The organism is Paraglaciecola mesophila KMM 241 (genome assembly GCF_000315015.1).
GTDB lineage: Bacteria > Pseudomonadota > Gammaproteobacteria > Enterobacterales > Alteromonadaceae > Paraglaciecola > Paraglaciecola mesophila.
Window position 1 is genome coordinate 1 of record NZ_BAEP01000080.1, and the last position, 57671, is coordinate 57671.

The 57671-nt window shown below is 44.3% G+C and carries 57 protein-coding genes and 1 pseudogene (1 of these 58 running past the window's edge); 29 read left to right on the forward strand and 29 right to left on the reverse strand.

All coding sequences use genetic code 11. The features are described from left to right. Positions 1-33 precede the first annotated feature (33 nt). From rpoS to GMES_RS20350, 13 genes are all read right to left on the reverse strand, one after another. Positions 34-1017, reverse strand: coding sequence for an RNA polymerase sigma factor RpoS (rpoS, locus tag GMES_RS20290; RefSeq protein ID WP_006994694.1), 984 nt, complete (start codon positions 1015-1017; stop codon positions 34-36). 66 nt (positions 1018-1083) lie between these two features. Next, positions 1084-1902: a peptidoglycan DD-metalloendopeptidase family protein gene (locus tag GMES_RS20295; RefSeq protein ID WP_006994695.1), complete on the reverse strand. Its 819-nt coding sequence runs from the start codon at positions 1900-1902 to the stop codon at positions 1084-1086. Positions 1903-1942: 40 nt separating this feature from the next. Next, entirely contained in the window at positions 1943-2884 is a 942-nt protein-coding gene (locus GMES_RS20300; RefSeq protein WP_303645088.1) for a polyprenyl-phosphate transporter, read from the reverse strand. Between the two features lie 109 nt (positions 2885-2993). After that, the gene (locus tag GMES_RS20305; protein WP_006994697.1) at positions 2994-3632 is read right to left on the reverse strand and encodes a protein-L-isoaspartate(D-aspartate) O-methyltransferase; all 639 of its coding nucleotides are present in this window, start codon (positions 3630-3632) and stop codon (positions 2994-2996) included. A gap of 88 nt (positions 3633-3720) precedes the next feature. Further along, on the reverse strand, positions 3721-4467 hold the full coding sequence (surE, locus tag GMES_RS20310; RefSeq protein ID WP_006994698.1) for a 5'/3'-nucleotidase SurE: 747 nt from the start codon (positions 4465-4467) through the stop codon (positions 3721-3723). After that, positions 4464-5516: a tRNA pseudouridine(13) synthase TruD gene (truD, locus tag GMES_RS20315; protein ID WP_006994699.1), complete on the reverse strand. Its 1053-nt coding sequence runs from the start codon at positions 5514-5516 to the stop codon at positions 4464-4466. The genes surE and truD overlap by 4 nt, the downstream gene beginning before the upstream one ends. 4 nt (positions 5517-5520) lie before the next feature. Then, entirely contained in the window at positions 5521-6009 is a 489-nt protein-coding gene (gene ispF / locus GMES_RS20320; RefSeq protein ID WP_006994700.1) for a 2-C-methyl-D-erythritol 2,4-cyclodiphosphate synthase, read from the reverse strand. After that, the gene (gene ispD / locus GMES_RS20325) at positions 6006-6701 is read right to left on the reverse strand and encodes a 2-C-methyl-D-erythritol 4-phosphate cytidylyltransferase (protein WP_039987911.1); all 696 of its coding nucleotides are present in this window, start codon (positions 6699-6701) and stop codon (positions 6006-6008) included. Before ispD ends, ispF begins: the two co-directional genes overlap by 4 nt. A gap of 6 nt (positions 6702-6707) precedes the next feature. Next, positions 6708-6986 (reverse strand): cell division protein FtsB, encoded by a 279-nt coding sequence (gene ftsB / locus GMES_RS20330; protein ID WP_006994702.1) that lies wholly within the window; start codon positions 6984-6986, stop codon positions 6708-6710. A gap of 231 nt (positions 6987-7217) precedes the next feature. Continuing rightward, positions 7218-8981, reverse strand: a complete 1764-nt coding sequence (locus tag GMES_RS20335; protein ID WP_006994703.1) for a TIGR03545 family protein — start codon at positions 8979-8981, stop codon at positions 7218-7220. Position 8982: 1 nt separating this feature from the next. Continuing rightward, a complete protein-coding gene (locus tag GMES_RS20340; protein ID WP_006994704.1) occupies positions 8983-9486 on the reverse strand; it encodes a DUF2062 domain-containing protein in 504 nt (167 codons plus the stop codon). 40 nt (positions 9487-9526) lie between these two features. Next, positions 9527-10168, reverse strand: coding sequence for a LysE family translocator (locus GMES_RS20345; protein WP_039987936.1), 642 nt, complete (start codon positions 10166-10168; stop codon positions 9527-9529). Positions 10169-10249: 81 nt separating this feature from the next. Next, a complete protein-coding gene (locus tag GMES_RS20350) occupies positions 10250-10849 on the reverse strand; it encodes a TIGR04211 family SH3 domain-containing protein (protein ID WP_006994706.1) in 600 nt (199 codons plus the stop codon). A gap of 156 nt (positions 10850-11005) precedes the next feature. Between GMES_RS20350 and GMES_RS20355 the strand changes: the two genes are divergently transcribed. The 3 genes from GMES_RS20355 (at position 11006) to GMES_RS20365 (ending at position 15711) form a co-directional block, all read left to right on the forward strand. Further along, the gene (locus GMES_RS20355; RefSeq protein ID WP_006994707.1) at positions 11006-12481 is read left to right on the forward strand and encodes a CYTH domain-containing protein; all 1476 of its coding nucleotides are present in this window, start codon (positions 11006-11008) and stop codon (positions 12479-12481) included. 148 nt (positions 12482-12629) lie between these two features. Beyond that, entirely contained in the window at positions 12630-14270 is a 1641-nt protein-coding gene (locus GMES_RS20360) for an acetolactate synthase large subunit (RefSeq protein ID WP_006994708.1), read from the forward strand. Positions 14271-14280: 10 nt separating this feature from the next. Continuing rightward, entirely contained in the window at positions 14281-15711 is a 1431-nt protein-coding gene (locus tag GMES_RS20365; protein ID WP_006994709.1) for an aldehyde dehydrogenase family protein, read from the forward strand. A 72-nt stretch (positions 15712-15783) separates the two neighbouring features. On the opposite strand, the gene mutH is transcribed toward GMES_RS20365, so the two are convergent. Together mutH and GMES_RS20375 are read right to left on the reverse strand one after the other, a co-directional pair. Further along, positions 15784-16449: a DNA mismatch repair endonuclease MutH gene (gene mutH, locus GMES_RS20370; RefSeq protein WP_006994710.1), complete on the reverse strand. Its 666-nt coding sequence runs from the start codon at positions 16447-16449 to the stop codon at positions 15784-15786. A gap of 22 nt (positions 16450-16471) precedes the next feature. Beyond that, positions 16472-17113 carry a lysoplasmalogenase gene (locus GMES_RS20375; RefSeq protein ID WP_039987920.1) on the reverse strand — a complete coding sequence of 214 codons (642 nt, stop codon included), beginning with the start codon at positions 17111-17113 and terminating at the stop codon, positions 16472-16474. Between the two features lie 59 nt (positions 17114-17172). On the opposite strand from GMES_RS20375, the gene rppH reads away from it, so the two are divergent. The 5 genes from rppH (at position 17173) to GMES_RS20400 (ending at position 22605) form a co-directional block, all read left to right on the forward strand. Next, on the forward strand, positions 17173-17697 hold the full coding sequence (gene rppH, locus GMES_RS20380; protein ID WP_006994712.1) for an RNA pyrophosphohydrolase: 525 nt from the start codon (positions 17173-17175) through the stop codon (positions 17695-17697). A 9-nt stretch (positions 17698-17706) separates the two neighbouring features. Next, on the forward strand, positions 17707-19995 hold the full coding sequence (gene ptsP / locus GMES_RS20385) for a phosphoenolpyruvate--protein phosphotransferase (RefSeq protein ID WP_006994713.1): 2289 nt from the start codon (positions 17707-17709) through the stop codon (positions 19993-19995). A 14-nt stretch (positions 19996-20009) separates the two neighbouring features. Further along, positions 20010-20810, forward strand: a complete 801-nt coding sequence (locus GMES_RS20390) for a sulfite exporter TauE/SafE family protein (RefSeq protein WP_006994714.1) — start codon at positions 20010-20012, stop codon at positions 20808-20810. Positions 20811-20819: 9 nt separating this feature from the next. Then, positions 20820-21662 carry a prolipoprotein diacylglyceryl transferase gene (gene lgt / locus GMES_RS20395; protein ID WP_006994715.1) on the forward strand — a complete coding sequence of 281 codons (843 nt, stop codon included), beginning with the start codon at positions 20820-20822 and terminating at the stop codon, positions 21660-21662. Between the two features lie 160 nt (positions 21663-21822). After that, positions 21823-22605 carry a RhlG family 3-oxoacyl-ACP reductase gene (locus GMES_RS20400; RefSeq protein ID WP_006994716.1) on the forward strand — a complete coding sequence of 261 codons (783 nt, stop codon included), beginning with the start codon at positions 21823-21825 and terminating at the stop codon, positions 22603-22605. 94 nt (positions 22606-22699) lie between these two features. Here GMES_RS20400 and GMES_RS20405 read toward each other — a convergent pair whose 3' ends face one another. After that, positions 22700-23170, reverse strand: coding sequence for a Dps family protein (locus GMES_RS20405; RefSeq protein ID WP_006994717.1), 471 nt, complete (start codon positions 23168-23170; stop codon positions 22700-22702). Between the two features lie 274 nt (positions 23171-23444). On the opposite strand from GMES_RS20405, the gene GMES_RS20410 reads away from it, so the two are divergent. Continuing rightward, complete coding sequence (locus tag GMES_RS20410) at positions 23445-24077, forward strand: CPBP family intramembrane glutamic endopeptidase (protein ID WP_006994718.1); 633 nt, start codon at positions 23445-23447, stop codon at positions 24075-24077. A 274-nt stretch (positions 24078-24351) separates the two neighbouring features. After that, a complete protein-coding gene (locus tag GMES_RS20415; RefSeq protein ID WP_006994719.1) occupies positions 24352-25644 on the forward strand; it encodes an outer membrane protein transport protein in 1293 nt (430 codons plus the stop codon). Positions 25645-25713: 69 nt separating this feature from the next. On the opposite strand, the gene GMES_RS20420 is transcribed toward GMES_RS20415, so the two are convergent. Both GMES_RS20420 and GMES_RS20425 read right to left on the reverse strand, forming a co-directional pair. Further along, positions 25714-26592: an EamA family transporter gene (locus tag GMES_RS20420; RefSeq protein WP_006994720.1), complete on the reverse strand. Its 879-nt coding sequence runs from the start codon at positions 26590-26592 to the stop codon at positions 25714-25716. A gap of 127 nt (positions 26593-26719) precedes the next feature. Beyond that, complete coding sequence (locus GMES_RS20425; protein WP_006994721.1) at positions 26720-27571, reverse strand: thymidylate synthase; 852 nt, start codon at positions 27569-27571, stop codon at positions 26720-26722. Positions 27572-27813: 242 nt separating this feature from the next. Here GMES_RS20425 and GMES_RS20430 point away from each other — a divergent pair, with 242 nt between their 5' ends. From GMES_RS20430 to GMES_RS20440, 3 genes are read left to right on the forward strand one after another with little or no spacing between them, the layout of a single operon-like run. Then, positions 27814-28830, forward strand: a complete 1017-nt coding sequence (locus tag GMES_RS20430) for a response regulator (protein WP_006994722.1) — start codon at positions 27814-27816, stop codon at positions 28828-28830. An 11-nt stretch (positions 28831-28841) separates the two neighbouring features. Further along, on the forward strand, positions 28842-29792 hold the full coding sequence (locus tag GMES_RS20435) for a GGDEF domain-containing protein (protein WP_006994723.1): 951 nt from the start codon (positions 28842-28844) through the stop codon (positions 29790-29792). Positions 29793-29838: 46 nt separating this feature from the next. Next, complete coding sequence (locus GMES_RS20440; protein ID WP_006994724.1) at positions 29839-31092, forward strand: AmpG family muropeptide MFS transporter; 1254 nt, start codon at positions 29839-29841, stop codon at positions 31090-31092. A gap of 10 nt (positions 31093-31102) precedes the next feature. Here GMES_RS20440 and GMES_RS22735 read toward each other — a convergent pair whose 3' ends face one another. The 4 genes from GMES_RS22735 to rapA form a co-directional block, all read right to left on the reverse strand. Then, positions 31103-31435, reverse strand: coding sequence for a hypothetical protein (locus GMES_RS22735; RefSeq protein ID WP_191917687.1), 333 nt, complete (start codon positions 31433-31435; stop codon positions 31103-31105). Between the two features lie 154 nt (positions 31436-31589). Continuing rightward, positions 31590-32582 carry a DUF3530 family protein gene (locus tag GMES_RS20450; RefSeq protein ID WP_006994726.1) on the reverse strand — a complete coding sequence of 331 codons (993 nt, stop codon included), beginning with the start codon at positions 32580-32582 and terminating at the stop codon, positions 31590-31592. 69 nt (positions 32583-32651) lie between these two features. Then, entirely contained in the window at positions 32652-33308 is a 657-nt protein-coding gene (rluA, locus tag GMES_RS20455; RefSeq protein WP_006994727.1) for a bifunctional tRNA pseudouridine(32) synthase/23S rRNA pseudouridine(746) synthase RluA, read from the reverse strand. Between the two features lie 14 nt (positions 33309-33322). Beyond that, positions 33323-36154, reverse strand: coding sequence for an RNA polymerase-associated protein RapA (gene rapA / locus GMES_RS20460; RefSeq protein WP_006994728.1), 2832 nt, complete (start codon positions 36152-36154; stop codon positions 33323-33325). Positions 36155-36504: 350 nt separating this feature from the next. On the opposite strand from rapA, the pseudogene GMES_RS20465 reads away from it, so the two are divergent. Beyond that, a pseudogene (locus GMES_RS20465) lies at positions 36505-37368 on the forward strand (PIN domain-containing protein); the annotation flags it as partial. A gap of 249 nt (positions 37369-37617) precedes the next feature. Continuing rightward, positions 37618-39000: a PhoH family protein gene (locus GMES_RS20470; protein WP_006994730.1), complete on the forward strand. Its 1383-nt coding sequence runs from the start codon at positions 37618-37620 to the stop codon at positions 38998-39000. Here GMES_RS20470 and GMES_RS20475 read toward each other — a convergent pair whose 3' ends face one another. From GMES_RS20475 to GMES_RS20490, 4 genes are all read right to left on the reverse strand, one after another. Continuing rightward, the gene (locus GMES_RS20475; protein WP_006994731.1) at positions 39001-39267 is read right to left on the reverse strand and encodes a UvrD-helicase domain-containing protein; all 267 of its coding nucleotides are present in this window, start codon (positions 39265-39267) and stop codon (positions 39001-39003) included. 370 nt (positions 39268-39637) lie between these two features. Further along, the gene (locus GMES_RS20480) at positions 39638-40444 is read right to left on the reverse strand and encodes an ImmA/IrrE family metallo-endopeptidase (protein ID WP_006994732.1); all 807 of its coding nucleotides are present in this window, start codon (positions 40442-40444) and stop codon (positions 39638-39640) included. Continuing rightward, entirely contained in the window at positions 40425-40856 is a 432-nt protein-coding gene (locus GMES_RS20485; protein ID WP_006994733.1) for a hypothetical protein, read from the reverse strand. The genes GMES_RS20480 and GMES_RS20485 overlap by 20 nt, the downstream gene beginning before the upstream one ends. Then, a complete protein-coding gene (locus GMES_RS20490; protein WP_006994734.1) occupies positions 40853-41395 on the reverse strand; it encodes a hypothetical protein in 543 nt (180 codons plus the stop codon). Before GMES_RS20490 ends, GMES_RS20485 begins: the two co-directional genes overlap by 4 nt. A 251-nt stretch (positions 41396-41646) precedes the next feature. Here GMES_RS20490 and GMES_RS20495 point away from each other — a divergent pair, with 251 nt between their 5' ends. From GMES_RS20495 to GMES_RS20515, 5 genes are read left to right on the forward strand one after another with little or no spacing between them, the layout of a single operon-like run. Next, the gene (locus tag GMES_RS20495) at positions 41647-41991 is read left to right on the forward strand and encodes a metal-dependent hydrolase (RefSeq protein WP_337907641.1); all 345 of its coding nucleotides are present in this window, start codon (positions 41647-41649) and stop codon (positions 41989-41991) included. Between the two features lie 12 nt (positions 41992-42003). Further along, positions 42004-43254: a nucleotidyltransferase domain-containing protein gene (locus tag GMES_RS20500; RefSeq protein WP_006994735.1), complete on the forward strand. Its 1251-nt coding sequence runs from the start codon at positions 42004-42006 to the stop codon at positions 43252-43254. Continuing rightward, positions 43244-43735 carry a type II CBASS E2 protein gene (locus GMES_RS20505; protein WP_006994736.1) on the forward strand — a complete coding sequence of 164 codons (492 nt, stop codon included), beginning with the start codon at positions 43244-43246 and terminating at the stop codon, positions 43733-43735. Before GMES_RS20500 ends, GMES_RS20505 begins: the two co-directional genes overlap by 11 nt. Beyond that, positions 43732-44835 carry an SAVED domain-containing protein gene (locus GMES_RS20510; protein ID WP_006994737.1) on the forward strand — a complete coding sequence of 368 codons (1104 nt, stop codon included), beginning with the start codon at positions 43732-43734 and terminating at the stop codon, positions 44833-44835. The genes GMES_RS20505 and GMES_RS20510 overlap by 4 nt, the downstream gene beginning before the upstream one ends. 56 nt (positions 44836-44891) lie before the next feature. Next, positions 44892-45122, forward strand: a complete 231-nt coding sequence (locus GMES_RS20515; protein ID WP_226990352.1) for a hypothetical protein — start codon at positions 44892-44894, stop codon at positions 45120-45122. Between the two features lie 61 nt (positions 45123-45183). Here GMES_RS20515 and GMES_RS20520 read toward each other — a convergent pair whose 3' ends face one another. Then, positions 45184-45537 carry a DUF3147 family protein gene (locus GMES_RS20520; protein WP_006994739.1) on the reverse strand — a complete coding sequence of 118 codons (354 nt, stop codon included), beginning with the start codon at positions 45535-45537 and terminating at the stop codon, positions 45184-45186. Between the two features lie 92 nt (positions 45538-45629). Here GMES_RS20520 and GMES_RS20525 point away from each other — a divergent pair, with 92 nt between their 5' ends. Genes GMES_RS20525 through GMES_RS20560 form a run of 8 tightly spaced genes read left to right on the forward strand, consistent with a single transcriptional unit; the run spans position 45630 to position 54282 of the window. Continuing rightward, on the forward strand, positions 45630-46007 hold the full coding sequence (locus GMES_RS20525) for a BlaI/MecI/CopY family transcriptional regulator (protein ID WP_006994740.1): 378 nt from the start codon (positions 45630-45632) through the stop codon (positions 46005-46007). Between the two features lie 8 nt (positions 46008-46015). Continuing rightward, on the forward strand, positions 46016-46996 hold the full coding sequence (locus tag GMES_RS20530; protein WP_006994741.1) for a M56 family metallopeptidase: 981 nt from the start codon (positions 46016-46018) through the stop codon (positions 46994-46996). 13 nt (positions 46997-47009) lie between these two features. After that, on the forward strand, positions 47010-48296 hold the full coding sequence (locus GMES_RS20535; RefSeq protein WP_006994742.1) for a TolC family protein: 1287 nt from the start codon (positions 47010-47012) through the stop codon (positions 48294-48296). An 8-nt stretch (positions 48297-48304) separates the two neighbouring features. After that, entirely contained in the window at positions 48305-49540 is a 1236-nt protein-coding gene (locus tag GMES_RS20540) for an efflux RND transporter periplasmic adaptor subunit (protein WP_006994743.1), read from the forward strand. Between the two features lie 9 nt (positions 49541-49549). Next, a complete protein-coding gene (locus GMES_RS20545; RefSeq protein ID WP_006994744.1) occupies positions 49550-52699 on the forward strand; it encodes an efflux RND transporter permease subunit in 3150 nt (1049 codons plus the stop codon). Then, the gene (locus tag GMES_RS20550; RefSeq protein WP_006994745.1) at positions 52689-53384 is read left to right on the forward strand and encodes a HupE/UreJ family protein; all 696 of its coding nucleotides are present in this window, start codon (positions 52689-52691) and stop codon (positions 53382-53384) included. Before GMES_RS20545 ends, GMES_RS20550 begins: the two co-directional genes overlap by 11 nt. Positions 53385-53400: 16 nt before the next feature. Beyond that, on the forward strand, positions 53401-53919 hold the full coding sequence (locus GMES_RS20555) for a hypothetical protein (protein WP_006994746.1): 519 nt from the start codon (positions 53401-53403) through the stop codon (positions 53917-53919). A gap of 30 nt (positions 53920-53949) precedes the next feature. Continuing rightward, a complete protein-coding gene (locus GMES_RS20560; RefSeq protein ID WP_006994747.1) occupies positions 53950-54282 on the forward strand; it encodes a DUF6488 family protein in 333 nt (110 codons plus the stop codon). A 222-nt stretch (positions 54283-54504) separates the two neighbouring features. Here GMES_RS20560 and GMES_RS20565 read toward each other — a convergent pair whose 3' ends face one another. Then, complete coding sequence (locus GMES_RS20565; protein ID WP_006994748.1) at positions 54505-55875, reverse strand: MBL fold metallo-hydrolase; 1371 nt, start codon at positions 55873-55875, stop codon at positions 54505-54507. 967 nt (positions 55876-56842) lie between these two features. Between GMES_RS20565 and GMES_RS20570 the strand changes: the two genes are divergently transcribed. Continuing rightward, positions 56843-57325 (forward strand): hypothetical protein, encoded by a 483-nt coding sequence (locus GMES_RS20570; protein WP_226990353.1) that lies wholly within the window; start codon positions 56843-56845, stop codon positions 57323-57325. Positions 57326-57466: 141 nt separating this feature from the next. Here the strand turns inward: GMES_RS20570 and GMES_RS20575 are convergent, their stop codons facing one another. Continuing rightward, on the reverse strand, positions 57467-57671 hold the final stretch of the coding sequence (locus GMES_RS20575; RefSeq protein WP_039987929.1) for an efflux RND transporter periplasmic adaptor subunit. The gene runs 911 nt beyond the window's last position; only the last 205 of its 1116 coding nucleotides appear in the window; its start codon lies off the right edge, out of view; its stop codon occupies positions 57467-57469.

The following is a 57671-nucleotide window of genomic DNA, read 5'->3' on the forward strand; positions in this document are numbered from 1 at the left end:
TAGAGCGGCATTTTTTATTTGAAGGAAGGTTTTTTAAGCCAGTTGATTAAACAGTGACTCCAAGCTTAACCCTTTGTGACCAAGCATATCCTTGAGTCTTCGCAGGGCTTCTACTTGAATTTGGCGAACTCGCTCACGTGTTAAACCTATTTCTACACCAACATCTTCTAGTGTTGAAGGTTCGTACCCTAATAACCCAAATCGTCTGGCTAATACTTCTCTTTGTTTAGGATTTAAATCTTCTAACCAGCCAACAATACTCAACTTGACGTTTTTATCTTGCAAATCTTCTTCAGGATCATGACCATTATCGTCAGCTATTATATCCAGCAATACGTTGTCGTTTTCACTGCCAATGGGGGTGTCAACCGAGGTAATACGCTCATTTAAGCGCAGCATTTTAGTCACATCTGCGACGGGTTTTTGAACCGCCTCAGCTATTTCCTCTGCTGTGGGTTCATGATCTAACTTTTGCGCCAACTCGCGAGAGGTGCGCAGATATACGTTAAGTTCTTTAACTACATGGATGGGTAAACGAATTGTGCGGGTTTGATTCATAATAGCCCGTTCAATCGTCTGGCGTATCCACCAAGTCGCATAGGTAGAAAAACGAAACCCTCTTTCCGGATCAAACTTTTCAACCGCTCGGATGAGGCCGAGATTACCTTCTTCTACTAAGTCGAGTAAGGCCAAACCTCGGTTGTTATAACGTCTTGCGATTTTTACCACTAATCGTAAATTACTAACAATCATACGTTGTCTTGAGGCTTCGTCGCCTTTTAAGGCTCGGCGTGAAAAATACACTTCCTCTTCTGCTGATAGCAGGGGAGAAAAGCCTATTTCGCCTAAATATAATTGGGTGGCATCGAGATTTTTACTAGGGGCTTCTTTGCTAGAGACGATATCTTTAAATTTATCTTCAGAATCTTTCTCTGCTTTGACCAATTCTTTTTCTACGGCTTCTTCAATGTCGTCGACTAGATCTAACTCTATGGTAGCGCTATTTTGATGACTCATGGTGACTCCTTAGCTAATACTAAATTCCTAAACATCTCCTAATATTCTTATAATTATTTATTGTTATTATCGCTTAGGCAGATAGCGTAGCGGGTCTATAGATTGGCCCTTGTAGCGCACTTCAAAATGAAGTTTAACTGTGTCGGAACCACTTTTCCCCATAGTCGCAATTTTTTGACCTGCTCTAACCCACTGTTGTTCTTTCACTAGAATACTATCGTTATGGGCATAAGCGCTCAAAAATGAATCTGAGTGTTTCACTATAACTAGCTTTCCATATCCACGCAGGGCATCCCCCGTGTAAACAACTTTGCCAGCAGCGGTCGCCAAAATAGGTGAACCTAAGCTTCCGTTAAAATCTAAGCCTTTATTACCGTGCTCAGTGTTAGAAAAACCACGTGTAACGGTGTTTTTAGTTGGCCACAGCCATGCTGCGATTTTACTTGGAAACTCACTGCCGGAAGAGGTAGTTACCTCTTTTGTAACAGTAGCGTTAGATTTACCATACGCCTGCTTTTTTGGGGGGTCAACTACTTGATTTGATTTTGAATTTGAACTCAGACCAGTGCCATTGTTAGACCTTTTAACTATTGACCTTGGTGAATTTTTGAGCGTTAAACGTTGACCTGGGAAGATATTATACGGAGGTCGAATACCGTTCAATTTTGCAATATCTCGGTAGTCTTGTCCACTTTTCCAGGAAATGGTGTAGAGCGTATCGCCCTTTTCTACTGTGTAAGTATGAGCACTATAGGACGACTTTTTGACATCCCGAAAGGTTTTGCCTTGGTAAATCTCGACAATAGGCGCAGGCGCTTTGCGACTTGAGCAAGCCGTAATCAAAATGCTAAATGAGAGAATAAGCAGACCAGGCGCTTTTTTCATCTGTCGTTATAGCCAGCGTGGGTAAGTGAGGTTAACAAGCTTATTCCCGAGGGGTAGAGCCTACTTTTTCTAAAAGTAATACTGCGCCAGCACCGAACAGACTCAATGCGATGGCATACCATAGATAAGAAGGTTGACTTGTTAGTACCTCAAATGTGCCGGGTAATATATTTTCTTGCACTAAAGGAATCGTTTTACCGTGACTATTCACCGTTGATTCTAAAGTGAGTTTCCAAGGCCATACTTTGTTCAACGACCCCAGCATAAAACCGCCCAATAGCGCTAATGTGAGTGTTTTATGAGAGTTAAACATCCAGTTCAACACGCGGGAAAAGCTCAATAAACCAAATACGCAACCGATAGCAAACAGGGCCAATGTCACTATATCGAGGTCTTTTACCGCAGTTAGAATGTGCGTGTACATACCGAGTAGAAGTAAAATAAAGCTGCCTGAAATACCGGGTAGAATCATGGCGCAAATGGCGAGCATTCCCGATAGAAAGATAAATAACTTAGTCGGTTCAATTGCACTAGGGGGGATCATTGTAATCAGATACGCGGCAAGCGTACCGAATATGAAGAAAGCAACAGTTTTTAAATCCCAAGATTCAATATGCCGTATTAGAGACCAAATTGCTGCCAATATTAAGCCAAAGAAGAACGACCATAACATCACTGGGTAGGCATCAAGCCAGTATAAGACCAATCGTGATATGGTGAAGATGCTTAGCATAATACCCATGAGTAACGTCAGTAAAAATGCGCCATTAATATGCTTCCACATCGCAGCGAAGCCTTGACGGAAAAGTACATTTAACGCCTCTGGTCCGCATTGTTTCAACGAGTAGATGAGTTCCTCGTAAATACCTGTGATAAATGCAATTGTGCCACCAGATACGCCAGGTACTGCGTCTGCTGCACCCATTACCATTCCTTTTGCGGCTAAGGACAGATGGTCTCGCCATGATCGTTTATTTTGCATTATTTTTTGTCTATCTCTGAGGTTGTTCAATCATTAATTCAGTTTTTAGGCAGTGAGTTATTTATTACATAGCGCTACGAGTTAAGCCACTTGTTGAGTACGAAGACGATCAAATGATGTCACCCGCTACAAGAGGCACAAAGCGTACCGCTTCAATTATTTGTTCGTTAAATCTTTCACCCTCACGAGTAATGCAATGTAGTTGCTGACTTTGTTCCCCTACAGGGATGATAAGCCTGCCACCGTCATTCAGTTGTTCAACCAATTTGGCAGGTACTTGACTCGCCGCTGCGGTTACGATGATGGCATCAAACGGGCCTTTACTAGACCAACCCTGCCAACCGTCACCATGCTTCATAGAGACATTATGTAAATCCAATTGGTTCATTCTGCGTTTAGCTTGGAACTGCAAACTTTTTATACGCTCAACGCTGAATACTTTATTGAATAGCTGAGCCAAAATAGCAGTCTGATAACCCGAGCCTGTGCCAATTTCTAGCACCGCCTTTGGTGCATTGCTTGAGGCCAACAGTAACTCTGTCATTTTCGCTACAATATAGGGTTGGGAGATGGTTTGACCTTGACCAATCGGCAACGCGGTATTTTGATATGCCTTATGGCGTAATGCATCAGGCAAAAATAATTCTCTGGGCGTACAAGCCACAGCATTTAGGACTGAAGCATTGACTATGCCTTCTTGTTTTAACAGATGGGCTAGGCTTTCCCCTTTGCGTGAAGAAACTCTCATGTAACTGTCTATCCAATGTGTGTGTGATTAATACCAAATGCTGAACTGCGATAATGACGATCTACTTTCATCATGCTGTTTCTAATCATTATATTTTTGTAATCCATTGTCGCACATCTTCAAGAGATTGATGAGCGGTCATATCTACTGATAAAGGAGTGACAGAGCAAAAGCCTTCACTTACGGCGTGAAAGTCTGTTCCTGGCCCTGCATCTTGTTCTTCGCCCACCGGGCCATACCAATAGATGGTTTTCCCCCTTGGGTCGGTGTCCTTTATCATTGTTTTTGCTCTATGGCGTCTTCCTTGGCGGGTTACTTTTATGCCTTTTATCTCGCCATAGGGTAAATCAGGAATATTAACGTTTAAAATTTGGTCCGGTGGCAAGGGGTGTGCTTGCAAGTGGGTAACTATACGGCGCACAAATTTAGCTGCGCTAACAAAGTTATCACTGGTGTGGGCACATAGCGATACCGCAATGGCGGGCAACCCCATGTACCTTCCTTCGGTGGCGGCGGCTACCGTACCAGAATAAATAACATCGTCACCCAAATTAGCACCGTGATTGATACCAGAGATGACTAATTCCGGGTCCTGCTGTAAAAAGCTGTTCACACCAACATGCACACAATCTGAGGGAGTACCATTGACCGCATAGAAACCACTTTGCATTTGCTCCATACGCAAAGGTTGCTGAAGCGATAACGCATTGCTCGCGCCGCTGCAGTTACGATCAGGGGCAATGACCGTAATTTCATGGTCTTCTTTTAGCTCCTGATATAACTCAGCTAAGCCTTGAGCAAAAACGCCGTCATCGTTACTGAGTAAAATTCTCATTCGCTGGACCCTGTATCATCAGATTCAACATTTAAAATTTCCCGCAAAACTGACGTGGCAAATGTGCCGGCGGGTAGTTCAAACGAAATGCGCAGATTATTTTGTTCCCACGCCCATGTCAGGTTACTTGGGTATAAAACAATAGGGCGTCTTTCTTGCTCCAAGCCTAAACTGGCTAACGTTTGCGTTATTTTGGGGTGTTTCATGATAACGCTTTGCTCAAACGCGAATGCTGGACCGGCAGACGCAAGCTCGCCTTTACCCCACAAAGGTGCAGATATGGTTATGTCTCGTGTGGCTAGGCGCTGCTTGATGGTATCGTCGATATCCTCGCTAACAAAATAGCTTGCGTTACCTGCTAAAGACATTACATCGCCTTCTAAAGGCTGGGCAAAATCCCCTGCATTGATACGTTCGCTCAGTACCTCGTTAAATAACCAAGAGCGCAACGCCGAGATAGCCATTGAGCGCTTATTACGGTTGCGAATCACTTCACCGTTAATCATTTTTTCAGCAAGCACCAAATTACTACCCTTGGGGTCATAGCGGCTGTCTCCAAATCTCTGGGGGCCATAATAATTAGGCGCCCCTGACAGGCTCACTTTCGCAATGCGTTGTTCTAAGTCGTCGCTTGGGGTGATGTCGCGTATTAAAATCGTAAACTTATTACCTTTTAATACCCCTGTTCGCAGCTTTTTATTGTGGCGAATGGCTTTGAGCACGGTCGCACCAGGTACATTAAGCGCCGACCAATCATATTCTGCTTTACCGGGCTTGTGCACACCGAACCATTGTTCGCTAACTGAGTGTTTGTCTTTGCGTCCAGCGTAGGAGACCGCGCGTAATGGTAGCTGGGTAAACTTAGCGATCTGCTCCGCCAAATAAGCGGTATTCAAGCCTTCTTTTCGTACCCACAGATAAATATGTTCGCCTTCCCCGGCAGGCTCATAGCCAAGAATTTCTTGAACCACAAAATCATCAGGTTGCCGTTTGAATATGCCTGTTGACTCGGGCTTGCTACTTAGGTACCGCCAATGGTTAATTTGCATTCAATTATGCCGCTTCGCTTTTGTTTAATAGCACCACTGCATGGCACGCGATCCCTTCTTTTCGTCCGGCAAAGCCAAGCTTTTCAGTGGTAGTGGCTTTTACATTCACCTGGTTTAATTGTGTGTTTACGTCTTGGCGGATGTTTTCACGCATGGCTTGAATATGCGGTGCCATTTTGGGCGCTTGAGCGACTATGGTTAAATCGAGGTTGCCTATTTCGAAACCATGCTCATTAACGAGTGTCATCACATGGCGTAGTAAGGCACGGCTATCAGCACCTTTAAACTGCGCATCAGTATCGGGGAAATGACCACCAATATCGCCTAAGGCCAACGCGCCTAATAGTGCATCACACAACGCGTGTAAGGCGACGTCTCCGTCAGAATGAGCCAGTAAGCCTTGCTCGTAATCAATCGTTACACCGCAAATCGTGATGGGGCCGCTATCACCAAATTTATGCACGTCGTAACCGTGACCTATACGTAAGTTCATAAGGTTGCCTTGTGTTGTAGATAAAATTCGGCCAAATGTAAGTCCTCTGGTTGGGTAACTTTAATGTTACTACTTCGCCCTTCAACTAAATGTACCTTACCTTGCGCCCATTCTATTGCAGAGGCTTCATCGGTTATTGCTATGCCTTGGGCCATTGCTTGGCCCAAGGCGCTGCGCAGCGCATCTAACGGAAAAAATTGCGGTGTCAAAGCGTGCCATAGATTGTCACGGCTCTCTGTGTGCAATATACCGTGTGAGGTATTTCCGCGTTTCATTGTGTCACGTACCCGACAGGCGAGAATTGCGCCATGTTCTGAATGCTCCGCCGTGGCCAATAGTTTGCTTAAATCGTCTTGGGCGAGGCAAGGGCGAGCGGCATCATGTACGAGCACCCAGTCTGCATTTTGAATGCTGTTTAGCCCAGCTAAAACTGAGTCTGCGCGTTCACCGCCACCATCAACACGTTTTACCCAGGTTTTGCTAGCAATGGGTAAGCTGTCAAAGTATTGGTCTAATGGATTTATCGCGACAATGATTTGTTCAATTTGAGGGTGAGCGTACAGGTTCTCTAGGGTGTGCTCTAAAATGGTTTTACCGGCTATGGTCAAATATTGTTTAGGCCTGTCGGCTTGCATGCGTTGACCTATTCCTGCAGCGGGCACAACAACGGTGTACAGGGGAGCAGTTGACATAGTTTTCTATTCTTCGCTTGGGAGTATTCGATAGAAGGTTTCGCCTTGTTTAATGAGGCCAAGTTCGTTTCTTGCTCGCTCTTCAACCGCCTCAAGACCTACTTTTAGGTCTTTGATGTCAGCTTTTAGCAAATTATTACGCTGCAATAGCTCAGTATTTTGCTCGGCTTGCTCTGCCACTGACTTTTCCATGGCGACGTACTCTGGAATACTGTTTTTACCAAACCATAAGCGATATTGCAGCGCAGCCAACAGAACGAAAAGGAGTATGGGGACTACTTTCATTATGCTTAGCTCCTTCTATGGTTTAGTTGTTATGGAATAACGGATAAGCGCGTATTATGCCGAGGTTTTCTCATCGCGGCTAGTGTAAGCCCTGTTAAACTCTCGCTGAGTGATCACTTATTAACGTGGAATGGTATAGCACTCCGTTCTTTGACGTATGCGGGCGAGAAAGCCCCTAAGCTTAGCCACTCAGCTAAGCCTTAGGGGCTCTTAGTTGACTAATTCAGCTAACTAGTTAAATAGCTTTCCTTTTAACTTATCTTTTAGCTTGTCAGTCAGCTCTTCTTTTTTCTTATCAACCACGCTGTTCAACTTACTATCAAGCATGCTTTGCATACTGCTTAAGTCACCATCTGCGAGTTTTTCCCAATCCAGCCATTGGCTCATTTCTGAATCGGTTGCGCCTAAGGGGCCTTCAATTTTGGCGTTGAGTTTATGTTTAAGCTCACTCAGTTTACTGCTTTGGTCGCCCGTTAAGTTATTGAGCATGACCTTGGCCAATTGCTTGTCTAAATCAGAACTAAAGCTGAGATCCATATCGCCAAGAATACCGCCGATATCAGTGTTAATCGTTAAGTTACTTAAACCGGACAGGGTTTCTGCGATAACGTTTGTTAAGTTGTTACTGCCAGTGGCAGATAAATCCAACTGACTTAATGCCGCATTACCAGTACCTGAAATAACGTTTTTATCGATGCTGGCTCTACCTGAGCTAGATAGCAAACCTTTTAGCAAAGTGGAAGAGAGCTTTTCTTGGTTTAACAGTGAAACATCTGATAACGCTAAGCCTCGTAAATTCCAATCTTGATTGGCCTTTACTCCAGCATCATTTAGCCAGAAATCACCATTTAACTTCAGTGATTGCCATAATGAACTTGCGCTTGAGTCTACTTTGAAGATAGTAGGGCGACCAATTTTTTCATGCTCATTGGTGATATCGTGCCATACGCTGAGCACACTTTCATTGCGCCAAGTAACAGATACATCCGCATTTCGAACTAAAAAATCAGGTAATGCCGCGGTATCATCGAATGCTACCCAGCGACCATTGTAGGCTTCTTCTTCGGCTTGTTCTTCTTTGCTTTTTGCTAACATAGGGGCTGCTAAATCATAGGCGCTCAATACGTATTGGCTGAATTCGCCAGCCTTTTCGCCAAACACCATAGTGGTAACGTCTTTAATTGCGCCTTCATCGCCGGCGATTAAACCTTGCAACTGCGCGTAATCGTCACCTGGGGCAGCTTTGAGTTCAGCAAGACGAGGGGCCATATCGTTTTTCGCATCACTTGCAGCATCTTTAAACTCGGTGATCTTAGCTTTGTCTGCTTTAATTTCTGCTCGCAAAGCATCAAACTCTTCTTTGGCTTTCGCCAATTCAAGGGGGTTTTTATAATCCATATTGGTAATGGCTTCAACGCGCTTTTTGTAGTTTTCTAACGCGTCTTTGCTTGGAAGTTCGGCATACTTTTGTTTCAATATTTCGCTGTGCTTTTTATAAGCGGCTTGGGTTTCTTCCACTGCTTTCGTGGTTTTTAAAGGCGACTTCGCCAGTATTTCATCGACACTGGGTAAATTTTTGGGATCGAATGCTTGTTGCAGCTCTTCCTTAATGGCCGCCTTGGCGGTGCGATATACCGCCCCTTCAGATTCTCTAAGTTGCGCAAATTGTACCCCACTGACCGTCAAATCATCGATGATAACCTTGCGCAGAAGTAAAGGTGTCAGCTCGATTTGTGCGGTGATTTCATCAGCCTGGACTTGATTCTGGCTGGGCGTAGCCGGATCTGTTAATTGAACGCCTGTGAGGCTCACGCCAAAGGGTGAGAAGGTATGACTCACTTGGGCAATATTAACCTCGGCCCCGGTGGTTGATTCCAAGCTCTTGATGGCTGCAAGCTTTATCCAAAAATCGAGAAATACAATGAGAATGGCAGCAATAAGGCCGGTGACAACAAAGAATGCGATAAGCCCAGGCCAACGAATAAGTTTCTGCATGCTATTCTCCTAGCGTCTGATAAATTTGGTATATACGACTGCTTTTGAGGAACTGCACCAGTTTTAGTTTGTTCACCCATTGCATGAAACGCACGCGATATTGCACTACTAAAATCTTACTGATGATCAAAATAAACGGCGCTAAAATTAGACTGAACAATAAGCTTCCCAAGGTAAGCGTGTGGTAAAACTGGGTAAGTTGACCAAATGTGGAGTTATATAAGCTGGTCCACATGGAGGTTAAATTAGCTGAGGTTAGTAGGGATTCGCCGATACTTGCCATCATCGGGTTGAGCATTAGTGTAAGCCCCGAAAACAGCGCATAAGCGAGTAAAAAAGTACTAAGGTTGACTCTTAGAAAAAGTACAATGAATAAAATAATGATGCTGTGTAAGCCTAAGAATGGAGTGAGCCCCATTATCATCCCTAACATGACACCAAAAGCCAATTGCCAAGGACTGTCGTCCGAGTTTAAGGCTTTTAGTAATTTCGCTAAAAGTTGCATTAGTAAGTCCTTATATTAAAAATTCAGTGTAGTCATGAAGTTAGTCCCGTATTAGCAGTTCATCTATCGCAATATAACTTCCTAATGAGAAAAGAAGTCCACCGCTTAGCCGGTTCTGCCATACTTCGAACGCGGGATGCTGGTTAAGCCACGAACCCAACTTACCAGCTAGCATTGCTACGCAAATGTCACACATAAAAGCGATAAGTGCATACATGCCGCCTAATATGGCAAACTGCAAGATGACTGAGCCAGCATCGTGTTGAATAAATTGTGGTAAAAATGCGATGAAAAACAATGCGGTTTTAGGATTGGTCAATTCGACGATGATGCTTTGCATAAAAATGCGTGGAATAGTCATGATGGTTACTCTAGGTTTGCTTTCATCACTGTGCTTAGTGCTGAACAAATAAACCCACCCTAGATAAAGCAAATAGGCAGCTCCAGCTAGTTTCAATAGCATAAATGCCAGTGGAAAATAGATAAAGATTGCCGCTAAGCCGAAAGCCGTTGCTAACACATAGACCAGTGAGCCTACTGCCATTCCGCCTGCAGCCGCAATACCTGCAACATGCCCTTGGCTAATGCTGCGCGCCATTATGTATAAATTAGATGGCCCAGGAGAAAGGCTAAGTAATAACGCGGCAAGGGCAAAAGAGAGCAATATGTCCAAGGAGGGCATGACGAATTCCTTAAGTTGATACCATGTTCGGTATAACGCAAAAAAGCCGCCCATTGGCGGCTTCCATTAGCTGACTACAAATTACATCCAAGTATCACTTTTGCGTCGTTTCTTGGGTAAGTAGGCGACTATGACCCCTAGAATTAAGCTGATAAGCGCCACAATACCGCCACGGGTAAACCACTGCATTTTTTCAGTTTGGTCGGCCGCATCCAATTTCTGACTAAAATCGGCGTTTTGCTGTTCCAACGTTTTAAGTTGTTTCGTCAGTCTGTCATTTTGCGACTGCAACTCAGAAAATTGCTGACGTAAACTGTCATTTTCATCTTGTTGAGCGTTATTGCTCTGTGTCGCATCGGCAAGTTGTTGCTGCAAGCCGGGGACTAGTTCACGTAAACTTTTTTGAGGACTAACAAATTCACCGTCGACCCAACCTGTACGGTCTTTATCATCGACGATCTCTACATAATTACTGTCACTGTCTGTTTGTAACACGGTTACTTCAGAGCCCGCCACAACTGAGCCTAGAATACGGTAGTTTCTACCTGGACCTGAATGTAAAAAAGTGAATAAATCGTCTGAAATATACTGGGTTTCGCCCTGAGATTGTTGAGCACTTGCCTGTATGGTAGGCAACAAAAATAAGGCGCAGGTAACACTGAACAAAAATCGCTTTAGCATAATAAATATATAGTCTCTGAATGTCTGGCTCGATCTTATGGCCTAGTTATAGGAAAGGCAATAGGTGAACCTGATTAGTCTTATACCTCTTCTTCGCCGTTGTACTGCATAAAAGGGAAAGGTAAGGTACTTTTTTAAAATTAAATGACAGTCACTATGGACCTAGAAATTGAATTAAAGTTGCTTGCAACACCAAGCGCACAGCAAGATATTTTATCTTGGTTGACGCGAAGCCAACTAAATTACACGGTTTTAGCTAAGAAGCAACTGCGCAATGACTACTTTGAAACACCTCAGCGCACCTTGCGTAAGCTCGATATCGGCCTACGCATTCGGGGGCACAACGGTGAGTTTGAGCAAACGGTGAAAACCAAAGGGCGTGTCATCGCGGGTATGCATCAACGCCCTGAGTATAATGTCTCGCTGCCCAGTCCCGTTCTGCAATTAGCCTTGTTTGACGAGGATATTTGGCCACAGTCTATTGATGTGAATGTCTTGGAAAATGACCTTTATTTGATGTTTTCAACGGATTTTCTGCGCCACACGTATCTCATTACGCTTAGTAGCGGCACACACGTGGAATTAGTGTTCGACCAGGGGACTATTTCAGCGAATGGCAGAAGTGTTGCTATTTGTGAGATCGAACTCGAGCTTAAACGGGGCGAACCCAGTGAGCTTTTTGAACTGGCCCAGCAGCTTGTTGATATAACACCATTACGTGTAGGTCTGCACTCTAAAGCAGCTAGAGGCTATCGCCTAGCGGACAACCTTGCAGAGCCAACTTATGCGCCAGCGCCTAATTTTAGTGCTTCATTAGAATACACACCTGTCCAACATGGGTTATCAATGCTCGAGCAAGCACTTGATGTGTGGCAGCAAGGAGAAGCTGCGTTTTATCAAAGCCAAAGTGTGAATGACTGGCGTAACATACGCGCAGGTATCATTCTGGCGCAGGAGATTTTAGGTATATACCAGCACGTGTTTGAGTCACAGGCCATAATTGCTGTCAGTGGCTCTGCTGCCACATTGACAACATCAGTTGTTCTAACGTTGCAGGGCAAGCTTGATGCTTTATCTATGCATTACCAAGACGCAGATTTGATGCTTGCTGCTATACATTTGCACCACAGCGATTTTCTAACGCAGCATAAGGCCCCTTATTATGCGCAGGTTAATCCTAAACTGGCCGAATTCAATAAAACTGCTAACGTGCTAACTACATTAAATTCTTTATTAGCGGATCCACAAGGTGTGCACGTGCAACTGTCGCTAGGAGCTCTGTGTTTAACTGCAATGAATGAGAATGCAACACGTGAAGGCTCACCTGCTCGTAAGGAGCATGCAGCCAAAGAAGTGACAATGCCGCAACTTATTCACGACACAATGAGCACGAAAGACATAGGATTGCCTTACAAGCGCAACAAACTTGCTACATGCCAGGTCATATGGGGAGGCTTAGGTGCAATAAATGAGTATGACGCGCAACTAGGGGATAGCAATCCCTGGAGCGTGCTGCGCAGTGAAGACGACAAAAGCATGCGTGATGCCCTAAAAATCTTACTCGAGCGTAACGTCTTATCAGTTGAGGCCAGAGAGAAAACAGAATTAATGGCATGGCGCGCTAATAATTAATCGATTTAAGTAATCGGTTTTTAGAACTTTAATCTTTTTTGAAGACTGTCATGCTAAATGCTTTATAGGCCTCGTGCACAAGCAAGATGTGAATGATTAAGATAATTACCTACGTACTGAGTGCGTTCAATAGCAAAGCGGAGATGAAATGAAAGCGTCAGATTTATTTGTTAAAGCCCTAGAGGCAGAAGGTGTTGAGTATATTTTTGGTATCCCAGGTGAAGAAAACTTAGATTTGCTTGAATCGTTACGAGACTCAGACATTAAATTAATCTTAACCCGCCATGAGCAAGGCGCAGGTTTTATGGCGGCCACCTATGGTCGTTTAACCGGAAAAGTGGGTGTTTGCCTGTCGACACTCGGCCCCGGAGCAACTAACTTGGTCACTCCCGGTGCATATGCGCAATTAGGAGCAATGCCCATGTTGATGATTACTGGCCAAAAACCGGTGAAGACCAGCAAACAGGGACGTTTTCAGGTCATTGATGTTGTGGACATGATGCGTTCGATTACTAAGTACACCACACAGGTGGTTAGTGGCGATCGCATTCCATCTGTGGTGCGTGAAGCATTTCGTCTTGCTCACGAAGAACGCCCTGGTGCAACCCACATCGAATTACCAGAAGATATTGCAGCAGAAACTACCCAAGCTCAGTTACTTAAACCTAGTATTTCTCGCCGCCCCATCGCCGAATACAAAGCGATTAATAAAGCTATTGAAATGATAGAGGGCGCACGCTCTCCATTATTACTCATTGGTGCGGCAGCAAACCGCAAACTCACTTCCAAAATGCTCAAAGAATTCGTTGAAAAAACCGGTATTCCTTATGTCACTACGCAAATGGGTAAAGGCGTATTAGATGAATCACATGAATTATTTATGGGTAATACTGCGCTTTCCTCTGGTGATTTTGTACACCGAGTGATCGATAGTTCAGATTTAATCATTAACGTTGGCCACGATGTCGTCGAAAAACCGCCGTTCTTTATGAAGCACGGTGGCCGTGAAGTGATTCATATTAACTTCGAGCCTGCGGCGGTTGATCCTGTGTATTTCCCGCAGTTAGAAGTAGTGGGTGATATTGCGAACAGTATTTGGCAAATAAAAGAGCAAATTCAGCAGCAAAGTAACTGGGAATTTAGCTTCTTTAAAAAAGTGCATCAGGCGTATCTCGATCACAAAGCCGAGAGTGAAAACGACGATCGTTTCCCTGTTTTACCAGAACGATTCGTTAAAGACATCCGCGAAGCCATGCCACGTGATGGTATCGTTACTCTGGATAACGGCGTGTATAAAATCTGGTTTGCGCGCAACTATCCCGCAGCACTGACCAACACATTACTGCTTGATAACGCATTGGCCACAATGGGGGCAGGACTGCCCTCAGCGATGGCCGCGAAAATGGTTCATCCTGATAAACCTGTGCTGACAGTTTGCGGTGACGGCGGATTTATGATGAACAGCCAAGAGTTAGAAACGGCTGTAAGGTTGAATTTGCACATAGTCGTCATCATTCTAAGAGATGATGCTTATGGCATGATCAAGTGGAAGCAAGCCAACATGCAGTTTGCTAATTACGGTTTGGATTATGGCAACCCTGATTTTGTGAAATATGCAGAAAGCTACGGTGCGAAAGGCTGGAGAGTAGAAGCGGCCGATCAAATATTACCGCTTGTGAAATCATGTTTAGCTGAGCCTGGCGTGCATGTCATTGATGTGCCCGTTGATTATAGCCTTAATGACCAAACGTTGAACGAAACTCTTCGTGAACGTAGTCAACAACTATAAGGAATACAGAATGTTAGCGAAAGAATATCCCTATTATCTTGCGAGCAAAGCGGTGTTTGCCAATCGCGATCTGAAAATCACCAATAAGTACACGGGAGAGATAGCCACGTATGCTGCATTGGCTGATGCCGAGGTGATTGATAAGGCAATTGATGCCGCCGAGAAAGCTCAACCACTGCTAAACAAGATGGCACCTTATGAGCGTCAGGCTATTTTGAATCACTGCGTGAAACGTTTTGAAGAGCGCTTTGATGAACTGGCTCACGCCTTATGTATTGAAGCGGGTAAGCCAATTAAAGATGCCCGCGGCGAAGTGACTCGGTTAATCGATACCTTTAGAATTGCCGCCGAAGAATCAGTGCGCATGAAAGGTGAAGTGCTTAATCTAGAAATCACCCCTCGAGCGAAAGGTTATCAAGGACAATATAAACATGTGCCGATTGGTCCATGCTCGTTTATCTCGCCATTTAACTTTCCATTGAATTTAGCGGCACATAAAATAGCCCCTGCGCTAGCAGTAGGGTGTGCTTTCGTAATGAAACCAGCGAGCCGTACGCCTCTTGGGGCCATTATCATAGGTGAAATTTTAGCGGAAACGGATTTGCCAGAAGGCGCGTTTTCTATCTTACCTTGTAGCCGCGACGGCGCTGATTTGTTTACCACTGATGAGCGCTTTAAACTGCTCAGCTTTACCGGTTCACCTCAAGTGGGGTGGGAGTTAAAAGCTAAAGCCGGTAAAAAGCCCGTTATTTTGGAACTAGGGGGTAATGCTGCTTGTGTGGTCGATGAAGACACCGACCTCGACGATGCCATCGAGCGCATTATTTTTGGTGCCTATTATCAATCAGGCCAAAGCTGTATCAGCGTGCAACGAATATTGGTGCATGAAAAATTGTATAGCGAGTTTAAACAGCGCTATACGGAAAAAGTAGCTAATTTGGTTCACGGCGACCCTCTTGACGAAGATACCTTCATCGGGCCGATGATTTCTGAATCTGAAGCTGAGCGTTTAGATGATTGGATCCAAGAAGCGGTCAAAGGTGGCGCGACCGTATTGGCCGGCGGTAAACGCGATGGTGCTATGTTGCAAGCCACTTTGCTTGAAGGCGTGGCGCACGATGCAACGGTTAATTCAGAGGAAGCATTTGGTCCTGTATCCATCATTAGTTCGTTCAGCGATTTTGATGAAGCATTAAAAGAAGTGAACAACAGCCAGTTTGGTTTACAAGCCGGTATCTTCACCCGTGACATCTACAAGGCACACAAAGCGTGGGATGAGTTAGATGTCGGCGGCGTGGTGATAGGTGATGTGCCAAGCTGGCGCGTGGATAACATGCCCTATGGCGGCGTGAAAGAGTCAGGGCTAGGCCGGGAAGGTATTACCTATGCCATGGACGACATGACTGAAATACGTTTGATGGTGCTCAGAACCCCTCAATAGTATTGATTACTTGCTACTAAAGGCGTCTTTCGACGCCTTTTTCGTACCTCAACGGTTTTTCTTAGAAGGTTCTTATGAGAAGTAGTCATCTAAAATTTTATGGGTGAATTCTTTTCTTAAATAGAATCCTCTAGGGCGGGTTTGAATAATTTGGCCATTTTTACCTATAGCATCGGTTAATACACTGCCGTTCGCCGCTTTAGGGCGTAACTGCATATATTCACCATAGCGTGCGGTTACCTTTTCAATATCCCCCATGGCAATCATATCCATTATTTCCTCCCAATCTTGGCGTAAATACGCTTCTTGCTGACCTTGCAATGACCATAAAAACGGCGTTCCGATAGTGCGCTCGCTTGGGGGGATGTCGCGCCTGCCATCTATGGGGACCCACAAGACCTTATTCAGTTTATTGCGCACGCTGCTGGTGGCCCAGTGAATACCTGCCACATCAACCAAATGCGCGTAACACACATAAGTGGTTTCAAGAGGATACCCGTTTACGTCAATGGGGATGGTTTTGAGTTCAACGCCGATATTGGCAAAATCTTGCTGGGCTTTTGAGCCCGCTTCAGCGCCAAGAGCCAGCTCAAGTAGTTGACCACTCCAGCCTTTTTCACGCTTAAAATCGTTAGGTACTCGAATATTCTCGCTCTGTGCTAACTCGCCTAGGGTCAGTCCTGCCAGAGCTTCAGCGCGATCAAGTAATTCGTCAATAGTACTTGGTGAGGCTTTCATTGGTGACGGAATGATAGACAAATTAGTCCCCCTTTGGCTCTTTTACTAATTGAATGCAGCCCGTGACGATAAAAAATTGCGCTGCATAATAGGTACTCATGACAAGTACGCTTTGCAAAGGTAACGGCGTGATAAAGGCATTAATGGCCAATAAACTATCAGACACCAAAAACGATAATGCGCCTAAGCGTAATGCATATCCTTCAGTATTCGCTGCAAGAGCACTTATAAACATTACGCTTATGACAACAAAATAGCCTATTACCGGCAGCTGAAGCGAGCCAACCGCAGGCAGCAGCAAAAATAGCATGACCACTAAATACGCCGAAAATAAACTAACGGTGAGTAGATTTAGACGGTTAAGGTTTCGCCAACCAAATAAGAATTTCGAGTATAAAATGTGTGCTAAGGCAAATGCACTAAGGCCAAGTATGAAACTGTGCTTGAGAGGCAAGGCGAGCAACATATCGCCCGCGGCGCTGGACAATACGCCCGCTATTATCCACCACCTTGTTGATAAACTTGCTCGTTTCCACACGATGACGCCCAGCAGCAATATGGGGGCAGCTTTATGTAGGAAGCTCCACGAATAGATCGTTGTTAGCGTACTTGTTATGTAGCTTAGGGCTAAGAGCCAGTAAATTGTTGTGATTATTCTATGCATAGTCAGTAGTTTATGGAAGAATGCCAATCAATAAAAGAATTGAATTCTCGGGAGTCTAAGTGATTGATGCCGAAGGATTCCGCGCCAACGTTGGCATAGTGATTTGCAATAGCTTAGGTCAGGTCTTTTGGGCCCGCCGCTATGGTCAACATTCTTGGCAGTTTCCGCAAGGCGGAATCGATGAAGGTGAAACTGCTGAACAAACCATGTACCGCGAACTTTATGAGGAAGTTGGCCTAAAACCAGAACATGTAAAAATATTAGCGGTAACCAAAAATTGGTTGCGATACAAATTGCCAAAGCGCTTGATCCGTCAGGGCAGCGCACCTGTTTGCATTGGGCAAAAGCAAAAATGGTTTTTGTTGCAACTGACCTGCAAAGAGCAAGACGTTGATTTGCTGCAATCTGGTCATCCAGAGTTTGATGACTGGCGCTGGGTCAGTTTTTGGTATCCGGTACGTAATGTAGTGTCTTTCAAACGTGAAGTGTACCGCAGAGCAATGAAAGAGTTTGCGCCTACGGCAATGGCACTGAGCAGTAAACCGGCCCAAGGCCAAAGAAGTAAACGTAGACGCAAAAACTAAAGGGTTAATATGTTAACCAAGCTAAAACGCATCGTTAAAGAGGTCAATCAAACTCCCGTCCTAGATGATGCGCTTAGCGGTGTGGCAAAGAGTCTTAAAGAGGCCATTAAGGTCGACTCTGTCAGCATATATTTAGCTAACTACGAAAAGCAGCACTTTACGCTGCGAGCCACAGAAGGCCTAGCGAAATCTGCTATCGGAAATGTGTCGATAGGGTTTTCTGAAGGGCTGATCGGCTTAATTGGCCAGCGCGAAGAACCAATCAACATCAGTAATGCGCAAACCCACCCCAGATTTAAACACTATCCAGAAGTACAAGAAGAGCAATATCACGCCTTTTTAGGCGCACCTATTATTCATCAGCGAAAAGTGTTGGGCGTGCTGACATTACAACAGCAACGAAAGCGTCTTTTTAGCCAAGATGAAGAAGCGTTTCTAGTGACACTCGCAATGCAATTGGCCGTTGAAATTGTCAATGCTGAGGCCCGTGGCCGATTTAGCTTGAGTGATGATCACCCAGAGCAAAATGAGATCAAAAGCGTCAAAGGCGTGCCAGGCTCTTCGGGGTTAGCAGCTGGGGTTGGCGTGGTACAAAATTTACTGGTTAATTTACGCAACCACGTACCAAAACGCAGTGGCGATCGGGAAACGCAAATACAAAATTATCGCTCTGCGGTTATGCAAACCCGGCAGCAAGTTGAGGTGTTATCTCAGCGAATTCAAGGGGAGGTGCCCGATGACGTGCAAGCTATTTTCACCCTGTACCACCACCTACTGGATGCGAACAGCTTAGGCCGTGAAGTAGAGCAGAAAATAACGCTTGGATGGGATGCGGCAACGTCTTTAAAAATGGTGGTTGAAAACTATATCACCCAGTTTCAAGGCATGAGCGATGCCTATATGCGTGAACGCGCGGTAGATGTAGAAGATCTTTCCAATCGCATTTTAGCGAATCTACTCAACCTTGATACCAGTCGTTTAACCCGTGAAGAACTGCCAGATAAATGTATTTTGGTAGCAGAAGAGCTCACTGCCACCATGCTTGCTGAGTTCCCTAAAGGCAAGTTGTGTGGTCTGATTTCGATTCGTGGCTCTAGTAACTCTCATGCGGCAATCATGGCCAGAGCATTAGGCGTTCCCGCCGTAATGGGGGTGACAGGTGTTCCACTATCGTTACTCGATAACAAAGATATTTTATTAGATGGTTACACCGGCGGGATTATCGTTTCGCCGAACCAAACCATTGAACGAGAATTCCAGCAGCTTATACAAGAAGAGAAGCTGTTAAGTGATAAAATTCTTTCACAAGACGACCTACCAGCCATAACGAAAGATAATTGCCTGCTGAGCCTATTGGTAAATGCAGGGTTGTCGGCCGATATCGAAAATACCTATTCTAGTTACGCTGATGGTGTCGGGCTATTTCGTACTGAAATTCCCTTTATGATGCGTCAGCGTTTCCCTACCGAAAAAGAGCAAGTCGAACTATATAGAGCGATGTTAAGCGCTGAGCCAGACAAACCTTTCACCATGCGCACGTTAGATGTAGGCGGTGACAAGCCTTTGCCGTATTTCCCTATGACTGAGGAAAACCCGTTTCTGGGCTGGCGTGGTATTCGCTTAACACTCGACCATCCTGAGGTGTTTCTGGTGCAAATTCGCGCCATGTTACGTGCCAGTATCGGGTTGCAAAACTTGCAAATTATGTTGCCTATGATCACATCGGTAAGTGAAGTGCTAGAAGCCAAGAGGTTGATAAGTCAGGCTTTTTTTGAGGTGCAAGAAGAGGCGAAAGTTCAAGATGGTACGCTGTATCATCCTAAAATCGGTGTAATGCTTGAGGTGCCGGCGGTTATTTATCAGCTGCCTCAGTTGGCAAAAATTGTCGACTTCTTCTCAGTGGGTAGCAATGATTTAACCCAGTATTTGCTGGCAGTTGATAGAAACAACGCTCGGGTTTCTGAGTTGTATGATAGCTATCACCCGGCTGTGTTAGCGGCGCTGTATAATATTGCGCAGCAAGCCAACGACTTAAACGTACCCATTACTTTATGTGGTGAATTGGCAGGGGAGCCTGGCGGAACAATCCTGTTAATGGCGATGGGATACCGAAAACTAAGTATGAACAGTCATAGCTTGCTTAAAATAAAATGGGTTGCCCGTAGCGCTAATTTGAATGATGCCAAAGCATTACTTAATGAAGTGTTAGCCATGAGCGACCCGAAAGATGTGCGCGAGCGGGTGAATCTTTATCTTGAATCAATTGGTCTTGGCGGCTTGATCCGCGCGGGTATATAGCGGGAGTAATAAAAGTGGATCCTGCATTACTTATATTCTTAGTGTGTACCTTATTAGGTGCATTTGTTGGCTTATTCGCTGGGCTGTTGGGCATAGGCGGAGGGCTCATTATCGTGCCTTCATTACTTTACCTACTAACCGATTACATACACCTACCGTTAAAAATTGCCATGCCAATGGCGATTGCTACATCCTTGTCTACTATCGTGTTGACTGCTATTTCTTCGTCAAGAGCGCATTATAAGTTAGGCAACTTACGCCAGTTTTATCTACTTTGGACAGGCTTAGGTATTTCAGTGGGAGCGATAATCGGCCCTCAGTTCGCAACCGTCATTTCAGCACAATCACTAAAAACTTTATTTGCCATATTGGTACTGGTTATTGCAGCGCAAATGGTGTTTTTGGGCAATAAAAATGCCAAACGAGATGTGACAAAACAACTGTTGCTATTGATTGGTGTCATAACTGGTTGCATTTCCTCGGTTATGGGAATTGGTGGGGGTGCTATCATGGTGCCTGCGTTGTTGTGGTGTCGGGTTGATGTGCGAGCAGCAATTGGTTGCGCTGCATTTAGTGGCTTAGTCATCGCGTTGTTTGGTTCCGCCAGTTTTATCGTTGCAGGCTGGAACAACGAACATTTACCTCAGTGGTCAGTGGGCTTCATCTATTTGCCCGCCACCCTTGGGATAGTCTTGACGTCAGTGTTTACTGCCAACATAGGCGCGAAGTTAAGTCGCTCCTTAGACACGAAACTTTTAAAGAAAATTTTTGCCGGCTTTTTAGTCATTGTTAGTCTACGAATGTTATTAGGATAAAAATTCAACATGGTAAGTAGTTATTTTACATTTCCACAAATAGACCCAATCATTTTTAGTCTTGGGCCCTTAAGCTTGCGCTGGTACGGCTTAATGTATTTGGTGGGATTTGCCGCTGCGTTTTGGTTGGCTGGCGTGCGTTTATCACGCACTAATTGGACAAAAGAGCAATTAAGCGATTTATTATTCTGGGGCTTTTTAGGTGTTATTTTAGGAGGGCGAATTGGCTACGTACTCTTTTATCAATTCGAGTTATTCCTCTCTGATCCCTTATATTTATTTAAAATTTGGACCGGCGGCATGTCTTTTCATGGCGGCTTGTTGGGTGTTATTACTGCGCTTTGGTGGTTCTCGCGCAAAGCAAAATGTACTTTTTTACAAGTGGGTGATTTTATTGCGCCCTTAGTCCCCATTGGTTTAGGGGCTGGGCGTATCGGTAACTTCATAAATGCCGAGCTATGGGGGCGCACTACGGATGTATCTTGGGGCGTTATTTTCCCAGGCGCTGGGCCCTTACCTCGCCACCCTTCACAGTTGTACGAATTCGCTCTTGAAGGCGTTGTTTTGTTCTTAATGCTATGGCTTTACTCCCGCAAGCCTCGCCCTATTGGTGCGGTAAGTGGTTTATTCTTATTAGGGTATGGCAGCTTTAGATTTTTTGTGGAGTTCTTCCGAGAGCCGGACCAACACATAGGTTTGTACGAAGGGGCATTCTCATTAGGGATTTCACAAGGGCAAATATTATCAGCACCTATGATCATAGGTGGAATTGCACTGATGGTGTGGGCTGTGCGGCGCAATAAAATGGCAGATACAGGGGGGGAAAAGACATCAAAAGCCGCTAAAGCTTAATTGTTTTTACTCACTGGCTCACAGTTTGTGAGCCAGTTCTTTTGGCCACTGCTCCTACCGCGTTAAACCTATACTTAATCATCACCTCAAAAAATAATCTGCCCAGCTGCTTCTTGTTAATCTAAATCATCGATGGTCGATTTCTGTTCAGGAGAGAATGATGTTAGATGGTTTATTTTCTATGCAAGGAAAGGTATGCGTAGTCACTGGTGGTTCAAGGGGTTTAGGTGCTTTTATGGCGCAGGGCTTTTTAGAAGCAGGTGCTAAAAGGGTGTATATTACTGCGCGTAAAGCACAAGCGTGTTTAGATGCCGCCAAAGAGCTTAGTCAATTTGGCGACTGTGTGGCATTAGTGGGTGATGTTGCAACCAGCGAAGGCGTGATGGATTTGGTCAAGCAGCTAAATGAACGCGAACAGCACATTGATGTGTTAGTGAACAATGCGGGTACGGCTTGGGGCGCACCATTTGGCCAATTTCCCGAAAAGGGCTGGGATAAAGTCATGGACTTAAACGTGAAAAGCCCATTCTTTTTAACCCAAGCGTTAACACCATTACTCGAGAAGAATGCGACCAAGGACAATACATCCGCCGTGATAAATATAGGCTCTATCGCCGGGATCGTAGGCAATGGGCTCGATAATTACAGCTATGCTGTTTCTAAATCTGCCATTCATCAGCTAACCCGGGTTTTAGCCAAAGAGTTGGTTGACAAACATATTCGAGTAAACGCCATCGCTCCTGGTCGTTTCTATTCAAAAATGACCGAATTTCTAAGTGAAGATAAAGAGGCGTTCGAGGAAGAGCTTCAATCTATTCCTATGCGCCGCTGGGGGGAAGCATCTGATATTGCCGGTGTCGCGTTAATGCTAGCGAGCAAGGCAGGTGGCTTTATAACTGGGCAAATACTGCCTGTGGACGGTGGCACAACGTTAGTCAATTAGCAAATTGAGCTGGCAACAAAAAAGGGCTAGTCACCTAGCCCTTTGGTTTTAGTTCTTGAGCGCTAAACTAATATTGCAGCTCGGTTTTAATGTGTTACTTACGAGTTGCGCGTAACATCCATGATGTTTTCTCATGAATTCGCATGCGGTCAGAAACCAGCGCCGCTGTTGATTCATCTTCAGCATCTTGAGCCAGTTTCAATACTTCACGAGACGTTCTCACGACTTGCTCATGACCTTTAGTGAGTAAATCAATCATCTCTGATGCTTCAGGTACACCATCTACTTCTTTAATTGAACTTAGCTTAGCAAATTCTTTATACGTGCCAGGGGCTGCCACATCTAGAGTGCGAATACGCTCGGCAATATCATCTACCGCGGTTGCTAGTTCTGTATATTGCTCTTCGAACATCAAATGTAGTTCGCGAAATTGAGGGCCAGTCACGTTCCAATGGAAATTATGAGTCTGTAAATACAGAGTGTAAGAATCGGCTAATAAAGCCTTTAATCCATCAGCAATTTTTATTCTATTTGTTTCATTGATACCAATATCGATCGTTGTCATGGCTAACTCCCTAGGTTCAAAAATAAAAGGAACGGTAATTTAAAAAATTCTGAATATCCTAATGATATGCGTCGTTAAGGTGCTGTTTACAAGGGGCAATACAAAAAAATAGCACAAAAAATATTAGAAAGAGAAGTGAAATGCGCGCAAGGAATTTTACATCGGCTGCAAGTACGAAATTTATAAATCATACCAATTGCTAACTACTTATATGACATTTTTATGAACAAATATCCGCCACTAATTGTATAATAAACCATCTAGGAGTTTATATATGCAATTGTTACGTTGGTCTGAGCTGACCGTCTTGTTTTTATGTACCCCACTGTTAATTCTGTTTCTTGTCTCTGACTACGATACTTGGTTAATGCCGTTACTCATTTTGATGGGCGGTTATTGCTTACTTTTGCTGTGGAAGGATGTTGATTTTAAGCGTTTTCGATTATGGCACACCGATGAATTTTGGCGACATCTTGGGGCGACGCTGAAGGTGTTTATACCCGCTGCGATTGCTCTGGCGTTAGTGGTTTATTATTTTGCGCCGCACATTTTGTTCAAGTTGCCCAGAGAAGACATGCAATTTTGGCTTATTACGTTGGCGATTTACCCTATTGTGTCAGTGATCCCTCAAGAGCTCATTTTTAGAACCTTCTTTTTTCATCGATACAAACGTATCATTCCGTCAAAAAACACCCGATGGGCGCTCAGTACCGCGAGCTTTTCATTGGCTCACGTCGTGTACGGGAATTGGATTGCAGTAGGCCTGTCTTGTATTGGCGGAGCATTATTCGGTTATCGCTATATGCAGTCCCGCTCTACTTTGGTGGTCGTGATAGAGCATTCACTGTGGGGATCTTACTTGTTTACGCTAGGTGTTGGCGTCTTTTTGCTTACCCAAAACATCTAACTCAGCTGGCTTGGCCGCAATGAGGATAAACCCGCGCATGCCGTGCCACCACTGAGCGATGTTAATAATCTGTTTTTAAAATGCTTATTCTGCGTTAATAAATAAGCTTTTTAAAAGACTGAAAATAGCTTTTGTACGATTTTACCGCAAAGAACAAGTATTTTATCGACTAATACTGACATTTTCTTAACAAACGCTATATCATCCGCATCCTAATTTTTTGGCTCTTTCACCGAGAACTACGGTGAGCAAAGTTGATTCGTAAAGAGATCCTATGAACGTAAATAAAATTCTTTTAGCGGCGGGTTTAAGCACCTTATCTTTAAATACTTTAGCGGCGGCTTTTCAATTATCTGAGCACAGTGCATCAGGCCTCGGTCGCGCTTTTGCTGGCGACGCAGCCATTGCTGAAAACGCTTCTGTTGTGGCACGTAACCCAGCTTTAATGTCTCAGTTCAGTGAAAGTCAGTTATCTGTAGTGGGCACTTATATCGTGCCAGACGTGAGCCTAACTGGCGAAAGCGCGCCAGCATACTCTAACGCAGCTGCATTGAACGATGACAGCATTGCCCCCGAAGCATTTGTACCAGCGACGTATTATGTCATGCCACTTGATGACAAGTTTGCATTAGGCTTTGGCTTGTTCTCAAACTTTGGGTTGGCAACTGACTTCGCCGAAGATTACGCCGCAGGCCAGTTGGCGGGCATGACCGAAATCATTACCGTTAACTTTAATACAAGCGTGTCATACAAGATAAACGAACAGTTGACTGTTGCGGGTGGGCTTAACGTTGTGTACGCAGATGCCACTATTACTCGTCATTTAGGCGATTTAAGTAACGCGCTTGCTACCCAAGGTTTAGCGATTCCGTCAAGCACGACGGGACTTGATTTAGAAGGCGATGACTATGGTTTTGGTTATAATCTGGGCGTAGCCTACGATTTTGATGAAAACTCGCGTTTTGGTTTTCATTATCGCAGCAAAGTCGATATTACCTTCGATGGGACTTATAGCAACGAACTGCCTTTGATCCCTGGCGTGTTCGATAATGGTCAATCTGGTGCTGTTCAGCCTGGTACCGTTGATTTAGAACTTCCTGCAATTGCTGAGTTTTCAGCTAGTCATCAATTAGGTGATAAATGGGGCGTGCACTACAGTGTATTGTGGACAAACTGGAGCAGCTTCGAGCGTTTAGAGGCGTATGTGCCGAGTCAAGATGAACCCGTTTTTGAAAAGGAAGAGAACTTTTCAAATAGCTTCCGTTACGCTATTGGTGCTGATTATCAGTTGAACGAAAAAGTGAAGTTGCGCGCTGGTATTGCTTACGACGAAACCCCAACTGACTCTCAGTTGTTGTCGATCTCTATTCCTGACACCAATCGTCTATGGATAAGTGCGGGCGCTAACTATTTACTTGATGACAGCTCATCTATCGATTTGGGGGTGAGTATCATTCGCGGGCAAGACCGTACCTTCACTGAAGAAGATGACGCGGGTGGTGAATGGGAATTCAATAGTGAAGGGCATGCGTTTATCGTGTCCGCCCAGTATAACTATGCATTTTAATGTGCTGTCTTAGTATTCACTAATGTTGGCAAAAGCCGGTTTGGAATTTATTCCCAGCCGGCTTTTTTGTTAGGCGAGTATGACCAGCACTGCACCAACCAGAATTGATCCAAGGCCCCACTTGTCAGAGCGCTGTAATCGCTCCTTAAACCATTTTGCAGATATCAGTAAGGTAAAGAATATCTCTATTTGGCCTAGGGTTTTAACCAAGGCTACTGTTTCTAAGCTCATTGCGGTAAACCAGCCAATTGAGCCGACAAAGCTACAAAAACTGATGATAAAAACCAGTTTGGGCTTTAGGCATAAGGCGCGCAGGGTTTGAGGGCTGCGAACGAGTAGCCAAAGCAACAATATAAGAGTTTGTACCAGCAAGACCCAAAATAAAACGTATGCTGCACTTTGTAAAAATGGTAGCTGGGTCATTAGGCTTGCTTCTCGCACCCATAAGGTAGTGAAAGCAAAACACAGACCACTGGCTAAGCCGATAAGCAGTGTAGGCCAAGAGATATTTCTCATGCCTTTGGGCACGCTCATTAACCATACGGCAATACTGCCTATTATTACCCCACACCAAGCCATTGCTGACAAGGGGGCAGCAAAAAGCAGCGCACCTAAAACGGCAGCAATGACGGCCTCGCTCTTGGCTAACCCCACACCCATAGCATAATTTCGTAAGCGAAAAAGTTTGACCATTAACGCGGTAGCAAAAATTTGCGATATTGCAGCTAGCACTATGGCGAGATAGAACTTGGCATTCATCTGTGGGACGGCGCTACCTTCATAAGAGAAAAGCACAAATGCGTAGAGGGCAGCCATGGGGACGGCAAGGATAAAGCGAGCAAGGGTGACACCTAACGTGTCTACGTCAGTACTGAGGCGCTTTTGAAATGCATTTCGCCATGACTGCATGAACGCAGCCATCACGGTAAACGGGATCCACAAACTCATTTTATCGCCTTAAAGTTCTGCACGGGCAATGCCGAGTTCACGGTAATCAACTCATCTCAATTAAGGATGAATTGAAGCACAGGGCGCTAGCAGAAAGAGTTGGCGCCGCATGAGCAGGTTAATATGTTTACACTGAAAACGGGTATTTTATTGCTGGATGGTGAGCATAATCCTCAATACTAAAGTCATCCATGGTGACCCAAGTTTCTAAATCCTTTAATGATTTAATGTCTGGGTTGATGATCAATTTAGGCGTACCTAGAGGTTCACGCGTTAACTGCACGTCGCGCATCAACTCTAATTGGTCCTCGTAGATATGGGCATTGACTATTTTGTGGTACGCCATACCGGCTTTTTTACCTGTGATCTGCGCCACAATAGCCAATAGGAAGTAAACCTGAACCATATTGAAATTTAGCCCTAGAGGCACATCACAACTGCGCTGTGTGCTGTTTAAATACAAGGTATCATCAAGCAATGAAAAGTGATGACTGTACATACAAGGGCGAAGGCAGCCCATGTGAAATGCTCCGGGATGATAAAAAGTGAATATTTCGCCTCTGTCATCAATGCCATTTTTTAAGTCATGAATAATTTTAGCAAGTAGGTCGATACTTCCGCCATCAGGTTTCGGGAAATTACGCCCAATTTTGCCGTAAATTAATCCACAATCGTCTTCACCTTTGCGGTGAGGGTTGTCTAACCAAGCTTGGTTTTGGTTCGCATTTGCATCCCAAGTTGACGTTCCTATTTTGCGGAAGTCGGCGGCATTGTCGTAGCCACGAATATAGCCAATCATTTCCGCAATAGCTGATTTATAAAAACTCTTGCGGGTAGTTACTAAAGGAAATTCACCGTTACCCACGTTATAGGTGAGATCCGCATTGATGACGGTAAGGCATTTTTTACCGGTTCTTTCGTTATTCACCCATGTACCATCGTCAACAATACGTTGACACAGATCGAGATATTGCTTCATTTTACTTAACAGCTACTCTATTAGAAATGCTAAGGGGATATTATCAGAAATGTGAGGGATTTTTTAACGAAAAATAATAACTCTCTATCTGTTTTCTGGTGTCTCTATTGGACTGATGTAGCCTTGTGGATTGTGTTTATTCACTCTAAAATTAATATCTTAGTGTCGTGCTACAAGGCGCAATCGTTAATGATTCATGCGCTTTTTTCGATTTCCGCTTTAACAATGGAATAAATACCTTTATGACAATGTCAGTCCTTATTTGTGATGACTCCGGTTTTGCTCGCCGTCAAATGGCTCGTGCGATACCAGATGGCTGGGATGTGGACATTCACTTTGCCGAAAATGGTAAAGAAGCACTCAGTGCCATCAAGCAAGGAAAAGCTGATGTCATGTTTCTCGATTTGAATATGCCAGTCATGGATGGTTACCAAACCATGCAAATCGTAAAAGAGCAGGACCTACCAACATTAGTGATAGTAGTCTCGGGAGATGTTCAGCCTGAAGCCCATAAAAAAATGCTCGGTTTAGGGGCCATAGCTTTTATTGCTAAACCTATCGATAATCAAAAGCTGGGTGAAATATTACGCCAGTATGGTGTGTATTCTGGAGATATGACCTCTAAAGGGCGTACCGAAAAAGTGGCTATCGTCGAGCCGCATAGTCAAGGGGCGGAGCTTGACGCCTACCGTGAGATGGCAAACGTGGCGATGGGAAGAGCCGGCGAGCAAGTCGCAAAGTTACTAGGTGAGTTTATCCAGTTACCCATTCCTAACGTCAATTTAATCACTAACAACGAACTGCACATGGCAATGACTGATGTGAAAGCGAGTGATAGATTATCTGCGGTTTCTCATGGTTTCATTGGCGCGGGGATTAACGGTGAGGCATTGGTTATTTTTAATGATGTTAACATCGTCAATATGGGCAAGTTGTTGAACTATAAACAGAATCGGACTGAAGAAGAATCTGAGTTAGAAGTGCTGATGGATATTTCAAATATTCTTGTGGGCGCCTGTATCAATGCATTATCAGAACAACTACATGTTACGTTTAGTCACAATCACCCGATTATATTAGGTCGCCATTGTGATATTGATCAAGTGCTTGAGAGTAATCATGAACGTTGGGATAAAATTCTAGCAATTGAAATCGCCTATGCTATTAAGTCCCATGATATTCAGTTTGATTTGTTATTGCTGTTTCCCGGTAATGCAATGGAATTAGTTTACGCAAAACTTGTTACGGTTACCCAATAGGAGTTGCAACAGTGCAGGATATGAAAGAGTTAGCCGAAATGCATTGGAAGCACGATTTACTTGGTTCCATTGAAGTAGGCATTGTGGTCGTTGACCGCGAATATCTGGTACAGGTGTGGAACTTGTTTATGGAGAACCACAGCAATATTGCACCGAGTACGATCCGAGGTACATCTCTATTTGCTCATTTTCCAGAAATCGACGAAACTTGGCTTAGGGTCAAGGTTGAACCTGTTTTCTCCATGAAAAGTCCGGTTTTTGTTATCTGGGAGCAGCGACCTTTTCTTTTTCGGTTTGGCGCTAATCGACCCATTACTTCGCCCTCTAAGTTCATGTACCAAAACATCACCATATTTCCTTTGGCTTCCTTATCGGGTCAAGTAGAGCAAGTTTGCATAGTGGTGTATGACGTAACAGATCAGGCTGTGAGCAAGCAGGCGATTGAAGAACTTAACAATGAGTTGCAGCGATTAAGCCGAATTGATGGGCTAACTGGCATTTACAATCGTCGCTATTGGGAAGAGCAATTTAGTCGAGAGTTTAAACGCAATTTGCGTAAGCCGAGTCAGTCGTCAGTCATCATATTAGACATCGATCATTTTAAAAAAATCAATGATAACTATGGTCACCCTGCGGGCGATGAAGTTATACGCCGACTAGCAAAGTTGCTCAAAGACGTGACGAGAGAAACGGATATTTGTGGTCGTTACGGCGGTGAAGAATTCACAATTTTATTACCCGATACGGCCTCACCAAATGTAATGATACTCGCCCAACGAATTAGAGAGACTGTTGAAAAACTCAAAATTGAGTATGAACAGCAGACTATTTCCTTTACAGTCAGTTTAGGCATAGCGCAATTTTCCCCTGTATTTGAACAACATATGCAATGGTTAGAAAGTGCTGATAAAGCCCTATATCAGGCGAAAATTAGCGGTCGTAATCGGGTGGTTATTGCTTAAAGTAAACGCTTAAGTCACAGTATAATTAAAAGAATATCTAGTTGTTATGAATAATAAAACGTTACGTCAAGCGTTGCTAAATAAGCGCATGCTTATTTGTATTTGCACTGGTTTTTCATCCGGCCTTCCCCTTTATTTATTGATTCAGTTTGTGCCAGCTTGGCTTCGTTCCGCTGACATCGATTTGTCCACTATCGGCTTGATCAATCTCGTTCTGTTTCCTTATACATGGAAATTTATTTGGTCCCCAGTAATGGATCGCTTCGTAGTACCTATGCTCGGCAGACGACGAGGCTGGATGTTCATTACCCAAGTGGGGCTTATTGTGTTGATGGGGCTATTATCTCTCTACGACCCAGCGACAGAGATTAGCCAGATTATTATCATAGTGGCGGCCATCGCGTTTTTCAGCGCCAGCCAAGATATTGTTATTGATGCCTATCGGCGTGAATTACTGCCGGACGATGAGCTAGGAGCCGGCAATGGCTTTTACGCTCAGGCATATCGAATCTCTTCTTTTGTCCCAGGCTCACTGGCAATGATCCTTGCCGGCTTCTACCCTTGGTCGGTAGCGCACTTAAGCATTGCGGCTTTTATGCTAGTGGGTTTGGTTACCACATTAATGATCAACGAGACTTCTAAAGCAGGTGAAGAGCCGCAAACATTGCGCTCAGCTGTGGTCGAGCCTTTTGTTGAGTTTTTTCAGCGTCAAGGTTGGCAGCAAGCTGTGCTTATTTTGCTGTTCATCATGTTCTATAAATTAGGCGACAGTATGGCCACCGCCTTAGAAACGCCTTTCTTTCTGGACATGGGGTTTTCGACAGTGGAAATAGGCTCCATTGCAAAAATAGCTAAAACGATTGGAGCAACCGCTGGAACAATTTTAGGCGGTATCGCCATGATCAAGCTGGGTATTAATAGAAGCTTATGGGTGTTCGGCGTGTTTCAATTGATATCTATTTTGGGTTACGTCATGTTATCCATGGTGGGGTATAACCATCTCGTATTGGCGATTGCTAGCGGCTTTGAATATTTTGGTGTCGGGCTGGGCTCGGTAGCGCTCATCGCGTTTATGGCTAAATCTACTAATCGCCATTTTACTGCTACACAGTTCGCTTTATTTTCAAGTATTGCCGCGGTACCACGTACATTTGTGAGTGCCACCACTGGTTATGTTATTGAAGCGGTGGGGTACACTCAGTTTTTTATTATTTGTTTTGTGTGCGCTATTCCGGGGATGTTAATGCTGCTAAAAATAGCACCTTGGCATGTAGCTAAAAGCGAGGACACGCAACCTTAACGGCACTCTGTTAAGGTCGCGAGCCTAAATATTCATAAGGAAATGGATATTCATCTTCGCTTTCTAAGAAGTTAACGCATAAGTCTAAATCATTGCGTAAATTGGAGTCTTCTCGTAATGTTTTCTCTGGCCAAAAATGCAACTGGTGAAGTACATACCAAAACACGCGCTCTTGTTGCGAACATGGATGGTCTGCTAAATGGCTGACTTGAGACCATTCCTCCATGGTATCCCAAAAATACAAGTCTAATTCTTTGTAAACTATGCGATTGTTCCAGAATGCTCGAACAAAGTATGCGAGCTGCTGAGACTTAACATTTAAGAATTTTTGTACACTTATCACTGCCTAATACCCTCGTATCAATAAGTCGAACTAGACAAAAGTATAGTGTTTTGTAGTGATTTTGTTTGGTCTTTACCCAAAAAATGCAGCACATTTTAGCTATCTTGCTGAAATTCAGAATGTTTTATCTGAGTACTACAGTGTCTTTCGTGACTCACCAACCTAAATAATGCAGCCAACCGTGTATTTCTTTACTCACAAATGCGCTATCTGATGAGGTGTTAAATGTGTTGGTAAGTTGTCGCTGTCGGTAATCGAGTTTTAGATTTCTGGTAGCGTCAATTCCGCGCTGGGTTGCGCTCAATAGACTCCAGTTATTGTCGTGAGGACTATAGATATCGAGTAACGGCATTTCTGTCACTGCAGTGTAATTCGCAATGAGCGCATTCAAGTTGCGCTGGGGCCAAAACGGACTAATTGCCACTAGAGCGTCAGGGTTAGGAATTTGTTTTTCAGCATAAATCTTTATCAACCAAGCGGCGCTAGTGCCTTGGGCGATTATCAATCTAAATCCAGAGTAACTCTGAGCCCTAGCCAAAGTCGCTTGCATTAATTCACGCAGCTCTTGCTCATGCTGCAAGAAGTGTCCATTGCTTATACGGTGTAACTGGTACTGAGGGGATGCTGGTGAGCTGTTAGCTACTTCATTCGGTGCTTGGGTATTCTCTTGTGTGGATTCGGTTTCATCATCTAATGCGTCATCTTGCGATACGTCAGTCGCCGACTCTTGAGATTGAGTATCTGATGCGGCTGTTTCTTCGTCACTTAAATCGGGCTCAAAACCAATTGTCGGAGGTGTTATTTGTATCGTCACCCAACCTAAGTCATTTAGGTATTGAGTGAGGATGGCCAAGTTTTGCTGACTCGAGGGAGGGCGTCCCGTTTCGCCAACCAATATGGCTACGCCATTTAAGTTAGATGTGGTGTTTTGTGACTCAATGATTATCGTAGGTTTGTTATTCGCTTGTAGGATTTTAGCCTTGTCAGGAAACAATTGACGTTGCACGTCTGTCAGGGGGCTAGCGCTTGTCATACTTGGTAAGAACAGCATGCAACATAACGCAATGCTGTTTATGAAAGCGTGAAGGGCAGGCATGTAAATGCCATGCAAAAATACTTTGAATTTGTTAATAAATGAGATGTTCATAGAAACTATATTTCCCTCGCCATAGCCTGTTATCGGGCGCGAAATAAAGGAACTTTAGTAAAGGCTACATTAAAAAGGAACTGGGGCGTGAAAATCCACTGATGCGTTCGTTACAGGATGGGTAAAACCCAAGGTTTGCGCATGTAATTGCAGTCTGTTAGCCATCCTCAACGCGTCAGAATGGGCATACAAGCGATCACCTAAAATAGGGTGCCCTAAGCTCAACATGTGCACTCTTAGTTGGTGGGAGCGTCCTGTTACTGGCGTTAACTCCATTCGCGTCATATCATCATTTCGCTCTAAAACGCGCCAATGAGTTAATGAGGGTTTGCCTCTTTGCTGACAAACCATTTGTTTAGGCCGGTTCGGCCAATCACATATTAGCGGCAAATCGACACTGCCACGTTCGCCATTGACCTGACCAAATACTCTGGCGATATAGGTTTTATGTGTTTGACGCAACTCAAACTGCTTTGATAGTCGACGATGAGTGTCTTTATCAAGCGCCATCACAAGTAAACCGGATGTGGCCATATCTAAACGATGCACAATACGGGCTGTGGGATATACCCGCTGCACCCGCAATTCTAAGCTGTCTTTATGTTCAAGGGCCTTGCCCGGTACAGTCAATAAGCCACTTGGTTTATTGAGTACCAACACATATTCATCCTTAAACACTATCTGTAAATATGGCCGCGTGGGCGGCGCATAATTGACTATGGCCATAAACTCAGTTCTTCCTAGGGGTTGTTTACTATCAGTCTGATGGCTTCAAGATTCACCCGCGCTTCGCTAATAACCAGTTTCAAGTCGTCGATTTGTTGCTGCAAGTGGGCAATTTCTTCATCGCGAATTGACGGGTTCACTTTTTGTAAGCTTTGCATGCGTTTTAGCTCACCGCCAAGCAAGGACTTCATTTGCTTTTGACACTGCTTGCGCACTTTTTCCGCGTCGGCTTCACCTTGATTTTGCGCTATAGCTAAGGCTTTGGTTAATTGAGGTGTTAAGGCTTTAATCAATTGATTACCCATTTTACCGCGTACTTTGTCCAGCTTAGTAAATTGTTTTTCAACCACACTGTTGGTGGTATCAACACAGATTTTAATCGGTGTTGGTGGCAAGAAGCGATCGAGTTGCAATGATTTTTCAGCTTTACCAGATAACACAAACAAGCACTCTAGCCAGTATGCACCAGCCGGTAAGGATTTATCCTCCCCCAATGCTACCGAGCTCTTACCCGTAATCTCTGTAGTGACGGTCTCCATGGCGTGTTGCACCATGGGGTGGTCCCAACTAAAGAAGTTCACGTGTTCCAAACGGGTCGCGGTGGTGCGCTCGTAGGTAATGGTCATGCCTTCTTCATCAAGGCCCGGTAACGTCGCTACCATGGTTTCAGTGGGCCGAAGGATATAACAGCTTTCGTCTTTGTCTTCTTGGGCGAGGCCAAGGGTGTCAAATAAGCGTGTCATGAACAGCTCAAGGGTTGGAGAGTCTTCTGCGGCGAGTATTTCTTTTTGCAGTTTTTCCACTCGGCCTTTGCCTGACGAGTTAAGCTCAAGTAGTTTGTCACGCCCTTGTTCTAATCGCTCTTTGAGTTGTCTGTGCAAACTTGCGGTTTGGTTAATCAAGCTTTCGCTCGCTGCGAAGTCCGTGGGGAACATCAAGCAGCTATGCAGTAGTTCTTGAGTTTCCTCATATACTGTCATGCCTGTAGGGCAGGTGTGCTCGAACGCATTCAGGCCTTGGTGATACCAGTCAAGCAGCACTTGTTGTGCGCTCATATCAAAATAAGGCACATGAATGCACACATCGTGAGTTTGCCCGATACGATCAAGACGACCAATACGCTGCTCCAGTAAATCTGGTACTTGAGGTAAATCAAATAACACCAGGTGGTGAGCAAATTGGAAGTTGCGCCCCTCACTACCGATTTCACTACAAATTAGCACCTGGGCGCCTTCTTCGGTTTGTGCAAAATAGTTTGCGGCTTTGTCGCGCTCTACTATGCCCATACCTTCATGGAACACTGTTGCCCGAGTACCGGCTTTTACTCGCAGTACTTCAGCTAACTGCAATGCAGTGCCAGCGTTGGCACAAATAGTGAGAACTTTCTCACCTTTGAGCTCTTGCAGTTTTTCAATAAACCAGTCCACTCTTGGGTCAATATTGAACCAGCTGTTGACCATATCTGGATTGCGCTCAGGGGTTAAATGCAACGACAAGTTGGTTGGGTCTTCATCTTGGGCGGCAATATACTCTTCTGGTTGCTCTAGGCTGTAGCTATACAATTTACGATCAGGGAAACCACTGACGCCAGCGCGGCTGTTTCTGAAAAGCAAACGGCCTGTGCCGTGTCTGTCGAGTAAATTGTGCAGCAACTGCGTTTTTTGCCTAGCAGACATAGCATTGATGTCACCCAGATCTTCGTCTTTAGCGAATGCTTCAATAGCTGTAATGTTATCCGAGCTTAAGGCATCACCCGACATCAAGGGGGAAATAGCTTGGGCCAAAGTACTGTACTGCTGCTCTTCTTTGACAAAACTTTGGTAATCATGGAAACGCGCAGGGTCTAGCAAGCGCAGCCGTGCAAAGTGGCTCTCGTGGCCAAGTTGGTCAGGGGTCGCGGTTAATAGCAGCACACCTTTGGTTACTTGGGCGAGACCTTGCACTACTTGGTATTCTTGAGACGGCTGGCCTTCACTCCAAATCAGGTGGTGGGCTTCATCAACCACCATTAAATCCCATGGGGCTTGCATGGCTAGCTCGTAGTAGCTGCTGTTGTGGGTTAGAAAGTCCAAACTACAAATAACCAGCTGCTCAGATTCAAACGGGTTACCACTTTCGCCGGCCATGGCGCTGCAGCGCTCTTCATCGAAGATGGAAAACGCGAGGTTCACCCGGCGCAGCATTTCAACCAACCATTGATGCACTAAGCTTGAAGGCACGACAATTAATACTCGTTCAGCACGGGCCGTCAGTAATTGCTGGTGGATAATCAGCGCAGCTTCAATGGTTTTCCCAAGTCCTACCTCATCTGCAAGTAATACTCGAGGTGCAAAACGACGGCCCACTTCTGCTGCTATGTGCAATTGGTGAGGGATTAAATCAACCCTAGCTCCCACAAAACCCAATAATGATGAGGTACTATGGCTGTATTGGTGATTCAAACATTGCTCGCGTAAATCAAACCATTTGGGGTGGTCAAATTGCCCTGCAAACAAGCGTTGTTCTGGCTGGTTTAGCTGAAAATGATGATCGATAAAGGTTTCTTTCAACAACACCTCTTCTTCGGTGTCATGACGAATTCCGGTATAGGTCAACATCTCATTATGTTCACTAACGCTGGTGATCTTCATATCCCAACCTTCGTGGCTGGTAATATTATCGCCCTCACCAAATGTAATGCGGGTCAGTGGTGCACTTTGCTTGGCATACACTCGGCTGTCACCCGTGGCAGGGAATAACAAACTGACGGCGCGATTATCAACGGATACCACAGTCCCTAAGCCGAGTTCTGTTTGGGTATCGCTTAACCAACGTTGACCAAGTGCGAATGAGTGTTTTTGCGCCATAGAGTGTCTCCCAACAGTGTATGCATAACTGACTTTTTGATGCGGGCGGAATAATTTCGGCGCGCATTGTATACCAATAGTGCTTAGGGATGGAGGTCAATCCACCTTGATATAAACATATTGTGCATAAAAGTCGTTAACCCAAGCCCATTCCTAGTAATCTAAGTTCCTGCGCGCGGGTTTTAAGCTAAATGGTGGCATAGAGGCCATGTAATAAAAGTAGATGAATAAGGAACAAAAGTGGTTTATTGTTTGACTAACAGATGGCCAATAGCAGCTGAGTGATGTAACTGATTGGCTGTTTATAGGTGATTTGTTTTGCAGTGCCTTTTATTCAAATGGAGTGACGAATGCCAGAAAAAAAAGCGTTAGACACAAGAATTTACGTACTCGATACCAATATCCTCCTACACGAACCCCTCGCATTTCTATCTTTCAAAGAGCATGACGTAGTCGTCCCAATGACTGTCCTCGAAGAGCTTGACTATATCAAAGACAGTAAAAAAGATGTCGCCCGTGATGCTCGAGTTTCCATTCGCGCAATGGAAGACTTACTTCACGACGCCACGCCAGAGGAGTTAATGGCAGGCGTAAGCATGCAAGGAATTGGCGTAGGTGATAACGCGCCAACAGGCAGTTTGTCGATTTTTGTCGATCATGCATTGCCTGCGGATCAGCACGTGTTTACCAGTGATGAAAACGACAATCGTATTATTAACACTGCGCTGCATTTACAAGGGCAATGCAGCCCAAGGCTCGTTACCCTAGTAACCAAAGACATCAACATGCGGCTCAAAGCCAAAGGTGCTGGTCTAGCCCACGTTGAAGACTACCGAACAGATCAGCTAGTTAGTGACATCAAATACTTATCTAAAGGTTTTCATCGTTTTAATGGGGATTTTTGGAACGAAGTTACCGCAGTCGATAGCCGCTCAGAAGGTCGTGATACCATTCACACTCTCGCCCGAGAGGTGTTGCCAGAGGCCTATGTGAACGAGTATTTACTCGATGACACTGAACACTTCGCAGGTTTGGTTGAATCTGTGTCAGAAACGGAAATTGACGTACTCGATTTGGGCTACGAGCGCTTAATGGGCCGACGAGCTTGGGGAATTACCCCTAAGAATATCGGTCAAGCCATGGCGTTTCACTCTTTGCTGGACCCACATATAGATTTAGTGATTTTAACCGGCCCAGCAGGAAGTGGTAAAACAGGTATTACCGCAAGTTTTTTTTCAATATTTGTGCAGACCTACCTGAGAGCCTTGTATTTATTGGGACTACTATGTTCGTACTTCACCCTCAACCGAATTATTTTCTCTTTGACAGCTACGAGATGACAACAGAGAGCATTCACTAAAACCGATTAAGGATTTCACCTGTATGAGGCACAAAGAATAATTATAAGCCGAGGTAAATCTTAAATGACTACTCATAAAAGTAATTCTCAAAGAGGAATTAAAATGAAAAATCCAAGCGAGAATAAGAATCCAAGAATACTAGACACATCAGCATTGGTTCATGATCCCAAGAGCCTGCTTTCCTACAAAGATGATGTGTATATTTGTCTGACGGTGCTAGAAGAGTTAGATAATTTAAAAGAACGTAGGGAGAAGAGCGTTAGTGCTGACGCAAGAGTTGTTATCAGAATGCTTGAAGACATCATTAACGGACACAGCGCAGAGCAGATGGAGAAGGGCATTCCACTGCCCTCTAATGAGTCTGTCAAACGAGGGAAGCTATTTATTGGTATTGACACCAATTTAGATGTTCAAAGCGAATTAAAACAGGGAATTGGTAGCGACGCCGATAATCGTATTATCAACTACGCGCTGCATATGCAGAAGGTATTGGGACAGGAAGTCACACTAGTATCACGTGACATCAATATGCGACTCAAAGCGAGAACCATTGGTGTCGATGCAGAGGATGTACTTGTAGATCATCAAATATCTGACATCGATTTACTGTACACCGGAGTCCAGGCCTTCGAAGGCGATTTGTTTGATCGCGTTAAGTCAGACGATGGGTTTAAGCTTTCCGGTGAGGTTTATCAACTTGATAGAAACCTCTTTAATGAAGAGGTCCAATACAACATGTTTTGGTATGATGATGCGGGACACATTGGATTTGTTACAGAAGTAACAGACGAACATGTCTTCACAAAGTTGCTGCCCAGAAAACACAACAAAATCTGGGGGATAAGCCCCAAGAATTCGAGACAAGCCATTGCTGTGAGTCAATTAACTGACCCTCATTTTGATTTAAATATCATCCTTGGCCCTGCTGGCTCCGGAAAGACATTTTTGGCGGTAGCAGCTGCGTTGCACCAAGTTTTGGAGTTGAAACAGTATAAAAAAATCGTTGTTGTGAGGTCTCGCGACTTTATGGACGAAGACCCCGGCTTCCTTCCCGGAGACCTAAAAGAGAAGTCGATGCCTTTACTTGCAGGTATTACAGATGCCTTGATTTCAATGCATGCTGATGACGATCATGATGCAAATATTCATGCCACTGTGGAGCATATTATCGAACGAGCGAACATCGAATTCACCTCAATGGCATATTTCCGAGGCCGCTCTATCGACGATGCCGTTTTAATAATTGACGAAGCTCAGAATATGACTCGTGCACAGATGAAAGGGATGCTTAGCCGAGGAGGGAAAAACTGCCGCACAATCCTGCTTGGCAACTTAGCTCAGATTGACGACAAGTTTGTAACACCTGCATCTAGCGGAGCTACAGCGGCAGTCAACGTATATCGTAATTATGATAAGGGCAGTGTTCTGATATTCGACGAAGTAGAACGAAGCTCGTTGGCGCAGTTTACAGAGCAGAATTTGTAATCAAGAAATAGGTAAGGCTCTTTTCAGAGCTTCTTTGTAACTTCGATCCTCTTCATCACTGAGTTCAGCGACGGAGGCTCTCGTAAACGATGAGACTGTTAGCTCTTCAAGAGGTATTTTGCACTGCGTGTGCAAAAACGAAAGTTGATTGATAGGAGATGTTGTTTTACCTGAGCCAGCGCCTGCTAAGGTAAGCGTGTTTCTTGAGCTAGAGAATTTAAGTTGTCTTTGTTCCTGATTCGGTTGCTTATTTTCCGGTAAATTCATCAGTACTTTGTCTGAAAATTCCTGGCTATCACGTTCATCGAAATTCTATGGTGTGTCTGGGACGATATACGAATCATGGATTTCGTATTTTGGGACTTCAGTGTAGACATGCTCAATGGTCGTCGTGAGTTCTTTGGGGCTTTGAAGTAGCCTGCTTTCTGACCTTTTCTAAGATAATGCTTTTTAAACGACACTGCCGTTTTCGAGTGACTTTTTTTGTTGAAAGGCTCAGTGATTTTAGTAAGTCTTTAACCTTTTTGTTCCAAGACATGATACTTCCTTTTTGTTACTACTAAAGTGGTGCCGAAACGGCTTGGAGGCTTTATTTTAATAGTTCTCATCAGGATTTCGAGAGTCCGCTGTTGCTGTATTAATCATACTTTTCCTTGCTACTTATACACTGCCAAATTGGCTCTTCATCTTCCCACCAGACCAAGCTCACAAACTGGTCGTCATGGTAATGAAAGGCATGTTCGTAAACCGTCGCATCATCTGCCCAACCTTCACGGCACCATACATTGCCATCTACTTCACCGGGGCCAGTACTTACGCCGTTGACAATCAAGTCATAGATCTTTGAACCATCAGGAACTCTATCTCTTGGGTAAAAGCATCCAGGTAATTGACTGTTTTTATCAAACAGATACCTGCTTCCGTCTTTGCGGTATATGACAAAGCATCCCATATGGTGATCACTTTTGACCACGCGACGTAAGGTCATCATGAAGCTAGTGTCGAAAGTGGTTTTAACGGAACTCATCAAGTCTAGATTGAAACGACTTCCTGTCAGATGTTCCTTTAACAAATAGGAGGGAACCAATAGCTCGGACGCGTAGCTATTGGCCACATTTTCACGATTGCGTGATATTCCACTGGGGTTTTCCATATCTTTGTGGGTACATAAGTTGCCTACTTTTCCGCGATCTTTAAACCAATGGCCCAGCTCATGGCCGACAGAAAACCGTTTTCTTGGCGCGTCGCTTCCAGAGTTTACAGTAATCGTCGCTCTGTCACCTGCACCAATTATCATTGCTTCACAGCCGTTGAGTGGTTTCTCTAGAACAATAGCTTGTTGTTCAAATGCTATAGCTTCTATATCTATTTCTTTTGCATCTGATATCGCAAATTCGTCAATATATAACGATTCGACAAAATCCTTAATCGCCTTTATCGTCAACGTCGATCACTCCCATAGCTACAAGGTTTGCGATTATTTGATTCGCATCTTCATCCGTGAATTCTTTACCTTCTCTATGCGCGACAGTAAGGTTTTCTGGTAGCTTTCGCTGTTTGAGTAAATCAATCAGGATTGCTTTTGCGTCTTTCCCTTTTTTTGCTAAAAACGCTGCAACGTCCACGGAATCATGTTTTTTCTTCTCTAGCTCTAGTTTTGCTCTGGCATCTTTCAATCTATTCTTTTTAAGTTGTTGTTTGTGTTTTTTCACACTGTTTAAAAATTGAGATTGAGTGGTTTGAATTTCATCCGCAGTAATATTGAATTCAGCCATAAGCTCACTGACTGAAGCACTGGCAATTTTCTCGATCATGATATCGTCGAGTAAATTGTTCATCTGTTTGTTAGCCATCATCCAGTCTCCTTAAGGTATTTTTGTCCGTTCCTTACGATGCGCCTACGCGTTGTGTCATAGGCTTTTTCATCTCCAGCAAATACTGACTCTAAGATTTCCAATTTATTTTGACCTTCTTGTGTGGCTGCCAAAAAACGCATTGCTACATCATCATGGTTGAAGTTGTTGAGCAAAACACTCCAACGAGAATCAGTAGTGTCGTCATCCTCGATGTTTTGAATGTTGCCTGCTTCTTCATGTTCATCGAACGACTCAGAATGTTTGAAAATCTTTTCTTGATTTCGTTCAGCCATTCCAGAGCAGATACTTCTCATAACATTACAAATGGCTTTTGTAAGTGGCATATCTTTGGGGATGTGCCGATCATCATCAAGAATTCGCACTAATGCTTCGTTGAACACTTCTTCAGCTTTAATTGCGAGTCCAGATTTTCCTACGATGTGCTTCGATAAGATTACTGTTCTTGTAAGCACTTCATCAGTATTTGACTCAAGTGCCTTCAATATCTCATCGACCGTGTAGTAGTCGTAGTTCTTCATTTGCTACTCCCTTAGACGGACAAAAAATAATTTCTGGACATTGTCCAGTTTTTAAACTTAGTTCGGCCTCAATAGATATGGGGCAAAACTGCGTGGTTGGATGTTACCGAATTAATCAGGACAAAAGTAATTGTTCTTAACAATGTCCAGTTTTTGACCAATGCTCGGCCTTAAACAATAAGGCTGAGTTGAATAATTAGATGTTACCGAATTAGTGAGGATAAAAAAATATGCCAAACGCGAAGACACATATGTTGGTAGGAGCTGGAGTAGGTTTGACTGCTGCATTACGAGATAAAAAAAAGCATCCAGCCAGTCACAACGTTGTAGTTGCACCTGCTATAGGAGCCTTTATGGGAAGACTACCGGACATTTTAGAGCCTGCTTTGCATCCCAATCATCGACAGTTTCTCCACGGAATGACTGTGTTGACGTTGCTCACCGCCGGATTACTGAAAGCGTATCGGTGGTCGCCTGACGAGCCATTTGAAAAGTTTCTTCGGGGGCTCATGTTAATTGGTGGGGGAGCTTACCTTAGCCACTTAATTTGTGATGCATCAACACCGAAGGGCCTGCCATTAGTTGGTAAATTATGATGGAGGAAGGCTATGAGTTCACTATTTAACAATGCTCGGGCTCTAAGCGAGCAAAAGAAATCCATGTTGGTGGAGATGTTGGACTCAGTGTTCGACAATCTAGACCTGACTAAAACGCAGCGAGAGCGCATTGAAACGGCTTACAAGGCGGTCGGCAACTATTTAGCAAGTTGTGAACATCCGTTGCTGGAAGGAGCACAGATATACCCTCAGGGATCTATGCGACTTCGGACCACGAATAAGCCCTTGGGCCAAGAAGAGTTTGATGTCGATCTCATTCTGTTTTTGCCCAACGCTGCTTTTGCTACACGGGACGAAATCGTCAGCGTGGTCAAGCAGCATCTGTTAGACAACGAAGTATATAAAGAATTGGTAGAAGACCTACCCAGAGGATTACGCATTAACTATAAAGGTGATTATCACTTAGATATCACGCCTGCAAAAGCGTATGATCTACAGGGATTACAAGGGCATCCTTTATGGGTTGTCGATAAGCACACTGGTTTTAAAGAGTCGAACCCCGAGGGTATGGCCCAGGGATTTGATAAAGCCTGTTCCATGTTACCCGTGATACGCAAAGCGCACGTGTTTATGGAGGCATTGACCAACCGTTCTGTAACGGAATTGCCAGACCAGTTAAAGAAAAAGCCACTTAATCGGATTATTCAAATTTTAAAACGTCATCGCGATGTTTGGTCTCAACAAGACGGCAACATTCACGCTGATTTTCGCCCCATCTCTGTGGTTATTACAATGCTCGCCAGCCTGGCCTATGTTGAGGTTGTAAAGTCCGGTAAGGAGTACGACAACGAGTTTGATTTGATCTTAGACGTTATCGAGCTGATGCCGCATCACATTGAGAACAATTTTGATGAAGTGCTCATCACAAACCCGACAATGAAACCCGAAAACTATGCCGAGAAGTGGAATCGGGTTGAAGGACTAGAGGGGCAAAAATACCGCAACGCCTTTTATGCGTGGCATCGTGCCGCCGTTGACACGTTTGAGCATTTAGCGAGTGCAAACAATCAAGGTATAGACAATGTGTTCACTGCTTTGTCGGGGGCGTTTGGTGAACGGCCTGTCGTTGCCGCGAAGGACCGGATCATCGAAACGGTGAATGCGAATAGGAGCAATGGAAACTTAAGTGTCGCACTTGGGACTGGCGCAATAACAACAACCGTCGCCGGAAAGGCGAACGCTGCTTCACGTGTCGTCACCCCAGTGGTGAAAGTGAAAGGAAACCGATTCTATGGCGACTGACAGAGCGTTTTTAAAGCGTTTGGAAAACCCTGTGGTTGGAATACGCGACCAATATCTGGCTTTGAAGAAATATTGTCCGGGAACAGTTGAGATCCTAGACAATGATAAAACGGTACAGTGGGAAGGAACGCTACAGCCGACCCCGGTTTCAAGAGAGTATCAGGTGGTCATTCGATATACGCTCAGCCATCCTCCTGTTTGCGTTGTTAAATCCCCTGAGCTAACTGCTTTGGCTGAAGGCCAGAAAATACCTCACATCTACCAGAACCAAACGGGTATCAGAGGAATACATCTCTGCCTGTTTTTACCCGTTATCAAACAAAAAAACAAAGTCAGCGAATGGCAGTCCACCATGTTCTTGGCAGATACAATCTTGCCGTGGGCGTCGATGTGGTTGCTTTATTTTGAGTTTTGGCTGGCTTGCGGCAAGTGGGACGGTGGCGGTGTAGAGCATGATGAAAACGATGGGAGCGAGGAATGAAAAAAGCAATCAGTTATTTCATTGAAAAAGTCGCAGATTGGTTATTCAGAAGGCGGTCGTCTGCACTGATTGTTTTCAGAACTGGCGGTGCGCTTTTTTCCATGACTCTGATTGGAAGCTGGGCGGTATCGTTTTCTTACTCAGATGCCGCGAGAACGCTGGTATTTGGTTATCAATCATCAAGCACGACACAAATCATCCTTAATATCGGTTTTGTTGTCGGAATTTTACTAACGGCCTTAGGGGCTGTGTGGGAGTATCAGCGTTATCGGGATGAAAAGAAACGGAATGAGAAAAAGAAGACCGTCGTTATTGAGCAACGAGGGTTGGTCGATACGTCTGATTCTCCGCTGAGTGAATTCATCAAAAATGAATGCACATGGCAAGTCGATTCACTCGTCCAAGAGATACGTGAACGGGTTACTGAGAACGTGATCAGTAGACCTGATTTGGCGTTAGCCAAGGTTAATAATCTAAAGATGAGCCTTGCTGAAAAAACGGCTCAGTTGGCAGCCTCAGATATCTCTATTGCTTACGGTGGTGTACTTCCGGTTCCCTTTGCATTTTATACTGGCTACCTGCTGGATGATGAAAGTCGAATCACACTGCATGACTGGGACCGAGATATTGGGGACTGGCGTGATTTAGATGAAATTGATGATGGTGAAGAATTCATTGTCGAACAATCGTCAGCAATCGGCAAGTCAGTCGTGCTGGCCGTTTCAGTGTCTTATCCCGTTGATAGACTGTCTATTGCCAGCGTTTTCGCTGGTCTACCAGTCCATTATCTATCTTTACCAACACTCGACAGAAACAACCACTGGTCAAAAGCAAAACAAGATCGTCTTAGCGGAGAGTTCTTTGAATATTGCAAGACGCTGCTAGGACTGGGCGTTGAGCATATCCATCTTGTACTAGCCTCGCAAAATAGCATTGCCTTCAGATTCGGCCAATCTTATGACAAGCGGAATCTGCCAAGCGTTTCTGTGTACCAGTATGAACGACACCAAGCGACGAGATACCCGTGGTGCGTTCATATACCGCATGAAGATGGAAAGAACGTTGAAGTTATTCAAACCAAATTCAAGCAGGTTGCTTGATGTTATACCAAAAGAAGGAGTCAATTATGACTAATAAGAAATAAAGCTCATCCACGTTGGCATCATTGGCTTCGTCTATTTTGACTGGCAGTGGCTCATCACAAATCCAGAAAACCTTAGCTGGTTATGTTCTAAGTCAAGCCAGCTCCTCAGATCAGGCTGGAGCTGAAATGGAAGGGGTAGCCTCTGCTGTTATGCAAAGTGACAAGTACAGTGATACGACCAAGTCTGTGGCTGCGTCTTTATTATCTCAGTCAAATCGCTGCGAGCCTTCATATACTTTCTAAGTTCGCTTTAAAAAGCTGTTAAGGCATTTAACAAAAAATTTTTAAGAGGCTAGTTAAGCTTCTACCGCAATAAATCAACCCCAAAGGTCTTAACCACCAGAGCGAAGAGCCAAAAGAAAATGACAGTGATCACAGCACAGATAATCAGTGAGAACCAGAAGCTAAACTTTTGTAGCAACGTCGGAAATAACAAAAACATCGGAAGTGTTGGCACTACATACCAGAACGTATACCAGGCGTGATTGGCTATTTTTTCTATTGGTTGTTTCTCAACGTGAAGCCAAATCATTGTAAGAATAGTGACAAGGGGCAATGCCACTATTAGCGCCCCTAGTTTGTCACTTTTTTTTGCGATTTCTGATGCAGCCGCCACAATTGTTGCGGTGATCAGATATTTGGTTATCAGCCATCCCATAATATGCCTTTTTATTGTTAGTTACAAAAACCTATTGCCTATCGGTTTTTATTCTGCCACTATAATACCCATTATGTGAAGAGAAATATGTCATGCAATTAGGTGAATTGGAAAAACTAGTGCTGCAATACCTGTGGTCAGAAAAAGAGGCTGATGCAAAACAAGTTCATAGTGTACTTGGTCAGACTAGGGGGAATTCACTGAATACTATCCAAAGTACGTTGGATAGACTGTTTAAAAAAGGGTTGTTAAGTCGAACTAAACAAGGCCATGCCCATTTATATCGCACCAAGGTTAATCGGGAAGCCTTACTTGCCAAATTAATCACCAATGTCACCAGTGATTTTGTTGAGCAAGGTGAACATAGTCTGATTGCGGCCTTTAGTTCAGCTTCTGCAAATCTGGATGATGCTCAATTAGACAAGCTGGAACAGCTCATAGAGCAACAACGCAAACTGCGCAGAGGGTAACCATAAATATGTTAGTGGGAAGTTTGGCTATTACTCTGAATCTAATGAGTGTGGCGTTGCTGGCATTTTTTATTGGCGTGGTGGTGCTGTCAGTATCGGCTCCCTTGTGTTTCTCAAAACTGAGCCATTTCACTTTCCGTATCCGCAAGTTAGCCCTCTGGTTGCTGGCCACGGGACCTTGGTGGATAGGGGCAATTTGTGTCGCAATATTTTGGCCTCGGGTAGAAGGTGGGTTGTTTGCATCTTGGATTGCAAACTTCGCTCACTGGCATCATGCAGATTTGTTCACGTTTACTAGCTGGCATGGTTTGACATTGTTAGTGTGCAGCTTAATTTTGACTTGGATGTTGGTTGTTATTGTTATCCAAAGCCGAAAAAAATCACTTTCCATGGACAACTTGCTTGAGCTTTGTGACACCAATGAAATGCCCAATCACAATAGTCACCAGGTTTATTCCCTCCAGTTAACTATTCCGACAGCGTTTACATCTGGGCTACTGTCACCGAAGGTTTACTTAACCACCGCCTTGCAAAAACAAGTGGATCAGCAAGCACTAGATATTATCATCCAGCACGAACTTGCTCATGTGCGAGCTTATGATCCTTTGTTTAAAATGATCTTTGCACTGTTTTGCCGTTTTTACCCAAAGTCCGTCAATAATATTTTAATGCAGCACTACAGCCTTTTAACAGAACAGATGGCTGATCATGCCGTTACACATTTTCATGACAGTCTGAATGTAGCACAAACTTTAATAAACGTGGCTAAGTTGCAGCAAAAACTCCCTATCAATTGCGATGGCATGCAACTCAGTTACTTTGCCAATGAACAAATTAGCCAGCGGGTCTACAGGCTAGTTTCGCCATTAGAAAAAACACCGGTGTTGGCATTGGTTGTTGCAATAGCCGCATTCATTGGTGCGCCATTATTCGCGGTCTCTACCGTCGATAGTTTCCACCACTTTATTGAAACTTTTTTCACCCACTAAATAAGGATAGGGCATGAAGCTATTTTTTCGAATCAGCGCACCTGAAAAACCGATCGCCAGTCGGTTTTGTACGGGTTTGCTGAGTCTCTCCCTGGTACTTTCAGCTTCTGCTGAAGTTATCCCTGGATCAGGCCCGGTATTAACCTTGTCGCAAGCTGTTTCCCTAACGTTGCAACAACACCCTGAAATTAATGCCTTTGTGCCTAGATATCGCATGCAGAAAGGTTTGGTTCAACAAGCCAGTGTAGGAAAACGTCCGCAGGTTGGGCTTATGATAGAAGATGCGCTGGGTAATGGCGATCATAGTGCGTTGCGCAGTATGCAATCGACTTTGACATTTACTTGGATGCTACAGCAGAAACAGATTGATAGTCGTATCGCCGCAGTAAAATCTCAGACTGGCCAACTTGATGTAGAGCAGCGGGTAGCCTCTTTGGACTTGGCCGCGCATACCGCCAAAAAATTCATTCAAATACTGATAAAAGATGAGCGATTAAAGCTCAATAGAATCGCCCTGCAACAGGCACAGGATGTACACAGTGCCATAAGTAAGCGGGTTGACGCGGGTAAAAGCTCCAATGTTGAAAAATTACAAGCCGAAGCTGAACAGGTGCGCCGTGAACTTGCCATTGAGGATTTAGAACATGAATTAACAGCCAGTTATTATCAATTGACGTCAATGTGGGGGGAGGCTGGTAAAGCCTATCAAGTGAGCGGTAATTTGCTGGCATTGCCCGCTAACCCGTCTGTGGAATCGCAATTAGATAAGCTGAAGAATCAGCCTCTACTGGCCAAGTTTGCTACGCAGCGACGTATTGCTCAGTCGCAAATAGAGGTAGCTCGCATAGAGGCTAAGCCGCAATGGCAATTGTCAGCCGGTGTGCGCCGGTACGAAGCGACGGATGATTTCGGCCTAGTTGCCGGGATCTCAATCCCATGGGGAAATAACAACCGCAACGCTGGCAAGATTGCCGCATTACAAGCACACCAAGAAGTATTAGCTGATGAAGCCAGTGCTTTGTTACAAAAGCTAGACGCACAACTTTACGTGCTGCTTCAGGAAATGGGGCATTCACGACATGTTATCGACACCATACAGCAACGTATTATACCGCTGTTAGAAAATGCCTTGTCAGATGCGTCTAGTGCCTTCGACATCGGCAAGCTTAATTATACCCAGTGGAACAATGTTCGACAGGAATTGCTGACAGCTAAGTCGCGATTATTAGACGCATATGAAAGTTTGCACCTGCAACATATTGAAATTCAACGCCTGACTGGCTCGTCCATTTCCCAATGAGAAATTTTATGAAGAACAAAAATATCATCTCAATATTAATAACTATTTTGCTAGGGCTGACATGCTTTATCTCACCTGTGGTTCTAGCGGAACCTGCTCCTGCGGAGGAGCAGGTAGAGCCTGAAAAAGGATCTCACAATGGTCGAATTTTGCGCGACGGTGAGTTTGCCATAGAACTGGCTATCTTTGAAACCGGCGTGCCGCCTGAGTTTCGTGTATGGGTAATGGATAAAGGGCAACCGATATCACCAGATAAAGTTGAGCTTAATATCAAGCTCACCCGTCTTGGAGGCGTTGTGGATGACATCCAATTTAATCAGCAAGACGGATTTCTGCGCGGTGATATGGTGATTTACGAGCCGCATTCCTTTGTGGTAACGATTACCGCTAAACATCAGGGCAAAACTCACCACTGGAAATACAACAACTTTGAAGGACGTACCACCATTGAGCAGGCAGTTGCCGATGCGATGGAGATTAAAACTGAAGTCGCCAGTCATGTCATGCTTCACCAAACGTTCCCTGTTTATGGCAGGTTAATGCTGCCACCAGGTGCAAATCGCATCGTTGCGGCGAGGTTTGATGGAGAAATCAAACAACTGCATGTCAAGCAAGGCGATAACGTCAAAAAGGGGCAGTTATTGTTAACCGTCGAAAGTAATGAGAGTTTGAAATCTTTTCAGATCACAGCACCAGTGGAGGGCATCATCACTGCACAGCAGGCGAATGCCGGTGAGCAAACTGCAGGGCGAACGTTGCTAACGATTAGTAACCCTTCTACCTACATAGCGCAATTGGCAGTCTACCCCAATGATTACGCAAAAGTAGCAATAGGAACACCGGTTACTATGAGCATTGATGGGAGCGCCAGCGAATTCACTGGTAATGTGGCCTATATCGAACCTTCGGTGCGTGATGATCAAGCCAGATTGGTCTGGGTGTATGTTGATAATGAAAAAAGACAGTTATCCACCGGCAGTTTTGTTAAGGCGGAAATTGAATTCGCTACCATTAATGTGCCCTTAGCAGTCAAGCGTGCCGGCTTACAAGCCTTTCGGGATTTTACCGTAGTGTACGCCAAGGTAGATAAGCAATACGAAGTACGGATGCTGGAATTAGGCCGTCAGGATAAAGTGTGGGTAGAAGTCTTAGGTGGGCTGGAGCCTGGCACCGAGTACGTGAGCGAAAATAGTTACATTCTTAAAGCCGACATTGAAAAGTCTGGCGCATCCCACGACCACTAGGAGCACGTAATGTTAGAATCGATTCTACGTTTTTCGATAAAACGCAACCTGCTCATTTTTGTAATGGTATTGGGTTTTGCAGGACTGGGGATATGGAATTTCACCAATCTGCCTATAGACGCAGTACCGGATATTACCAATGTGCAGGTAATGATAAACACCGAAGCCCCTGGTTCTACACCCTTGGAAGTAGAGCAACGAGTGACTTACCCGTTAGAGAACGCCTTAGCCGGATTACCGGGTCTCACGTACACGCGCTCGGTGTCCCGTTATGGCCTGTCACAAGTTATTGCCATTTTTGATGATGATACCGATGTGTATTTTGCCCGCCAGTTAGTCAATGAACGCTTGTCTGCTGCCCGCGCCGAACTACCCTCAGGATTAGAGCCGCAGCTGGGGCCCATAGCAACGGGGTTGGGCGAGATTTTTATGTTTACTGTGGATGCTGAACCAGGGGCCACCAACGAAGATGGATCGCCAGTCACACCGATGGATTTACGTACCGTTCACGACTGGACCATTCGGCCACAATTGATGCGCGTACCCGGTGTGGTTGAAGTCAACCCTATCGGCGGGTATGAGCGTGAAATATTGGTCGGCTTTAAGCCTGACAAATTGTTGGCTTACGGGCTGACTCCAGCGGATGTTATCTCGGCGATTGAACAAAATAACAACAACCAAGGAGCAGGTTTTGTAGAGCAAAACGGTGCTCAATGGCTGTTAAGAATGCCTGGCCAGATAGAAGATTTGCAGGCACTTGGTGAAATCCCTTTGCGTAGCATAAACAGTGCTTCGATACGCATTAAAGACGTTGCTGATATCAGCAATGGTAAGGGCCTTAGAAACGGTGCAGCGACACAAAATGGTCGAGAAGTCGTTATGAGCACAGTATTCATGCTCATAGGTGAAAATAGCCGAACTGTTGCAAATGCTGTGGGTGAAAGACTCATAGAAATCAATGCCAGCTTACCTGAGGGAATTGTTGCAACGGCTGTATATGATCGCACCAAACTGGTTGATAAAACGTTACAAACTGTCACAACCAATCTGCTCGAAGGGGCGTTATTGGTTATTGTTGTTTTGTTTTTGCTGCTGGGCAGTTTTAGGGCTGCGTTCCTTACTGCGCTGGTCATCCCTTTCGCCATGCTTATGACCATTACCGGTATGGTGCAAAGTAATGTTAGCGCTAATCTGATGAGCTTGGGGGCACTGGACTTTGGTCTGCTGGTTGATGGTGCCATCATCATTGTTGAGAACTGTATGCGCCGCCTGAGTCAGGCTGGCTCTGCTAATCAAACTTTAGCTCTGAAAGAGAGGATGGAGTTGGTATTTGAGGCAACACGAGAGGTCATTCGGCCAGCGCTTTTTGGCGTGTTAATTATAACCGCTGTGTATCTGCCCATTTTTGCCCTCGAAGGTGTCGAAGGTAAAATGTTTCACCCTATGGCAATAACGGTTGTAATCGCATTACTGAGCGCGATGTTTCTGTCCATCACCTTTGTTCCAGCCATGATTGCATTGCTGTTTAAAAAACCGGTAAAAGAAAAACACAATCCTGTTATTCGCGGTGCAACAGCCGCTTATCGTCCAGCCCTAGCTTGGGTATTAAAAGGTAGATGGTTAGTAGTGATAGCCGCGAGCTTACTGATTATCTTGTTCGGTTATCAAGCTACACGCTTAGGTAGCGAGTTTGCACCGGATCTGGATGAAGGTGACATTGCCATGCATGCTTTACGAATTCCTGGTACATCCCTAAGTCAGGCTATAGCGTTGCAAGAGGTACTAGAAGAAAAAGTCAAACAAATGCCGGAAGTTGAACGGGTTTTTGCCAAAATAGGCACCGCAGATGTGGCAACAGATGCCGTTCCGCCCAGCGTGGCAGATAACTTTATTATCCTGAAACCTCGCGACCAGTGGCCTGATCCCAACAAGTCTAAGGAACAGGTGGTTGAAGAATTAGCCGCTATGGTTGCCCCGGTTCCGGGCAATCGCTATGAATTCTTGCAACCTATCCAAATGCGTTTTAATGAAATTCTTGCGGGGGTTCGAGCAGAGTTGGCCATTAAGGTATTTGGCGATGATTTTGACACCTTGGCTTTGATCGGTGGGGAGATTGAATCGGCGGTCAGTAATGTCGCAGGTATTGCCGATTTGCAGGTGGAGCGCACTACCGGACTACCCATGCTGACTATTGAACCTAAGCTTGAAAAGCTGGCGCAGTATGGCATTAGCAAGGCAGCAGTGCAGTCGCAACTGAGTACCGCAATGGGAGGTACTGTGGCAGGTAAGTTTTATCAAGGGGATATCCGCTCCGATATTGCGGTGCGTCTTGCTGAAGAATTACGCACAGACATAGATGGGCTTGCATATTTACCTATTCAATTACCTGACGGCCACGCTGTGCCACTGAAAGAACTGGCAACGCTGAATTTGGTAGACGGAGCCAGTCAAATAAATCGCGAAAACGGAAAACGTCGCATAGTGGTTACTGCGAACGTCAGAGGACGTGATTTAGGTAGTTTTGTGGCGGATATTCAGCAAGCCATTGGCAACAATGTCGACATTCCCGCCGGGAATTGGGTTGAGTACGGTGGTACTTATCAAAAGTTGCAATCGGCTTCCCAGCGACTCAGTGTGGTTGTGCCAATTACTCTGCTGATGATCATTGGTTTACTCATATTGGCACTTAGTTCATTTAAGGATGCCATGATCATATTTGCCGGTGTGCCCTTGGCTTTAACGGGAGGCATTGCTGCTTTGCTGTTGCGGGATATTCCGTTTTCCATTTCGGCTGCGGTAGGCTTTATTGCGCTATCGGGCATTGCCATTTTGAACGGATTGGTAATGGTATCCTTCATTCGCGAACTTCGTAAAGACAATGTCTCGCTGGATGAAGCCATTTTTGAGGGGGCTTTAACCCGTCTTCGCCCGGTATTGACCACGGCTTTGGTTGCCGCCCTGGGATTTGTGCCGATGGCACTTAATACCGGTATCGGGTCTGAGGTGCAGCGTCCACTGGCAACAGTGGTCATAGGGGGGATTATCTCATCGACCTTGTTAACACTGTTTGTTATACCTGCGTTGTATCGCATTTTACATATAGAAAAGGAGTCAATCTTGACCGAGTCTGAGATGATGGAGTCTGCCAATGCCAACTAATCTACTGAAATATAGCCTTGTTGTGATCTTCCTGTGTCTAACGGCACTGAGCCTGGACGCATTTGCCCACGGCGTCGATGATAGCACTCGCGCTTTTTTAGAACAGAATACTGGCGTGCAAATTGTGCCCTTTTTATATATCGGTGCCAAGCACATGATCACCGGTTATGACCATCTGTTGTTTCTGGTGGGCGTGATTTTCTTCCTCTACAAAAGCCGCGACGTACTGCTGTATGTCAGCATGTTCACACTAGGTCACAGTGTGACCTTATTATTAGGCGTACTGAGCGATATTCAAGTCAACGGTTATCTGATTGACGCCATCATTGGTCTGTCGGTGGTGTACAAGGGTTTTGATAACCTGGGCGGCTTTAAACGCTGTTTTAGCTGGCAACCGAATACCAAATTGGCCGTGTTGATTTTCGGACTGTTCCACGGTTTTGGCCTGGCGACCAAATTACAGGAATTTCAGTTGCCAGGAGATGGGCTGATCATTAACTTGCTCGCGTTTAATCTGGGGGTGGAGCTAGGGCAATTTGCGGCATTGGTATTTATCCTCATTGCCATCAATGCTTGGCGAAAACTACCGTCTTTCCAACGATTCTCCACATTAACCAATACGTTATTGATGAGTGGCGGACTCATGCTCATTGGTTACCAGCTCACCGGTTTTGTCATTAACTAATTAAAACGAGAAAAATATGCAACACACTGTAAGTACTAAAACGCTATTAAAAGCCAGCGCATCGGCCACCCTTGTGGCTATAGTGGCTTTGATTACCTTCATTTTACCTGCCGAGTACAACATCGACCCCACAGGCATTGGTCAGGAATTGGGCTTGACATTACTTACGGCGGCTGCAACGGAAGCGCCAAATGAATCAGCCCAAGTAGGGTCAGATGAATATCAGGTTATCGAGGTTGTTATACCTGCCGGACAAGGGGTAGAGTATAAATTCAATCTGCAACAATACGACAAAGTGACCTATGAATGGCTGACAGACGGCCCTTCGTTGTATTTTGATTTACACGGAGAACCACAAGGGGACACTACGGGATATTTTGAAAGCTACGCCATTGCTACGTTAAACGGCATGCAAGGTAGCTTTACGGCTCCTTTTGCTGGGTCGCATGGTTGGTATTGGAAAAATAAATCAGACCTGCCTATCAGTGTGCAGCTCATGGTGAAAGGACAGTATGAAGTGATTGGCCTTAAATAATAATCAAAGTAACCATAATTGGAGAAAAAAATGCAAAAACTACTATCTGTATTAGCAGTGTGTAGCACCATATTCTGTAGCAATGTTGCAGCACATAGTGATCATGGTGTTATTAGCGGTCAGGCTGCTATAAACATTGTTAGCAAGTCGTTGCCACAAATGACATTTAAGGAGTTTGGCTTTGAAGTGGGGAAGCTAGGTGCATCGTGGAAGCTGCTGACTTCATCAGATATGTCAGTCGTTAGTGTTGAAGACAGCTTTTATATTGTCAGCGCCAACAACACTGAAACAGAAAGTACGATCTACTTCCAGATCGCCAATAATGGGCAGGTGATGGATGTTACCCACAAAAACAATTTTTAAACCTAATGAGCCGGAAGACTTAACTATCTGCTGGTCAATTACTCTGTGAGGCTCCAAAATTAGTCATATTGAAGGAATATATACTAGCTGCTAGTTTGCTCACGATGGAGTGGCTCAGTAATTAGATAGACTATATCCCTTCATAGCCACATATTAATAAATAGAAATATTACTCAAATAATGTTTGTTCAAGATATTCTTCCATATACGTGGCATAACGGTTTAACTGGGTTTTATGACAGGATAGTTTTTAGACTGCCAAGCCCCTATAGAACCGAGGAATACCTTAACATTGTTGTAGCCTTTTGCTTGCAAGTACGCTGCGGCTACGGTAGCCCGAATACCACTTGCACACATGGTAATAAACTTATCGTCCGGCGATAGCGCACTAATTTTATCAGCTAAGTGCCCCAAAAAAATATGCTCACTGCTCTCAATATGGATGGGTTCATACTCAGTTATTTTCCTAACATCCAATAAGTGCCAATCATCATTTAGTAGCTGTTTAACTTGTTCAGCGTTGACTGCATCAATCGTGGAAAAACAGCTTCCTTTCGCTGCAACCATAGCCATATTAGTGGAAAAGTAGTGCTCAATATTATCAAATCCAATGCGAGCAAAATGCAGTGCGGCATAACGTGCCATATTTTGGTCGTCAGCAATGATGACGAGTTTATCATTAAGAGAGAATAACCACCCTGCATAGGCAGTAATCATATCAATTGGTAGACAGCAACTGTTGGAAATATGCGCACCTAGGTATGACTCGATGGGACGGACATCAATAAGTACGTAACCTTTTTGGTACATGTTTTTAAGTTGTTCGACTTGTACCGACGGAGTCATCTGAAAAGTTGTATGAGCTGGCGCACCTTGCATATTAAGTCGCTCCATGTCGGAAAAATATGGGGGGGTGTAATGATGCTCAGTAATTTTATGTTGTATAAATTCCGCTCGTTCGTTAATACCCATTAATGGATTATTCATAATTTCGTGCTGAACGGTTGAAAATTCACGTTCGGCCATGCCATCGCCACAAACTGAACCAGCGCCATGGGCTGGGTAGATAATTGACGCAGCAGCTTTTGCTTTAATCTTTTGCAGGCTGTCGTAAAGCAAACCAGCTACATGCTCATTTTCTTCTGGATAAAAATCCGTACGCCCCACATCCCCTACGAAAAGGGTATCCCCGGTAAAAATACCCACAGGCCCTTGGTCAAAATCATTATCAAACACTAAAATGCAAATACTATCCTTGGTATGCCCTGGCGTTTCAATTACTTCTAAGGTCAAGTTACCGATACGAACCTGATGTCCTTCTTTGACCGTAGTTGCGTATAAAACCTCACCATCGGCATTTGGCCCATGAAGTACCTCGGCGTCAACTAATTCAGAAAGTATCGGTGCCCCACTGATTAAGTCTTCATTACGGTGAGTTTCAATAATATGAGTTATGTCACATTCATTCTCTTGCGCAATATCAAGATATATATCGATATCTCGACGCGGGTCGATGACCACCGCCTTGTTTCCAGAGGCTACAAAATAAGAGAGATGTGCTAATCCAGAGGTCTTAATGGTTTGTATAAACATAAATATTTCCTCGGCTTGTGATTTGAGATAATAATTTTTGATTCAGTTTTAATTAAAGCAAATAAAGCAAAAATAATGCCTTACTAGGGGGAAGCTAATTGCCTGCACTATTGGTGCCCCACAGTACCGATAAATATCCTCAAGTTTGAGGGTAAGTAAGATGAGGGGCTGCTGGGAATGGTAACTTTTTCAATAGGTGGGATTTTTAATGTAAATATTACACCCTAACTTGGCGGGCATATGGCACATCCCTCGTATTCGTATACTCTCTGTGTAGTGGTCAAGTATTATTGGCCACAGTTTTATAGTAAAGCCAGTACCTTCTTTTTGACTCGTTTGGGCTTAAACCAGTATTGTACTGGTCACTACTCCAATTTATGACCAAAAATTTGTATCGGGTCAAAGAAAATATGAAGAAGTACTTAACCGCTATGAAATTAACGATAAGTCCACCCACTTAGTCCCTATCTGTTATAAAATGATAACTAATTTCACTTATCTAGCATAATAGCAATCGCTAAATGTTATTAAGAATATGCTCTGCATAACCGCTGGCTCAAACTTTCTCGAATGGCTGGCGTGAACTTTGCTTTAAATATTAAAATTACAAGTCAAGAGATAGAAATATGATGGAATCAATGGGTATGGGAATGATGGTAGGGATGGTCTTAGTTTGTTTGCTGGTAGTGGTTATTTTGGTTTTAAGTGGTATTGCCCTTATTAAATATTTACGTAATTAATCGTGGATATATTCTTACCGTTCCGACAGTTTCAGATATAGAAGATTACCTTGCATCTTTTAATTTTCCGCCGCGAGCAAAGGTTTGTGTTCAAATAAAATTGAATAGATATTAGCCAATATTTTGCAAACGCCAACGTGTTTAATTCTATTCTGAGGACTTGTTGTTTAATACCGAGTTCACATTTTCTTTTTCTAAGTACAGAATAAGTATATCGGGAGAATCAGTTGAAAAAACAGGTTTGCTTGCGACGTACGATACACAATCCAGAGATAAACTTATTACTCGTTTCTTTTCTCTTCAATTTTGTTTGGGAAATGTGGCAAATGCCTTACTATGTTGGATTCAACAGCCTAGATCACATGAGCGTCGTGCGCACATGTACGCAAGCGAGCTTAGGTGATGGTGTGATTAGTGTGTTGGCTTTTTGGAGTGGTGCAGTAATTGCTCGTTCTAGAGGTTGGATATATACGTTGCCTATTTCCTCAACGGTTACATATCTAGCCTCAGGAGTCGTTATCACTATTTTCATGGAATGGTTGGCAACTGAGATTTGGGATCGCTGGGAATACGCGTCAATAATGCCGGAACTTCCTATCTTAGGTACTGGAATGTTACCCATGTTACAGTGGTTGATTTTGCCTCCATTAATTTTATGGGTTGCTCGCCAACAGACTTTTACTAGTCAGTCGAAAGCAATTTGTTCCTGATGTCTCCTTTTTAATACCTCGGCTGAATGTTAAATTTTATGAGTGTTCCTTGATTGCAATTCAACCTTATGTTGTAGATCCCAGTAATAGATTTCATAACATACCAATAGAAATATGAGTTGTTTACTTACATATATTTAACTAACTATCTTCAATTAATAAAGCATTTGGATTCAGCACCACTTTGCTAACGTCGTTTAGATCGCCGCGCAGTAAAACGCTATTTTTTGTTTTGGATACGATATCAATTTTATGAAATTTAATTTCCCCGTTAATCACACCAACTACTGCATCATGGCCATTATGGTAACTAATAGCTGAAAGGGGGGCTTTCCAAACTTTATTT

Excerpts from the sequence above, each read along its gene's own strand:
- rpoS (WP_006994694.1), bottom strand. The coding sequence starts at position 1,017 with ATGAGTCATCAAAATAGCGCTACCATAGAGTTAGATCTAGTCGACGAC.
- GMES_RS20295 (WP_006994695.1), bottom strand. The coding sequence starts at position 1,902 with ATGAAAAAAGCGCCTGGTCTGCTTATTCTCTCATTTAGCATTTTGATT.
- GMES_RS20300 (WP_303645088.1), bottom strand. The coding sequence starts at position 2,884 with ATGCAAAATAAACGATCATGGCGAGACCATCTGTCCTTAGCCGCAAAA.
- GMES_RS20305 (WP_006994697.1), bottom strand. The coding sequence starts at position 3,632 with ATGAGAGTTTCTTCACGCAAAGGGGAAAGCCTAGCCCATCTGTTAAAA.
- surE (WP_006994698.1), bottom strand. The coding sequence starts at position 4,467 with ATGAGAATTTTACTCAGTAACGATGACGGCGTTTTTGCTCAAGGCTTA.
- truD (WP_006994699.1), bottom strand. The coding sequence starts at position 5,516 with ATGCAAATTAACCATTGGCGGTACCTAAGTAGCAAGCCCGAGTCAACA.
- ispF (WP_006994700.1), bottom strand. The coding sequence starts at position 6,009 with ATGAACTTACGTATAGGTCACGGTTACGACGTGCATAAATTTGGTGAT.
- ispD (WP_039987911.1), bottom strand. The coding sequence starts at position 6,701 with ATGTCAACTGCTCCCCTGTACACCGTTGTTGTGCCCGCTGCAGGAATA.
- ftsB (WP_006994702.1), bottom strand. The coding sequence starts at position 6,986 with ATGAAAGTAGTCCCCATACTCCTTTTCGTTCTGTTGGCTGCGCTGCAA.
- GMES_RS20335 (WP_006994703.1), bottom strand. The coding sequence starts at position 8,981 with ATGCAGAAACTTATTCGTTGGCCTGGGCTTATCGCATTCTTTGTTGTC.
- GMES_RS20340 (WP_006994704.1), bottom strand. The coding sequence starts at position 9,486 with ATGCAACTTTTAGCGAAATTACTAAAAGCCTTAAACTCGGACGACAGT.
- GMES_RS20345 (WP_039987936.1), bottom strand. The coding sequence starts at position 10,168 with ATGCCCTCCTTGGACATATTGCTCTCTTTTGCCCTTGCCGCGTTATTA.
- GMES_RS20350 (WP_006994706.1), bottom strand. The coding sequence starts at position 10,849 with ATGCTAAAGCGATTTTTGTTCAGTGTTACCTGCGCCTTATTTTTGTTG.
- GMES_RS20355 (WP_006994707.1), top strand. The coding sequence starts at position 11,006 with ATGGACCTAGAAATTGAATTAAAGTTGCTTGCAACACCAAGCGCACAG.
- GMES_RS20360 (WP_006994708.1), top strand. The coding sequence starts at position 12,630 with ATGAAAGCGTCAGATTTATTTGTTAAAGCCCTAGAGGCAGAAGGTGTT.
- GMES_RS20365 (WP_006994709.1), top strand. The coding sequence starts at position 14,281 with ATGTTAGCGAAAGAATATCCCTATTATCTTGCGAGCAAAGCGGTGTTT.
- mutH (WP_006994710.1), bottom strand. The coding sequence starts at position 16,449 with ATGAAAGCCTCACCAAGTACTATTGACGAATTACTTGATCGCGCTGAA.
- GMES_RS20375 (WP_039987920.1), bottom strand. The coding sequence starts at position 17,113 with ATGCATAGAATAATCACAACAATTTACTGGCTCTTAGCCCTAAGCTAC.
- ptsP (WP_006994713.1), top strand. The coding sequence starts at position 17,707 with ATGTTAACCAAGCTAAAACGCATCGTTAAAGAGGTCAATCAAACTCCC.
- lgt (WP_006994715.1), top strand. The coding sequence starts at position 20,820 with ATGGTAAGTAGTTATTTTACATTTCCACAAATAGACCCAATCATTTTT.
- GMES_RS20400 (WP_006994716.1), top strand. The coding sequence starts at position 21,823 with ATGTTAGATGGTTTATTTTCTATGCAAGGAAAGGTATGCGTAGTCACT.
- GMES_RS20405 (WP_006994717.1), bottom strand. The coding sequence starts at position 23,170 with ATGACAACGATCGATATTGGTATCAATGAAACAAATAGAATAAAAATT.
- GMES_RS20410 (WP_006994718.1), top strand. The coding sequence starts at position 23,445 with ATGCAATTGTTACGTTGGTCTGAGCTGACCGTCTTGTTTTTATGTACC.
- GMES_RS20415 (WP_006994719.1), top strand. The coding sequence starts at position 24,352 with ATGAACGTAAATAAAATTCTTTTAGCGGCGGGTTTAAGCACCTTATCT.
- GMES_RS20420 (WP_006994720.1), bottom strand. The coding sequence starts at position 26,592 with ATGAGTTTGTGGATCCCGTTTACCGTGATGGCTGCGTTCATGCAGTCA.
- GMES_RS20425 (WP_006994721.1), bottom strand. The coding sequence starts at position 27,571 with ATGAAGCAATATCTCGATCTGTGTCAACGTATTGTTGACGATGGTACA.
- GMES_RS20430 (WP_006994722.1), top strand. The coding sequence starts at position 27,814 with ATGACAATGTCAGTCCTTATTTGTGATGACTCCGGTTTTGCTCGCCGT.
- GMES_RS20440 (WP_006994724.1), top strand. The coding sequence starts at position 29,839 with ATGAATAATAAAACGTTACGTCAAGCGTTGCTAAATAAGCGCATGCTT.
- GMES_RS20450 (WP_006994726.1), bottom strand. The coding sequence starts at position 32,582 with ATGAACATCTCATTTATTAACAAATTCAAAGTATTTTTGCATGGCATT.
- rluA (WP_006994727.1), bottom strand. The coding sequence starts at position 33,308 with ATGGCCATAGTCAATTATGCGCCGCCCACGCGGCCATATTTACAGATA.
- rapA (WP_006994728.1), bottom strand. The coding sequence starts at position 36,154 with ATGGCGCAAAAACACTCATTCGCACTTGGTCAACGTTGGTTAAGCGAT.
- GMES_RS20470 (WP_006994730.1), top strand. The coding sequence starts at position 37,618 with ATGAAAAATCCAAGCGAGAATAAGAATCCAAGAATACTAGACACATCA.
- GMES_RS20475 (WP_006994731.1), bottom strand. The coding sequence starts at position 39,267 with ATGAATTTACCGGAAAATAAGCAACCGAATCAGGAACAAAGACAACTT.
- GMES_RS20485 (WP_006994733.1), bottom strand. The coding sequence starts at position 40,856 with ATGATGGCTAACAAACAGATGAACAATTTACTCGACGATATCATGATC.
- GMES_RS20490 (WP_006994734.1), bottom strand. The coding sequence starts at position 41,395 with ATGAAGAACTACGACTACTACACGGTCGATGAGATATTGAAGGCACTT.
- GMES_RS20495 (WP_337907641.1), top strand. The coding sequence starts at position 41,647 with ATGTTGGTAGGAGCTGGAGTAGGTTTGACTGCTGCATTACGAGATAAA.
- GMES_RS20500 (WP_006994735.1), top strand. The coding sequence starts at position 42,004 with ATGAGTTCACTATTTAACAATGCTCGGGCTCTAAGCGAGCAAAAGAAA.
- GMES_RS20505 (WP_006994736.1), top strand. The coding sequence starts at position 43,244 with ATGGCGACTGACAGAGCGTTTTTAAAGCGTTTGGAAAACCCTGTGGTT.
- GMES_RS20510 (WP_006994737.1), top strand. The coding sequence starts at position 43,732 with ATGAAAAAAGCAATCAGTTATTTCATTGAAAAAGTCGCAGATTGGTTA.
- GMES_RS20520 (WP_006994739.1), bottom strand. The coding sequence starts at position 45,537 with ATGGGATGGCTGATAACCAAATATCTGATCACCGCAACAATTGTGGCG.
- GMES_RS20525 (WP_006994740.1), top strand. The coding sequence starts at position 45,630 with ATGCAATTAGGTGAATTGGAAAAACTAGTGCTGCAATACCTGTGGTCA.
- GMES_RS20530 (WP_006994741.1), top strand. The coding sequence starts at position 46,016 with ATGTTAGTGGGAAGTTTGGCTATTACTCTGAATCTAATGAGTGTGGCG.
- GMES_RS20535 (WP_006994742.1), top strand. The coding sequence starts at position 47,010 with ATGAAGCTATTTTTTCGAATCAGCGCACCTGAAAAACCGATCGCCAGT.
- GMES_RS20540 (WP_006994743.1), top strand. The coding sequence starts at position 48,305 with ATGAAGAACAAAAATATCATCTCAATATTAATAACTATTTTGCTAGGG.
- GMES_RS20545 (WP_006994744.1), top strand. The coding sequence starts at position 49,550 with ATGTTAGAATCGATTCTACGTTTTTCGATAAAACGCAACCTGCTCATT.
- GMES_RS20550 (WP_006994745.1), top strand. The coding sequence starts at position 52,689 with ATGCCAACTAATCTACTGAAATATAGCCTTGTTGTGATCTTCCTGTGT.
- GMES_RS20555 (WP_006994746.1), top strand. The coding sequence starts at position 53,401 with ATGCAACACACTGTAAGTACTAAAACGCTATTAAAAGCCAGCGCATCG.
- GMES_RS20560 (WP_006994747.1), top strand. The coding sequence starts at position 53,950 with ATGCAAAAACTACTATCTGTATTAGCAGTGTGTAGCACCATATTCTGT.
- GMES_RS20565 (WP_006994748.1), bottom strand. The coding sequence starts at position 55,875 with ATGTTTATACAAACCATTAAGACCTCTGGATTAGCACATCTCTCTTAT.